Source organism: Stenotrophomonas sp. 22LJNL06-5-1 (assembly GCF_056861455.1).
The window spans coordinates 55132-110957 of sequence record NZ_JBSPUE010000007.1 but is presented as its reverse complement, the minus strand read 5'-3'; the positions used below and the strand labels follow the sequence as shown (position 1 = coordinate 110957).

Below are 55826 nucleotides of genomic sequence, written 5' to 3'. Positions count from 1 at the left end.
GCCGCACTGAGCTGCGCATGGACTACCGCGCGGCCGGTGCTTCGGCGTATCTCGGTCTGGGTGCGGTGTGGGCGATGGGGCTGAGTTCCTCGGCCGCGCAGCTGCAGGCCAACCCGGCCAGCATGCCGCCAGGGCTGGTGGAGATCACCGGCGTTCTGCCGTTCACCGAAACCATCTTCCTGTGGCAGTCGATCGCGCTGACCTCGGTGCTGATCCTGGTTTCGCTGCTGATCGCCTGGTTGACCGCACCGGCTGCCGGCAGTGCGCGTACCGCTGAGGATTTCCCGGGTGCCGCGCAGGCCGAGCCGGAGCCGCTGCAGCGACGCACGCGCCCGGGCGAATGGCTGGAATACAGCCCGCTGCTGACCGTGCTGCTCTCGCTGCTGGCGTTCGGCTGGCTGTTCAACGAGTTCGCCAACAAGCCGGTGGTCACCGCCATCGCCAACCTCAACACCTACAACTTCATGTTCATTTCGCTGGGCCTGCTGCTGCATTGGCGCCCGCGCAGCTTCCTCAACGCGGTGGCCAAGGCGGTGCCCAGTACCACCGGCGTGCTGATCCAGTTCCCGCTGTACGGTGGCATCGCGATGATCCTCACCCACGCTGCCGGCGGCGATGGGCAGACCCTGGCGCACCGGCTGTCGAGCCTGTTCGTGCACGTGGCCAGCACCGATACCTTCGCGCTGGTGATGGGCGTCTACTCGGCGGTGCTGGGCTTCTTCGTGCCCTCCGGCGGCGGCAAGTGGATCATCGAAGCGCCGTATGTGATGCAGGCCGCCAACGAACTGAAGGCACACCTGGGCTGGGCGGTGCAGGTCTACAACGCGGCCGAAGCGCTGCCGAACCTGATCAACCCGTTCTGGATGCTGCCATTGCTGGGCGTGCTGGGGCTGAAGGCACGCGACATCGTGGGCTTCACCTTCATTCAGCTGCTGGTGCACATCCCGCTGGTGCTGGGCCTGCTGTGGCTGCTGGGCATGACCCTGGCGTATGTGCCGCCGGTGATGCCCTGAATGCAGGGTTGGCTTCCCTGCATGAGCCGGGAAGCCAGCCTCGTTCAGCGCGTGTTTCCGGCGACGAACGCCATGAATGCGTGCAGGCTGACGAAGGCATGAGCACATGCCGAACCCGCATGAATTCTTCAGCCGCTTGTGCCGCAAGGGCTTCTGCGCGTTCATTCACAGGCGTACACACAGATGTAGCCGCCCACCGACGCATGATTAACCATTCGCTGCAGACGATGGCCACGTCCACCGCATTCCGCGAGTGGCTTTGGAGATCGGACATGGCACAGCAGAACCAGAACCCGAACCAGAAGCAGCAGGGCCAGCAGAACCAGCAGGATCAGCAGCAGGGCCGTGGCCGCGACCAGCAGCAACAGCAGCAGGAACAGCAGAAGCGCAACCAGAATCAGCAGCAGGGCGGCCACGACGAAGAAGAATGACCGCGTTGCGCATGCAACGTGACCGGCAAGGCCCCGCCCCGTGCGGGGCTTTGCTTATTCCAGCACGCCGATACGCTGCAGCACCGGCGCTGCCGACATGTCGTTCGGATTGGTGCCGGGCTGATCCTGCGGCACGTCCATGCCCATGCTGCGGTACAGATCCACCCAGTGCTGGGTGATCTCGCCGGTCTGCGGGTTGCGGAAGTTCATCGGCTGCAATGCGAACACGTGGTGCGCACGGAAGGCGCGTTCGATGAAGTCCGAGCAGTAGTAGCTGTCCTCGCTCAACACATACGACGTGTTGTACGGCTTGCCCAGCATCGTGCGCGCGGTGGCGACCGCATCCTTGATGGCCGCCTGCTGCGGCGCGCGCAGGCGATAGACCACGATCTGCCGTTGCTTGGCGCGTGCCTCCTGGCGGAACTCGACCAGCGATTGCCGGCGCGATCCTTTCTCGTCCGCATGCAATACCTCCCAGCCCTTCGGCGTGGAAGCGACCAGCGTGACGTGATCGAAGCTGAGCGCGCCCTGCTTGCCGGTGGCATCGTCGATGGCCGCACTGAGGCCGCTGCGGCCGGCGGTGACGAACAGCAGATCGCCTTCGTGGACATCGACGGCCATCGCCACCGCTGGCCACAGGGCGGGCAGCAGCAGGCCGATCAGGAGCAGGAGGCGATGCATGAGGACTCTCGGACAGGCGGAATGCCGGAATTGTAGGGGGGCGCGGTAGCATGGAGCGACCGGACCGGATTCAGGATGAGCCCATGCGTCGATACCGTTCTGCCGCTCTGCTGACGCTTGCCTGCGGCGCGGTGCTGGCTGCCTGCGCGCCAGCGCCGCAGACACCGCAGACAGCTGCCGAGGCCGCGCCTGCTCCAGCCGCGCCAGCGACCACCGCCGAGCCCACACCTGCGGCTGCACCCAGTGAGTGCCCCTACCCGGACTTCGATACGTTCCTGAAGCATTTCGGCAACGAGATCGCGCTGCAGGAAAAGACCACTGCCGATCCGCTGCTGGACAGCTACATCGATGCCGAGGCCGAGCCGGAACCGCGCAAGGTGGAAAGCCGGTTGGCGCTGGCCGATGTCGAGTGGCCGGTGATGCCCGATCCTGCCGCATTAGCCGGGCAGGGCCGCGAAATGCAGGTCAGCCCCCTGGCCGATGGGCAGCGGCAGGTGCAGATCCGTACGCCGGACAGCAGCGACCAGCAGACCTATACCTTCGCGCAGGCGCCTTGCTGGACACTGGTCAAGCGTGAGGACGAGTCGATCTGACGCCTGTTCCGGCACAGGCGCGGCGGGCCAGTGGCTGCTAGGCTCGAGGCCTGGTCCAGGCAGGGAGACGCCGATGCAGGCTTTCAGGAAGCGCACCACCGCCGCCGCCGTCGCCGCCGTATTGGCGATAGCCCCCTTCAGCGGCGCCCAGGCACAGTCGGTGCATGCCGATGACCGCGCCTACTTCGCCAATGCCACTGCCGAACAGGCCGCGCGTGACGCGCTGGGCAAGCGCGTCGAGGCCCTGCAGCAGGCGTCCACCCTTGCACCGGCGGAACGCTTCCAGCAGGCCGAGGCACTGGAGGCGCAGTGCCTGCGTCATCTCGGCTACCTGCACCTGCAGTCCGCCCGCAATGCCCGCGATCATCGCCCGGCCCAGGCGATGGACCAGGCAATGGGGCTGTGCAGCCGCATCGCCCGCAGCGGTCGCGCTGCACTGCGCGAGGCGCCCGCAGATGCGGCGTGGGCAGCACCGTATGGCTTCCTGCGCGCACGCGCGCTGAAGGAGGCTGCCACCCCGGCCAACGCTGTGCTGGACGAGGCCGTGGAGGCATTGGCCGATCCGGCGCTGGACAGTTTCGCGCGCCTGCGCGGGCAGATCCTGCGCAGCGCCGAGTACCCGCAGATCGAGCACGGCGGTCGGCACTGGGACACGGGGCGCGACAAGCAGGCGCTGGCCCAGCAGCCCGACCGCGCGCTGCGCGAGGCCGGCTGGAAGGGCTACTGGCAGGGGCTGCACTCGCGTCGTGAGCCGATGGCTTCGGTGCTGCTGGGGCTGGTGCAGGTGAATGACGCCGCTGCACGCCTGCAGGGTGACGGCTCGGCGCCGGCATATGGCTATCAGCGCATGGGCCTGGATACTGCCGCAGTGGATGCAACGCTGGTGGCGATCGAACAGCACGCCGGGGACCGCCGCGCCTACCAGGACATGCTCCTGCACCACGCTGCGCGATCCGGCATCGATGCGCCGCAGATCTGGGATACCACGGTGCCCGATGCCGGCTACACGCCACCGGTGCTGACGCTGGCGCAGCTGCGCGACAACGCCGCCGATGCCATGCAGCATCTGGGGCCTGCGTACGTCGCCGAACTGCGCGCGCTGCTCGATCCGGCCAACCAGCGCATGGATCTGGCCACCGAACGTGGTGACCGCAGCCAGGACGCGTTCTCGGTGAGCGCGCCCGGTGTGCCGGCAATGCTGTTCGTTGGCGTGCGCCGTGGCGATCTGGAAAGCGATGTCGAAATCGCGCATGAAGCTGGCCATGCCGTGCATGGCGACTGGATGCAGCGCGGTCATGCGTCGCCGCTGCAGCGCAATGGCAGCCAGTGGCTGACCGAGGCGTTCGCGATCTACAACGAGCTGCGCTTCCGCGACCAGCTGTACCAGCAGGCACAGGACCCGCGTGCCAAGGCCTACTACCTGAAATCGCTGCTGGACGACATGGTGCTGCAGCTGTTCACCTCTTCCGAGGAAGCGCAGCTGGAGCAGTCGATCTACCAGGGCGTTGCCGCCGGCACGCTGGGCACCGCCGATGACCTGGACGCGCTGACCGGGCAGGTGCTGGCGCGCTTCGGCCAGCAACCGGAGCGCTACCCGCAGCTGCGCAACACCTGGATCGGCAAGCGCCTGATGTATGAAGACCCGAACTATCTGGTGAACTACCTGTATGCAGGGCTGCTGGCCGTGCAGCTGTATGTGCAGGACCAGCGCGACCCCGAAGGGTTCCGTGCGCGCTATCTTGCCGTGCTTGGCGAGGGCTTCGATCGCGCGCCGAACGAGCAGGTGGCGCAGCTGCTGGGGCACGCGCCTGACTGGGCGGCCCTGGTGGATGCCGATCTGCAGGTGTTCAACCAGACGGCGGCACAGCTGCAGGCGCTGCATGCGCGGGTCGAGGCAGGGCAGGGTACGTGAGCCTGCTGCGCGCAGGACAGCAGACCGCAGCCATGACGTGGCTGTTGCTGCTGCTGTGCCTGCTGCCGATGGCGGCGCTGGCGGCGATCCCGGTCCCGGCGCTGGACGATCCCGTGGTGGACACTGCCAACGCGCTGTCCGCTGAAACCCGCGCCACCCTGCGCAGGCAGGCGCTGCAGCTGCAGGTGCAGAAGGGCGCGCAGCTGCAGGTGCTGGTGGTACCCAGCGTGGGCAACGAGGGCATCGAGGCCTACGCACAGCGGGTGTTCGATCAGTGGCAGCTGGGTCGCGCCGGTGTCGACGATGGTGTGCTGTTGCTGGTGGCGGTGCAGGACCGCCGCGTACGCATCCAGACCGGCTATGGCCTGGAAGGTGCGCTACCGGACGCGTACGCCGCTCGCATCATCGATAACGCGATCGTGCCGCGCTTCCGTGAGGGTGATTTCGACCAGGGCGTGCTCGATGGCACGACGATCATGGTGGCGCTGATCGAAGGCGAGGACCTGCCTGCATGGGAAGAACCGTCGGCCAGCAATGTGCTGCCTGCGGACTGGCGCCGTGCAGACTCGGTGGTGGCGTTGACCCTGCTGGCCGGCTTCCTGGCCGGCCTGTGGCGCTCGCCGCCGCCTCTCCCGCCGGCGAAGACCGAGGACGACTTCAGCGGCAGCCGTCGGGAGCGGCGGCGCAAGGCACTGGCCGCCAATGCGTCGGCACCGAGGCCGAGCTGGCCGACCTTGCCGGCCTGGGGGCGTCCGATGCTGCTGACAGCGGTGGTTGCCGCAGGGGTGCTGTCCGTGGCGTCGCTATTGCCACGCCACCTGCTGGCGGGCCTGTGCTTTGTGATGGTGCTGGGCGTGCCGGTGGCGGCCCTGCTCGGCTGGTGCTGGCGTCGCAGCCGCGGGGTGCGCGTCGTCCTGTGCGGCATGCTGGTACTCAGCGCGGTCTTTCTGGTGCAGGCGTTGCTTCGTGGCCAGCTGCCACCGAGCCTGGCCCGGCATCTGCTGCTGCAGGCCGCCGCGGGCATTGTCACCCTGATGGTGTTCCTGCTGGTGCAGGCCTGTCGCACACGCTGGAAGAAGAACCGCAGCAGCTTCGTCGTGCGCATGACGGTGCTGGTGCTGTTGACCCTTGGCTATGCCGCGGGCGCGTTGCTGGCGATCCATCGTGCCGAAGGTGACGATCCACGGCTGCTGGCAATGATCGTGTCCGGTGTGTGTGGCGTGCTGCTGTACTTCGTATGGTTGTTCACCATGTTGCCGGGCGAGCGCGCGCGTGGCCGGGTTTCGTCACGCCGTGAGCGCAGCGCGTCCAGTTCGTCGTCCAGCAGTTCGTCGTCGAGCAGCTCCAGCAGCTGGTCCGGAGGCGGCGGCCGCAGCGGCGGAGGCGGTGCGTCGGGCAGCTGGTAGATCAGGTCGCCTGCACCCGCCAGCCGAGTGCAGTGTCCTCCACAACACCCGGGCCGGCCACGTCGCCGACCTGCAGCAACAGCCCCTGCGCATTGGGCAGGTCCTTCTGCTCGGGGAACCAGCGCCGATCCGCGGCGACCACGATCAGCAGGCCCTCGTCGTCGCCCATCGGCGCGAACTGCGGCGAAGGCGGGCTGATCGGTTGCAGGCCGAAGCGCAGGCTGGACTGTTCGCGCACAGCATCGACATCGTGGCTGGGCAGGCCGACCTCGCTCAGGCAGGTCAGTTCACCGCCGTGGAAGGCGCCCTGATGCGTACTGGCCGGCAAGCGGCGGCGGCCGATCAGTTCAAGGATCAAACCATCGGGGCCGGTGAAGTAGACCGACTGCGACTGCCAGCTGCTTTCCAGAGCGAAATAATCCAACCCTGCCGGATTGCGCTGCAGTGGCGTGCGTTCGCGCAACCAGGTCATTGCCTCGCCAAAGCGGTTGTCCGGTACGTTGAAGGCCAGGTGCACGCCTCCGACCGGACGTCCTTCAGTGGGCTGCAGTTCGATCGTGCTCCAGCCGATGTGCACATGAGTGCCGACCACGCGCTGCTGCAGCACATCGCGGAAGTAGCTGGCCACGGTACCGACATCGGATACCGGCAGCGTGAGGTACAACAGGCGCATGATCGATCCTCCGTGGAGCGCATGCACCGAGTGTAGACCTGGCGGGATTGCGTGGGTGTCACCGCGGGCGCAACGATTCGTTACGGTGGGTGCCGCGCTCGAAGATCACCCACCGGCAGCCAGATTTCCACGCCACCGTTGCCGGTGTGCTCATCGAAGCGGGAGTCGTAGCGCTCCAGATCCGGTGCGTCGGCCAGGCTGAGGCCGGAGCCGGGCAGGTAGTGATCCAGCAGCCAGAACCAGGCGGCGTTTAGCAGTTCTTGCGCTGCCGGGGCTTTGCGTCTGTCCGCGTACCGGCAACAATGCGCGCTTCATGGGCGCTATCGGGGCAGGGAGATGCGATCGACGACGTGGGATGCCAGGCCAGTGGAGCCGGTCCGATGATGGACATGGTGGTTACCCAGTGGCTGTTGCCCTGGTTGTTGACCCTGGCATTGCTGCTGCTGATGTGGCGCTGCGCGCCGTACTGGAAGGGCAATGCCTGGGTGTACCGCGCCGGTTTCGCGCTCCTGGCCGGGCTGCTGACACCGACGTTGCTGCTGGCCGGTCACGGCGTTCTGCCGGTTCCGACCATTGGGGGACTGGTGACGGTGTTGCAGCGGTTGGAGTGGATCGGCGATCTGGACTTCAACATCCTGGCGGTCGGCACCGACAACATCTGGTTCCTGTTCACGCCGTTCCAGATGGTGTCCATTGGCATGCTGTTCTTTCCACTGCGGACGGCCCGGCCGGCCCGTCTTGGCTTCGGCGGTAAGACCACGGACTAGCCCCGTACCGCGAGGCGCCAATGCTCATCCACGCATGGCGTGGATCTACCAAGCCGACGTGGGCCGGCACAGGGAGGGGCTGCCAGTAGATCCACGCCATGCGTGGATGCCTTTTGCACTGATGCGCGACCCCGCATCAAGCTGTCGCACTGACGTCATGGCTTCTTCACAGATCGCGCCGAAACTGCGCGCCTTGTCCAGGCCTGCAATATCCCTGCAGGTGCTGGCCCTGTCGCGTCCCCCCGGAGCCCTGCCGTGCATCGTTCAAAGCTTTCGCGTTCCATCCTCCTTGCCCTTTCCATGGCCAGCGCAGGAGGCGCGATTGCAGCGGAGTCCGATGCGGTCGATGCCATGGCGGGCAGCCGTGCGGCACCCACCCAGCTCGACGCGATGCTGGTCACCGGCACCCGCGCCTCCAACCGCACCCAGTTCGAAACGCTGGCGCCGGTGGACGTGTTCACCAAGGAAGACATCAAGTCCGTCGAATCCACCGACCTGAAGGACGTGCTGGCGCAGCTGGTGCCGTCGTTCGTGGTGCAGCGCCTGCCGATGGCCGATGGCCAGGTGTTCGTGCGCCCGGCCACGCTGCGTGGCCTGTCACCGGACCAGACACTGGTGCTGGTCAACGGTCGCCGCTTCCACCGCAGCGCGCTGCTCGGCAACCGTGGTGCGCAGGCAGCCGACCTGGCACAGATCCCGACCAGTGCGATCAAGCGCATCGAAGTGCTGCGCGACGGCGCATCGGCACAGTACGGCTCGGATGCCATCGCCGGCGTCATCAACATCATTCTGGAGGATGGCACCGGTACCGAGATCACTGCCGGCTATTCGCAGTATGCGCAGGGCGATGGCGCGTCGCGCGATTTCAGTGCACGCACCGGTTGGTCGCTGGGTGACTATGGCAGCCTGGTGCTGTTCGCCGAATCGTCCAACTCCGACGCCACCTCGCGCACCCGTCAGCGCCCCGATGCGATCGCCTTCCAGGCCGCGCATCCGGAGTTGGACGTGCCCAACCCGGTGCAGCGCTGGGGCCAGCCGGAACTGGAAAGCCGCCGCGTCGGCTTCAATGTGAAGGCCAACACCAGCGACACGCTGGAGCTGTATGCGTTCGGCCTGTACAGCCACAGCGATGGCGTCAGCGATTTCAACTGGCGCAATCCGGATACCACCACCGGTGCCTACCGCACCACTGCGATCTTCCCCGGCTGGAACCTGCGTTCGATCTATCCGGTGGGCTTTAGCCCACAGTACGGCAACGTCCAGAACGACCTGCAGCTGGTCGGTGGCCTGCGTGGCGAGATCACGCCTAAGCTGCGCTGGGATGTCAGCGCCTCGTATGGCCGCAACGCGATCGACTACAGCCTGAAGAACTCGATCAACGCCTCGCTCGGCCCGGCCAGCCCGACCGGCTTCGATCTTGGCCGCCTGACCCAGACCGAGAAGAACGCCAACGCCGACTTCAACTACGAGTGGGAGGTGGGCGCGCTGTCCAAGCCGATCAACGTCGCCTTCGGTGGCGAGTTCCGCCAGGAGACCTACCAGGTGCGCGCCGGTGACCCGGCCTCGTACGCAGTGGGTCCGGGCGCGGCCGCGGGCCTGGAAGCCAACTCCAACGGTGCGCCGGGCTTCTCGGCCAGCCAGGCCGGGCAGTGGAGCCAGCGCAGCAAGGCCGCCTACGTGGACATGGAAGTACCGCTGGGCGAGCGCTGGAGCATCGGTGCAGCCAGCCGCTACGAGGACTTCTCCAGCTTCGGCAGCACGCTGGACGGCAAGCTCTCGGCGCGTTTCGCGATCACCCCGGACGTGGCCCTGCGCGGTACTGTGTCCACCGGCTTCCGTGCGCCGACACCCGCGCAGCTCAACACCACCAGCACCACCCAGGGCCTGGACACGCGCACGCTGCAGATCTTCACCAGTGGCCGCTTGTCGCCGAACGATCCGCTGGCGCAGCTGCTCGGCGCCAGGCCGCTGAAGCCGGAGGAATCGCGTACCGCGTCGCTGGGCCTGACCTGGCGCACCGACCTGGGGCTGTCCGGCTCGGTGGATGTCTACCAGATCAAGCTCACCGACCGCTTCAGCCAGTCGGCCAGCTTTGCCATTCCGGCTGGTACTCCCAATCCGCTGGGCTATACCTCGGTGAACTACTTCACCAACGACTTCGATACCACCACCACCGGCGTGGACGTGGTCGGCAATTACCTGCGCGATCTTGGCGCAGGCCGCATGACGTTGACCCTGGCCTACAACTACAACCGCACCCGCGTGGACAACGGCAGCACCTCGGTGGCCACCAACGAAACCCAGCGCGTGCTGTTTGAAGACCGCCTGCCCGAGCACAAGGGCAGCCTCACCGGCAGCTGGGACATCGGCGCCTGGTCGCTGATGGCGCGCGTGCGCTACTACGGCGCCTGGACCGACTCCAGCGGCAACGCGGTGGGCGACATCTACCAGCGCTTTGACGAAATGAGCTTCCTGGACCTGGCCGTGGGCTATCGCATCAACGAACACCACAGCCTGCGTGTCGGCGCCGACAACGTACTCGACCGCTATCCGGATGAGGCCGTGTTCCAGGCCAGCCGCGGCCTGATCTACTCGCGTAATGCACCGTATGACACCGACGGTGCCAACCTGTACGCGCAGTATCGGCTGACCTTCTGATGGACAGCCGCCGCCGTAACCTGCTGCGCGCCGGCACCCTGCTGCCGGCCGCCGCAGCGCTGTCTTCACTGCCTGCCATGGCCGCTGCACGCTACCCTGCGGCCATGGAAATTCCTGCAACGACCGTGGCGCCGGACGTGCTGGCCCGCGATGAAGGCTACTGGGCCGCCGTGGCCAGCCACTTCGACACCACCGATGAAGTGAACCATCTGGAGAACGGCTATTGGGGTGCGATGGGCCGCGAGACGCTGGTCAGCTACCAGCGCCAAACGGCCGAGGTGAACCGTGGCAACGCCTGGTACGGTCGCCGTGAATTCCCGGCGCAGTACATGGCGGTGCAGCGGCAGGTGGCCGACATGCTGGGCGTGGGCGCCGACGAGATCGCGCTGACCCGTGGCGCGACCGAGGCGATGCTGGCGCTGATTGGCGGCTACAACCGCCTGCAACCCGGCGATCAGGTGCTGTATGCCGACATCGACTACGACAGCATGATCGGCGCGATGCGCTGGCTGCAGCAACGTCGCGGCGTACAGGTCGAGCGTATCGCGCTGCCGACGGTGCCGGACCACGCGCAGATCCTGCAGGCCTACGATGCCGCCTTCGCGCGGCTGCCGAAGCTGAAGCTGGTGCTGCTGACCCAGGTCAGCCACCGTCACGGTCTGGTGCTGCCGGTGGCCGAGATTGCCGAGCGTGCGCGTGCACGCGGTATCGATGTGATCGTCGATGCCGCCCATGGTTTCGGCCAGATCGCCTACGCCGTGCCGGACCTGAAGGCCGATTTCGTGGGCATCAACCTGCACAAGTGGATCGGCGCGCCGGTGGGCGTGGGCGCGATGTACGTGCGCAAGGGCCGTGTGGCCGACCTCGACCCGTACATGGGCGAGACCGACGACGGCCGCGTGGGCAGCCGCGTGCACACCGGCACGGTCAACTTTGCCGCCTACCTTGCGCTGCCGGAAGCAATCGCCCTGCACCAGCGCATAGGTGCCGCCAACAAGCAGGCGCGCCTGCGCTACCTGCGTGAGCGCTGGACGCTGCCGGCACGGCAGATGGCGCACATCGAAGTGCTGTCTTCGCCCGAACCGGCGCTGGCCAGCGCATTGGCCAGCTTCCGCCTGCGCGGACGCACCAGCGTGGCAGACAACATGGCGCTGCAGAAGCGCCTGCTGGATGAGCATCGCGTGTTCACCACGCATCGCGACGGATTGGACTCCGGCGCCTGCGTGCGGGTGACGCCGTCGGTGTTCACCCGTCCCGAGCAGGTGGATGCGCTGGTGAAGGCTCTGGTGGCATTGGGGTAGTGCCGGCCGCTGGCCGGCAACCTCCTGATCCGTGCATGCCGTTGCCGGCCAGCGGCCGGCACTACCGATCGGGTGGGTGCCGACCGTTGGTCGGCACATCCCATTCCACGCCTACCGCTCGATCGACGGCAACGCATCGGACAACAACAACCGGTCAATCCGACGCAATGCACTCTCCAGCTGCCGTCGGTCCGCCGCCAACCCCAGCGACAACCGCACGCCGCTCTGGTGCGAGACCCCCGGCGGACAGAACGCCGATGACGGCGCAATCGCCAGGCCCTGCAGCTGTGCGGTACGCACCAGCGTGGCGTCGGTCCACGGCGCCGGTATACGGCACCAGGCATGCAGCCCTTCCGCGCGCTGCAGCAGCGACGGTGCCAGCAGGTAGCGCGCCATGCGCATGCGTTCGCGTGCCTCGGTGCGTACCTGGGCCAGCAGTGACTGCGCCGAACCATCCAGCAACAGCTGGCTGGCCAACGCCGAGACCAGCGGATGACCCATCAGCCGCGTCGCCCGCAACGCCGCCGTCATCGCCTCGGCGTGCGCCGCGCTCGGGCAGCGCACGAATGCGGTGCGCAGGCCGGGGCTGATCACCTTCGACAGCGTCGCTACATAGAACACATGGCGTGGTGCCAGTGTTGCCAGAGGTGTTGGTGCATCCTCGGCGAGGTGCCAGTAAGGATCGTCTTCGATCGCCAGCAGGCCTTCGCCTTCCAGTACACGTGCCAGCGCCTCGCGCCGCTGCAGCGGCAGGGTCAGCGCGGTCGGGTTCTGGCAGGTGGGGTTGAGATAGACCAGCCGTGCACCGCTACTACGTACCTGTCGCAGCAGCGCTTCAGGGCACATGCCGTGTTCGTCGCTGTCCACCGGCAGCAGCCGCCGGCCCAGTGCGGTGGCGGCCTGCAGCAGGCCCGGATAGACCAGCGCATCGCAGAGGATCGCATCATCATCGCGGCCCTGGCTGACCAGGATCGCGGCCAGCGCCACCTGGGCGCCTTCGGTCAGCAACAGACAGGCGTCGTCCACCTTTCCCAGCATCGGTTGCAGCCAGCGCGCCGCTGCGTGGCGGTCGGTCGGGTTGCCGCCGCCCAGGTGATAGGTCATCAGGTTGGGCGCGTTGCTGCGTGCAAGCACGGCGGCTGCACCGCGGCGCAGGGTCTCGGCCAGCGCATCGGCGTCGGGCACCGGTGGCACGTTCATGCTCAGGTCCACCACCTGGTCGAAGCCGGCCTTGGGCGGTGCGATGAAACTGCCTTGTGGCCCGCGTGCTTCGATCAGGCCGCGCTTGCGTGCTTCATCGAAGGCGCGGGTGACCGTGGTCAGGTCGATGCCGAGCTGCTGCGCCAACGCGCGCTGCGAGGGCAGGCGCTGTCCGGGTGCGAGGCCGCCACGGCGCACCGTGCGTTCCAGCGAGTTGACGATGCGCAGGTAGATTGGCCCGTTGTGCGCGAGCACGTCCTGCACCCATTCGCGTGCTGCGACATCCGGTCGCGGCATGTACGGAGCATGTCGGGGCGTATCGTTGCTTCCAACGGCGGGAGCCTGTCCATAACCATCGGTCGGTTCGGACAGGTGACCGCCGTTGTTGTTTGCGGCGGCCACACCGGCCAGCGTCAGTGATGTCATCGCACGTCCTCAGCGCTTGGCCTGCCAGGGGCAGTAGCAGCCCACGGCAAGCAGTCCCTTTGGGCGCACGGTCTCGCCGCGCACCAGTCTGTCCAGCAGCGGTTCGACAAAGCTGTTGGCCGAGTTGCAGACCATGCCGATGCTGTACGGCCCCGCGTAGGCGAGATGGCCCTGGCGATCCCAGATGGCTACGGCGGGGCTGGCCGGGATGTGTTCGATACCGTCGATGGTCGGCAGGTTGATCACCTTGTTGCGCAGCGGCTCGGGCAGCTCGCCCTGCGTACCCGGGCGGCGGATCGCATAGAAGTCGATGCCGGCGCGGCGGTACATGCTGATCAGGTAGCTCAGGTGCGCACCGGTCTCGCGGTTGCACACGCCGCAGGCCGGGTCCCAGAAATGCACCACGCGGATGCGGCCGGTATCACCGGCCAGATCGGCCGGCAGGCGCAGTTGCGAGTCGTCGAAGACGATGGCCTGTTCGGTGAAGGTGGACTGCGCGCTGTAGCCGAAGTACTGCCACAGCGCAGCCGCCACGCCGGCCATGAACAGGCAGGCGAGGGCGATCATCGTCGGCAGCAGCCAGCGGCGACGCGGCGCGGCTGCGCCCATCAGGACGCTTCCCCGCCGAACTTGTGCACGTACTGCTTGCGCATCTCGCGGCAGGAATCGGCCTGCGCGCGACGCTGGATCTCGCTACGCGAGGGATCCTCGCTGCGCTGCACGCACTGTTCGATGGCGTGGCGTTCGGCGGCCTGTACATCCACGGTCTGCGGCTGCAGGCAGACCCAGGCCAGCGCGGCCAGCATCAGCACTACAAAGCCACCGCACCCGGCCATCACCAGATGGAACTTCAGTTTCTCGGCGCGCATCGATGCACGTCCCTTCATCCATACATTGCATACAAAATATCATCTTGTATGGATGAAGCGCCATGCACCCGGTTCAGACGATGGCGTTGTGCCGGGCCTCGGGGGCTTCAGACAGAATCTCGTTCAGCTTGGCCAGCGCCCCGGCCAGCGCGCCCTGGTCGACCGCGCCGCCCAGCGACAGGCGGATCGCGTTGCCCGGCGGCGGCTCTTCCACGCTGAAGGCATCGGAGCTGGCGATGCCCAGGCCCTGTTCCTGTGCGGCCTGGATCAACCGGTACTGGTCCAGCCGTGGCGGCAGCGGCAGCCACACATGCAGGCCAGCCGGATGCGCCTGGGCGCGGGACGGCAGGTACTGCGCGGCAATCGCCTGGCGCTCGCGCAGTTCCTGCTGGAAGCGCTGCACCATGTCCTGGGCCTGGCCGCTGCGGATCCACTGCGAGGCCACCGCCACCATCGACTGGGTCGGCATCAGCGCGATTGCGCGCAGCGCATCCAGCACCGGTTCCATCGGCTCGCCGGCCGGCACCACCAGGTAGGCGGTGCGCAGGCCCGGCGCCAGGCACTTGGACAGGGTGGAGATGTAGTAGACCGGGCAGCCGGCGTCGCGGTGGGCGGCCAGCGGTGGCGCGGCGTCACCGGCCAGCAACCAGTAGGGATCGTCTTCGATCACGGTCAGATCGTGGCGCTTGGCCACCGCCAGCAGGGCCTGCCGGCGCTGTGCCGACATCGTCGCCGTGGTCGGATTCTGGATGGTCGGCACCAGGTACAGCAGGCGCGGACGGCGTAGCTGGCAGGCCTCCTCCAGCGCATCGGGGAGCATGCCTTCGGCGTCCATCGCCACCGGCACCACGCCCCGCTGCAGCACGCGCGCGGCGGCCAGCAGGCCCGGGTAGGTCAGCTGCTCGGCGGCGATCAGCTCGCCCGGCTGGGTGCGCGCCAGGATCAGCGCGCACAGCGCGGTCTGCGCGCCGGGGCAGATCACCACCTGGTCGGCACCGACCGTGCCCAGCATCGGCGCCAGCCACTGCACGGCGGCGGCGCGGTCCTCACGGGTGCCGGCGCCGACGTGGTAGCTCATCAGTTCGCCCTGGCCCAGCTGCTGGCCCACGTGCTGGAAACCGGCCTCCATGCCCTGTGCGAACGGCGCGCTGCCCAGCAGCGGCGGGATGTTCATGCTCAGGTCCACCGAGGTGCTGCGGTTGCCGGCCGACAGCGCGATGAAGGTGCCACCGGCGCCCTGCGCATCGAGCAGGCCGGCCTGGCGCAGCTCGGCGAAGGCACGGGTGACCGTGGTCAGGTCCACGCCCACCTGCTGGGCCAGGTCGCGCTGCGGCGGCAGCCGGTCGCCCGGGCGCAGCACGCCGTCATCCACCGCCTCGCGCACCTGCTGGGCAATCTGCAGGTACAGCGGGCCGGCGCCCTCGCGGAAGGGGCGAACCCAGGTGCGATTGGGGTGTTTCAGGCGGCGGCCGGCGGCAGGTGGCGTCATCGGTCAGTTTTTTCCATACGTGCAGATGCACAAGTCCATACAATGCTGTATCTTGTATGGGCTTGATTGGAGTGGTTCGCCTGTTTGTAGGCGACCTCGTACCCACAGTGTAGCCGCTCCACGCCCGGGCGCTGCGCGCAGGCGAGCCGGTCAAGCGTGCTTCTTCAACAGGGTTGACCTCCAATGAATATCTGCTGGAACCGCATCCGCCTGGCGCTGGTCGCCCTGGCCTGCGTCGGCCTGTCGGGCTGTGACTGGGTGCTGCTGGATTCGAAGGGCATGGTCGGGCTCGCCCAGCGCGACCTGATCCTGATCTGCATCGGCCTGATGCTGATCGTGGTGATACCGGCCATCGTGCTGACCTTCGTGTTCGCGTGGCGCTACCGCGCCGGCAACACCAACGCGAAATACATGCCTGACTGGTCGCACTCCACCAAGGTGGAGATCGTGGTCTGGGGCGTGCCGCTGATCATCATCGCGGTGCTGGCGGTGATCGTGTGGAAGTCGACCCACGAGCTGGATCCGTACAAGCCGCTGGACGTGGTCGGTGAACCGCTGCACGTGGACGTGATCGCCACCGACTGGAAATGGGTGTTCGTGTACCCGGACCTGGGCATCGCCACGGTCAACCAGCTCAACTTCCCGGCCAACCGCCCGCTGGCGTTCAACATCACCTCCAACTCGACGATGAATACCTTCTTCATCCCGCAGCTGGGTGGGCAGATCTACGCGATGGCCGGCATGCGCACGCAGCTGCACCTGATCGCCAACGAGCCCGGCCAGTTCCGTGGCATGTCCGGCAACTACAGCGGGCATGGCTTCTCGAACATGAAGTTCATCGCCACTGCCAGCAGCAACGAAGACTTCGATCGCTGGGTGGCCGAGGTACGCAGCGCACCACAGGCGCTGGACTTCAACCAGTTCAAGGCGCTGGCCGCACCGTCGAAGAACGCACCGGTGCAGCACTTCTCCAGTGTTGAACCGCTGCTGTTCAAGAAGGTCATCGACCAGTTCATCGGCGTCGGTGAGAACACCGCTGCTGCGACCCCGGCGGGCGCTGCCGGCGGTGCCCAGGTTTCCCAGGAGTAACGAACATGTTGGGTAAATTGACGTGGGAGGCCGTGCCACTGCACGAGCCGATCGTCGTGGTCACATTGGCGGCCATGGTGCTGGGCGGCCTCGCGCTGCTCGGCGCGGTGACGTACTTCAAGCTGTGGGGTCCGCTCTGGCGTGACTGGTTCACCACCGTGGACCACAAGAAGATCGGCATCATGTACGTGGTGGTGGCGCTGGTCATGCTGGTGCGTGGCTTCGCCGATGCGCTGATGATGCGCGCGCAGCTGGCGGCGGCTGGGCCGGGCAGTGACGGCTTCCTGCCACCGGAGCACTACGACCAGATCTTTACCGCGCACGGCGTGATCATGATCTTCTTCGTGGCCACCCCGTTCGTGGTCGGACTGATGAACATCATCGTGCCGCTGCAGATCGGCGCGCGCGACATGGCGTTCCCGTTCCTAAACGCCTTCAGCTTCTGGATCTTCGTGGTCGGCGCAGCGCTGATGATGATCTCGCTGGGCGTTGGCGAGTTCGCCATGACCGGCTGGGTCGCCTATCCGCCGCTGTCGGGCATCGAGTTCAGTCCAGGCGTCGGCGTGGACTACTACATCTGGGCATTGCAGGCTTCGGGCATCGGCACGCTGCTGACCGGCGTCAACCTGTTCATCACCATCCTGCGCATGCGTGCGCCGGGCATGACCCTGATGAAGATGCCGGTGTTCACCTGGACCGTGCTGGTCACCAGCGTGATCATCATCGCCGCCTTCCCGATCCTGACCGTGGCGCTGGGTGCACTCACCCTGGACCGTTACCTGGACTTCAACTTCTACACCAACACGTTGGGTGGCAACCCGATGATGTACGTGAACCTGGTGTGGGCCTGGGGCCATCCGGAGGTGTACATCCTGGTGCTGCCGGCGTTCGGCATCTTCTCTGAAGTGACTGCCACGTTCGCGCGCAAGAAGCTGTTCGGCTACAAGTCGATGGTGGGCGCCACGCTGGCGATCGGCATCCTGTCGTTCATCGTCTGGCTGCACCACTTCTTCACCATGGGCTCCGGTGCCAGCGTCAATGCCTTCTTCGGCATCATGACGATGATCATCGCCATCCCCACCGGCGTGAAGATCTTCACCTGGCTGTTCACCATGTACGGCGGCCGCGTCGAGTTCAGCGTGCCGATGCTGTGGACCATCGCCTTCCTGGTCACCTTCACCATCGGTGGCATGACCGGCGTGCTGCTGGCCATTCCGGGCGCGGACTTCCTGCTGCACAACAGCCTGTTCCTGGTCGCGCACTTCCACAACACCATCATCGGCGGCGCGCTGTTCGGCTACCTGGCCGGCTTCGCCTACTGGTTCCCGAAGGTGTTCGGCTTCACCCTCAACGAGCGCCTGGGCAAGTGGTCGTTCGCCTGCTGGGTGATCGGCTTCTACCTGGCCTTCATGCCGCTGTACATGCTGGGCTTCATGGGCATGACCCGCCGCATGAACCAGTACGACAACCCGGCGTGGACGCCGTACCTGATCGCCGCCTTCATCGGTGCGCTGTTCGTGTTCGCGGGCATCATCCTGATGCTGGTGCAGATCTACGTGAGCGTGCGCGACCGCAAGCGCAACCTGGACCTGACCGGCGACCCGTGGAACGCACGCACGCTGGAATGGGCCACGCCGTCGCCGCCGCCGTTCTACAACTTCGCCGTGGTGCCCAAGGCCGATGAGCTGGACGCCTTCCACGAAGCGAAGAAGCGTGGCCTGCCGCCGCCGCCGAAGAAGTACGCACCGATCCACATGCCGAAGAACACCGGCGTGCCGCTGATCCTCAACATCTGGATCCTGGTGCTGTGCTTCGCCCTGGTCTGGCACATCTGGTGGATGGCCGCGGCCAGCTTCATCGCGATGATCGTGACCCTGATCGTGCGGTCCTACGACGAGGATGTGGACTACTACGTCAGTTCCGAAGAGGTGGCGCGCACCGAAGCGGCCAACCTCGCCAAGCTGAAGGAGGTACGCGCATGAACCTGTTGACCCGCCCCGAGCTGGCCAGCGACACGCAGGCACACGAGGACCACCACGAACACGACCATGGCCACGAACAGGGAGGCATGAAGGTGTTCGGCATGTGGGTCTACCTCATGTCCGACCTGGTGCTGTTCGGTTCGCTGTTCGCCTCGTACGCGGTGCTCAGCACCGCCTACGCCGGGGGCCCCACCGGCAAGGACCTGTTCTCGCTGCCGTTCGTGATGGCCGAGACCTTCCTGCTGCTGGTCTCCAGCATCACTTACGGCCAGGCCGTACTGGCGATGCATCGCCACGATGCCTCGGCGGTGCTGCGCTGGCTGGGCGTGACCTTCGTGCTCGGTGCCTCGTTCATCGGCATGGAGATCTACGAGTTCTCGCACCTGATCCACGAAGGCGCAGGCCCGAGCACCAGTGCCTACCTGTCGGCGTTCTTCGCGCTGGTCGCCACCCACGGCCTGCACGTGGCCAGCGGCCTGATCTGGATGGCGGTGGTCATGCACCAGGTCTACCGCCGTGGCCTGACTCCGACCAACATCACCCGTGTTTCGTGCCTGAGCCTGTTCTGGCACTTCCTGGACCTGGTGTGGATCTGCGTCTTCACCTTCGTCTACCTGATCGGAGCCTTCTGACATGGCCCACGTCGAAACCTCGCGCGCCGGCAATGCGCACGGCTCCACCAAGTCCTACCTGATCGGCTTCGTGCTGTGCGCGCTGCTGACCGTGGTGCCGTTCGCACTGGTGATGAACCCGGTGCTGTCGCGGCCGCTGACCCTGTTCCTGCTGGTCGGCTTCGCGGTGGCGCAGATCCTGGTACAGCTGGTCTATTTCCTGCACATGGACCGCAAGTCAGAAGGTGGCTGGAACCTGGCCAGCTTCGTTTTCACCCTGGTGATCCTGTTCATCATCGTCGCGTTGTCGGTGTGGATCATCTGGAGCATGCACTACCACATGATGATCAACTGACCGTGGCCGGGGTGATCGGCACGGACCGCACGATCACCCCGGCACCTCAGCCTTCTTTTCCCCACAAGGGCAGGCCTGACCGAGACCCCGCCCGCATCTGCGTTGGTGGTACCCGTGAAGCGTGTTGCTGCTGTTGTCCGTTCGTTGTTCTCTCCCCATTTCCGCCTGCCGCTGCTGGCCGGCCTGGCCGTCGGCCTGCTGGCTGGCTGCAGCGCGCAGTCGCGCATGGACTTCTATTCGAAGGACATCGCCTGCGAAGAACTTGGCCAGCAGTGGTCGATGCCCGACAGCCACGGCACCGTGCGTGGCCCGAAGGATCTGCAGGGGCAGGTGACCTATCTGTTCTTCGGTTTCACCAGCTGCCCGGATGTCTGCCCGACCACCATGGTCGAGCTCAGCCAGGTCAAGCACCTGATGGGCAAGGATGCCGATCAGCTGCAGGTGGTGTTCGTCAGCGTTGACCCGGCGCGCGACACGCCGGAGGTTGCGCGCACCTATGTGGAAGCGTTCGACGCCAAGGCCATCGCACTGGTCGGCAATGAAGCACAACTGGCCGCGATGGCCAGCGACTTCAAGGCGTTCTACGAGAAGGAACCCGGCCCGGTACCGGAGACCTACACCATGAGCCACATCGCGGGCGGTTACGTGTTCGACCGCCAGGGCCGCCTGCGCCTGTTCGCGCCCTACGGCATGCCGGTGGACAAGCTGTTCTCCGACGTACAGCGCCTGCTGCTGGAGCCCGCTCATCAAGCCGCCGGCAACGACGCACTGGCCAGCTGCAGCCGCAAGCACAGCGACACACTCGCCGCCCGCTGACGCTGGTGGGTGCCAACCTTGGTTGGCACGTCTGGATCTGCTGTTGGTGGGTGCCGACCGTTGGTCGGCACATCTCCCACACCAATCCCCCGGCCGGCCAGGAGAGCCAACCGGCCGGGGGCACCACTCAACGCCTTACTTGGATTCTTCCCACTGCACCACGTCCGGCTCGGCCGCCTTGATGCCGGCGGTCGACAGCAGCTTGGTGGTCGCATCCAGGGCCGCGTTCACCGACGGGTACTCCACAATCGCGCGGCCCGAGGCCTTGGATACCTTCACCACGGTGCCGCCGGTGGCGGTGGCCGCACGCTGGGCCGAGGCCGCATCGGTGAAGAACACCTTGACCCGTGAGGTCGCCACTACCGGCGCGCCATCGTTGGAGACAGCGGCCGCAAACTTGCTGGCACCGGCATCCGCACGTGCGGCCACACCGGTAGACGCGTCGGTGGACCGCTTGCTGCGGGCGCCGACGGCCGCGGCGCTGGCATCAGCCCCGGTGGTGATCCGGAACTGACCGCCGCTGGCCGGCTGCACGGTTGCCGACGGCGCCAGCTGGAAGCGCGCGCCGCCCACATTGAACGAACGGCCGGTGGCCTCCGCCTTCAACTGCTGCGTGTCTACGGTCGACAAGGTCTTCGCCGGAGGTGTCTGGCCCGAGCTCTGTGCCCAGGCGGTGGTGGTCATCGCCGCGAGGGCGAGGGTGCTCAACAGAATGGTCGTCTTCATCATCAGTGCCCCAGAACGCGGATCTTGAAGAATTCGAGGTTGCCACGCGATGCAGCGTTCGCGGCCTGCCCCAGGTCGGTAACTTCCAGCGTCCAGGTGCCCGTGGCGTTTTCATCCAGGAAGGCATTGCTGGACAGCAGGTCCCAGTTGGTGAAGTTGCGCTGGACACCATTGAGGCCAGAGCCGATCGCGGTGAATGCCGGCTGCACCACGCTGCGCGTGCCACTGGGCGAGACCAGCACGAACTGCAGCTGGCGGGTGTTGCTGTGGTTGACCCGGAAGCCCAGCTGCACGCTTTCGATGTTGCGCGCACCGTTGGCCAGCTGGAAGGTCAGGCGTGCAGCAGCGGCCGAGGTATTGCCGATGGCCACGGTGCGCGTCGTGTTGCGCCAGCCGCTGTCCACCAGTGCACCCAGCGACTGGAAGTTCTCGGCGACCTCTACTGCACGGGCGGCGTTGACTACACCGAAGCCGTACCAGTTGCTGTAGGCGCGGCCGGCGGCATTCACCGTCCAACCCGGCACCAGCACGCGGCCATCGGAGTGCGTGACCGCCGCCCGGTTCGGGTCATTGCGGGTGGCGGTGGTGGCCAGGATGTACTTCACATCGCGGTAGGACAGGTTCGGGTTGGTCTCCAGCAGCAGTGCCGCCACGCCCGACACCATCGGCGTGGCCGCCGAGGTACCGTTCATCTTGCCGGTGTAGTTGCAGGTGCTGTCGATGGCGGACTGATCGCCGTCCAGTGTGTTGCGCAGGCTCGTGTTCTTGTTGCTGCCCTGTGCGCAGCCGGTGACGTCGGTGGTGAGAATGGCCGGATCGTAGCGGACCGCCAGCTGCCCCGGCACGACCTGCCGCTGCCAGCCATTCTCGCCGCCGAAGCCGGACACCCACAGCGCCGAGCCGGTGGACGAGTAGGACGAGCGCACGCCATCGGCGCGCACGGCGGCTACGGTGATCACGTTGAACAGGTTGTTGCGTGGATCGCGGCCGGCCGGAATGCAACCGGTGTTGCGGTTCTTGGTGTCCGCCGAGCAGATGTCGGTGCCATCCGAGCGTGCGCCGTTGTTGTGGTTGTTGCCGGCGGCTTTCACGTAGATGCCACCGCGCCCGCCACGGGTGCCGGACATGGCCTGCTCATAGGCGGTGATGTCGTTCTGGCTGTAGGCCAGCGGCAGGTTGGGGTTGCCTGGGCTGGAGCCCCAGCTGTTGTTGAAGACCCCCACGTCGGCTACTTCGGCGCCGTCCCACCACGAGTACTCGATGTTGGAGTTCGAATTGCCCTGGGCATTGGATGCCAGGAAATTGAAGCCCTTGAGTGTGGCCGCCGAGGCGACGCCGCGCACGCCCAGGTTGTTGGCGCCCACCGCACCGGCGATGCCGCCGACCATGGTGCCGTGATTGTCGCGGTCCGGATTGGACGGTGAAGGGTTGTTGCTCTGGTTGGCGAAGTTCTTGCCCGCGACCGCCGCCACGTTGGCGGCCAGGTCCGGGTGGGCAATCTGCAGGCCGTCATCGACGATGGCGATGGTCACGCCCTGGCCACGGATGCCATTGCGGAACAGGCCATCCACGTTGAGATCGTTGCCGGCCACCGGCAGGGTATCGCCCAGTGCGGCCTGCCCGGTGTTGAGCAGGTGCCACTGCCGTCCGGCCAGCGGATCGGCCTGCTGGGCGTGGGCGGTGACGGCCAGGCTGCCCAGCACCAGGGCAGTGGCAAGGGCCAGGCGCGCGGAGCGCGGTGGCGCGGAGCGTTGCGTGTGTCGCTTCATACACGAATCCTTCTGTTGTGAATCGGCATGGCAGGACGGCGGGGCGGAACTGCCCCATCGCAACGAGCCAAACGCGACACAACGAACAACCCCCTACCTCTTCACACATCCAATCTGCAGATGTGCCGATTGCGTCACAAACACTTATGCCGCGGGGTAATGACGACTGCCGTGCCCCGCATCTTGTGGACGCCAACCTTGGTTGGCACGCGTATCCACGCAGGGCGCGGATCTACCAGGCGTCATCGCGCGCCCTCACATCCGGCTGTGCTACTACAGCCCGTGCACCCTTCCGCATCGGAGCACGATGATGGTCAACCCTCTGGCCCAGGCCCATCGCGGCCTCGGCACCACGCTGTTCAGCCTGTTGAACCCGATACCCTTCGGCTTCTTCGTTGGCGCACTGATCTTCGACGCGATCTACCTCAACAGCGCCGAGGTGATGTGGGGCAAGGCCGCTGCCTGGCTGATCACCTTCGGCCTGCTGATCGCCATCCTTCCGCGCCTGATCAACCTATTCGCGGTCTGGCGCCGCAACGGCACGGCCACCCGCATCGACCGCATCGACTTCTTCCTCAACCTGGTCGCAGTCGTGCTGGCCATCTGGAACGCCTTCGTGCACAGCCGCGATGCGTATGCCGTTGCCGTGCCGGGTACGATCCTGTCGGCGCTGACCGTGGCCCTGATCGCCCTGGGCCTGATCCTGCTGTCACTGCAGCCGCCGGTGCTGCAGGGAGGTCGTCATGGTTAAGCACATCCTGCCCACCGTGGCCGCCCTGGCGCTGGCCGTGATGCTGTCGGCCTGCGCGGGCAAGGCCGAATACCACCCCACCGACCAGTCGGGTGCGAAGCCACCGCTGCCGGCGCCGAAGAACTTCCTGATGCCGCCGATGCAGGTGCCACGCGGCGTGGGCTGGGCCGATGGCCAGTCGCCCACGGTGGCCGAAGGCCTGAAGATCGAGCGCATCGCCGCCAACCTGCAGCATCCACGGCGGCTGCTGACGCTGCCCAACGGCGATGTGCTGGTGGTGGAGGGCAATGGCCCCGGCGAAGAACCGGTCACCACGCCCAAGCAGTGGATCGCCGGCAAGGTGAAGGCGCGCTCGGGCAAGGCCGGCAAGGGCGGCAACCGGGTCACCCTGCTGCGGCGCACGCCGGGCACCGATACCTGGACGCAGCACGTCTACATCGAAGGCCTGCACTCGCCGTTCGGCATCCAGCTGATCGGTGACACGCTGTACGTGGCCAATACCGGCAACATCATGCAGTACCACTACGTGCCCGGCGAAACCCGTATGTCCGACAAGGGCCGCGAGTTCACCGACCTGCCCAGCACCATCAACCACCACTGGACCAAGGAACTGCTGGCCAGCCGCGATGGCCGCAAGCTGTACGTGGGCGTCGGCTCCAACAGCAACATCACCGAAAATGGCCTGGCCGTTGAATACCGCCGCGCAGTGGTGCTGGAAGTGGACGTGGCCACCCGTGGCAGCCGCATCTATGCGTCGGGCATCCGCAACCCGACCGGACTGGACTGGGAGCCGAGTACCGGCACGCTGTGGGCGGTGGCGAACGAACGCGACGAGATCGGTGCCGACCTGGTGCCTGATTACCTCACCTCGGTGAAGGAAGATGGCTTCTACGGCTGGCCCTACAGCTACTACGGCCAGCACGTGGACGAGCGTGTGCAGCCGCAGCGACCGGATCTGGTGGCCAAGGCGATCGTGCCGGACTACGCCATCGGCTCGCACGTGGCACCGCTGGGCCTGCTGTTCTACACCGGCCAGGCACTGCCGGCGCAGTACCACGGCGGCGCCTTCATCGGCGAGCACGGTAGCTGGGACCGTTCACCGCTGAGTGGCTACGAAGTGGTCTACGTACCGTTCAAGGACGGCAAGCCGACCGGGCGGCCGCAGACCGTGGTCAGCGGCTTCGCCTCGAAGGACGAGAAGACACTGATGGGTGCGCCGGTGGGCATGGCGATGGATGCCGAAGGCGCGCTGCTGGTGGCCGACGACGTGGGCGACGTGGTGTGGCGGGTGTCGGCCAAGTAATTCTGTAGAGCCGAGCCCATGCTCGGCTTACGCGCGCAACGCGGGTTTCCGTGCACCGAACGAAGAGCAGCCGAGCATGGGCTCGGCTCTACAGTTCCGCGGTACTGCTGCGGAACCCGCTGAACACCGACTCGGCAGCAAACCCCACGCCGCCCAGCAGCACGCCGAAATACACCACCGTGGCCACCACGAAGCCGTAACCGGCCGCCACTGCCGCGCCGTCGCGCTGGATGAAGCCAATCGCAAAAGACATCAGCGCCAATGCCGGCAGCGTGTTGCTGAAGGGAATCGGCCCGGCCGGCGCCATCAGCAGCAGGGTCGCGAACACCAGCATCAGGTTGTTCAGGCGCATCATCTTCTTCGAGCGCACCATCACCGCCAGCCGCATCGGCCGCGACAACCGCTCCATGCGGTGCACCCACTTCAGCGCACGGCCGAGGTTGGCCTTCAGCTTGTCGGTGGCGATCTCGCGGCGTGCCAGCTTCTGCGGCACCCACAGCGGGCGGTTGCGCACCCGGCTCAGGCCGATCAGCAGGATCGAGGCACCAAACACCGTACTCAGCCCGGGAATCGATACCGGAATGATGAAGATGGCCGAGAGCAGGATCACGATCAGCAACAGGCCTTCATCGCCCAGCGCGCTGAGCAGGGTGCCGACGCTCACCTGGTCGCCGGGCAGCTCGTCGATCATCTGCTCGATCTGCTGGGCCAGGGGAGCGCTGTCGTTGGTTTCGGGGGCACGGTAGGTCATGCGTCGCAAGGTTCTCCAGGGAAGGGCGGTCAATGGGCCGTCCTGCGGTGGGGGACGCACAGGCTCCCGCAGTATCCCGGCCAACGTGGGCAAAGAGGTGAACCGGGCATGAGGGGGTAAACTGGCGTGCCCCGCACGAGTTGAACGCAATGGACATGGGCCGCAGGCAATCGACCATCGAACTGGTCGCCATCGACATGGATGGCACCCTGCTGGATCCCGCCCACACACTCACCGCGCGGGCCAAGCAGGCGATCGCGCAGGCGCGCGCGCTGGGGGTGCACATCGTGCTGACCAGTGGCCGCCCGGTTCCCGGCCTGGCACCGTTCCTGCACGAGCTGGGCATCACCGGCGACGACGACTACTGCATCGCCTGCAATGGCGGCCTAGTGCAGCGCATCGGCACGCGCGAAACCGTGGTCGAGTATCCGCTCAGCTTCGACGATTTCCTGTTCTGCGAGCAGGTGGCCCGCGAAGTGGGCGTGCACTTCCAGGCGCTGGACAGCCAGCGCATGTACACGCCCAACCAGGACATCAGCTACTACACCGTGGCCGACTCGCATCTCTCGCGGATGCCACTGTCCTACCGCCGCGTGGAAGACATGGACCCGTCGATGTCCTTCATCAAGCTGATGATGATCGACGCGCCGGACGTGCTGGATGCCGCCATCGCGCGCCTGCCCAGCGAACTGACCGAGCGCTTCGCGGTGCTGAAGAGCGCACCGTTCTTCCTGGAAGTGTTTGACCACCGCGCCGGCAAGGGGCCAAGCCTGCAGAAGCTGGCCGAGCACCTGGGCATCGACCGCACCAACGTGATGGCCATCGGCGATCAGGAAAACGACCTGACCATGCTGCAGTACGCCGGTACCAGCGTGGCGATGGGCAATGCCATTGATGCAGTGAAGGCGGTTGCCCGATTTGAAACCACCAGCAATGCCGATGAAGGCGTGGCGCGCGCCATTGAGCGTTTCGTCCTGCAGTAACCGCGCGTCCCCATGCCCTGGTAGGTGCCAACCTCTGTTGGCACACTCCGCCCCGGTAGGTGCCAACCTTGGTTGGCACACAAAAACGGCAAGCGCAGATCAAGATCGGCCCCACCACGCCGGGGCTATACCCACGTATAACCCACCCATCCCTATCGCCATCGGCGCTGTACCACCGCGCAATGGCGAATGCGGCAGACCGATGCAAGAATTTCGCACGTCGAAATCACGCCATCGAATTCTGAGGCAGATGATCGTCTTCCTCTGCAACTGACCGGCGCGCACTGCGCCGTCACTCCCTCAACGCAATCGCACCGCCAGCCAAGGCGCCGACACCGGTGCTGCAACGCGCTGGGCGTGCGCCTGCGCCGCTCTCTCCCTGCACCCTGGATCTGCCCATGAACACCCCACCCACGACGCGCCTCGCCCTGGCCATCATCGCGGCCATCACCGCACCTGCGTACGCCGCAGAAACGCACGATGCCGCGCACGACTCGCCCACCACGCTCAACGCCCTGCAGGTCATCGCCACACCACGCGGCGCCGCTGTTGCACCGACCCAGGTGGTTGGCCCGAACCGCTACATCATCAAGGCCGAGGACCTCGACGCGATGGTCACCGGCAACAACGGCCTGGCCATGCTCAAGCAGGTACCCGGCGCCAGCTACACCGCCACCGACGGGCTGGGCCTGGATATCTCGGCCACCAGCCTGTTCGTGCGCGGCTTCCGCATGAATGAAATGGGTATCACCTTCGAGGGCGTGCCGCTGAACGACAACGGCTTCCTCTCGCTCACCGGCACCAGCGTGGTGAACGTGGGCGTGCCCGATGGCATCGGCGCGATCACGGTCAGCCCGGGAGGCGCACCGGTCAGCGTGTTCTCCAGCAGCGTCAATGGCGGCAGCCTGGAATACCGCCTGCGCGAGCTGCAGGACACGCCCAGCCTGCGCGTGAAGCAGGGCGTGGGCAGCAACAACACGCTGGTCACCAGCGTATCCGGGCAGAGCGGCCAGCTCGGCGAGCATGGCCCGAAAGTATTGGTCGACCTGCAGCGCGTATCGGCTGACAAGTACCAGGGCGAGGGCACGCAGAACTTCCTGCGCGGCGACCTGAAACTGCAGCAGGATGTTGCCTGGGGTGATTTCACCGTGTTCCTGTCCGACAGCAAGGCCAAGGTCTGGGGCTACAACAACATCTCCTTCGACATGATCCGCAAGCTGGGCTGGAAGGCCGACATCTTCTATCCGGACTATGCGTGGGCCTGGTACGTGGCCTCGCCGGAGAATGCGGACAAGTCCTGCGGCGCCTACACCTGCGGTAAGCTGTCCGAACTGATTCCGTACGACACCGGCCAGACCACCCGCGACCGCGTGTCTTCGATCAACCATCGCTTCCAGATCACTCCGGCGCTGAGCGGCAACGTGCAGCTGTACAACGCCAACAGCCACACCCAGGCCACGTTGACCGACCCGACCGTACCGTCGCCCAACGGCGCGCCGTTCTCCGAACAGGTGCAGACACCGCGTGTGAATCGGCTGGGTGGCATGGTCAACCTGCAGTTCGAGACCGGCGCGCACACCTTCACCGCCGGCTTCTGGCAGGAGAAGAGCAAGGCCGCGGCCAAGACCGAGTGGTACCAGCAGCCGTTGCTGGGCGAGGGCCCGCCGCTGAAGGCCACCGGTCCGTTCGATGTGTACGGCCCCGCGTTCAAGACCGACAACGCGTCGAGCTGGGTGACCCGCTCGCGCCAGTTCTACCTGCAGGACGACATCGTGCTGAACGACACGCTGAAGCTGGGTGTCGGCTTCAAGGCCGTGGACTTCCGCACCAGCGGTGGCGGTCTCGGCGATGCCAAGGATCGTCCGGTGAACGGCACGCTGCGCGCGAAGAGCAACTTCCTGCCGCATGTCTCGCTGTTCTGGAGCCCGACCGAATCCACCGATGCCTTCATCGACCTGGCCAATACCATGAACGGCTATCGCGTCGCTCAGCGCGGCAATATCGGCTACACCGCCTCGGCGTGGACCATCACCGACCAGGAAGAGTTCGACCGCGTGGCGGGCACGCTGCGCCCGGAGAAGAACTGGAACCTGACCGTGGGCGCATCGCATCGTTTCGATCGGCTGACGATCACCGGCGATGTGTTCTACAACGACATCCGCAACCGCCTGCTGTCGGCCGCCATCGGCACCCAGTTCGCGCAGATCAACACCGTGCGACTGATGCCGAAGATGCACGTGATCGGCGCCGACCTCGGCATCACCGCCGACCTGAGCCACCACCTGCAGTTCTACCAGGGCGTGGCCGTGGCCCGTTCGTACTACGACAGTGATTTCGTGGTGGGCGACACGGTGTACCCGATCAAGGGCAATGCCCAGCCGGGTTACCCGCAGATCTCGCTGGTCAGTGACCTGTCCGCCCACTTCGGTGACTGGCGCTTTGGTGCCACCAGCACCTCCTACCTGCGCCAGCCCTTCACCTACGAGAACGACATCCGCGTGCCGACCTTCTGGCAGGTCAACACCTATGCCGCCTACCGCTTCGGTGCGGACAGCGCCGTGCCCGGTCTGGAGCTGCGGCTGGACGTGAGCAACCTGTTCAACCGCCACAACATCGGCACCGCCACCATCGCCGGCTCGTCGTTCTCGGGGGATTACCAGACCCTGCAGCGCAGCGCGCCACGGCAGTTGATGTTCAGTACCTCGATGACCTTCTAGTTAGATCCAGGCCATGCATGGATGCACTTGGCGGCCCCCCAAACCCCACCGGCCCCCCCCTTGGGCAATCAACAGGGATTTTCTGGCGGCGGCGCAAGGTTCCCACAATGTTGCTGGGTCATCCTGTCGGCATGGCTCAGTACAACCCGCGATCACCGTTGTTCGACATCCGGAGCCCGGGACGGCTCCGGCAGGCGCCGTCCGTGACGCCTGTGATCGACCTGCAGGCCGAGTACCAGTTCTGGCACGTCTACGAGCGCGTGGTCCGTCCGCTGCCCGGTGGGGGGCTGCGGCTGGCCTGGCTGGTGTGCCAGAAGGTGTACCGGGACCGGTGGCAGCACCCGGACGACAGCGACGAGGCGGCGTTGTCGCGGGTGCTGTTTGGCGGGAACATGACGGCTGACCGGGCGTCGGAGCTGGCGGAGCTGCACGCGCTGGTCAGCCGTCGGGTGGCGTTGCTGGCGAAGCGGGCGCGGGTGGATTCCGCGGCGTGATGCGCGCCCTTGGTAGGGTCGACTGTTAGTCGACCGCTCTTCGCATCTACCTCTCAGAAGGCCGCGCTTCGTGCGCGAGTCGACCAACGGTCGACTCTACCAATAGCCAACCCGACCGGCATTTCTAAGGCTTTCCCCGATCCAACTGCCGATACCCGATCGCCTCAGCCAGATGCGCCGTCTGGATCGTTTCGCAACCCGCCAGATCCGCAATCGTGCGCGCCACGCGCAGAATCCGGTGCATGGCCCGCGCGGAAAGTTGCAGGCGTTCAATTGCCTGCTCCAGTAAGTCCTGATCGGCCTCGCTCAGCTTCGTGCACGCCCGCAGCGCCGCTGGCGGCAGATGCGCATTGAGCCCGCCACGCACCTGCTGCCGCACATGCGCGGCTTCCACCCGTGCACGTACCGCGCCACTGGGCTCGCCCAGCGGCGTGCTTTCCCGTAGCTCCACTGCATCCATGCGCGCCACACTGATATGCAGGTCGATGCGATCCAGCAGCGGGCCGGAAACGCGCGCGCGGTAGCGGTTGATCCGTTCATCGCTGCACAGGCAGCGGTTGCTGCGGTCGCCGGCCCAGCCGCACGGGCAGGGATTCATCGCGGCCACCAGTTGGAACCGCGCGGGGTACTGCACGCTGCGTGCCGCGCGGGCGATGCGGATGTGGCCGGACTCCAGTGGCTCGCGCAGGGTCTCCAGCGCGCTGCGATTCCACTCCGGAAGCTCATCAAGGAAGAGGACTCCATGGTGGGCCAGTGATATCTCACCGGGGCAGGGCGGGTTGCCCCCGCCTACCAGCGCCGCCGCACTGGCACTGTGATGCGGTGCCCGAAAGGGCCGCTGCCGCCACCGTCGTGGGTCCAGTCCTTCGCCACTCACCGATGCAATCGCGGCCAGCTGCAGCGCCTCAGTCTCTTCGGTATCCGGCAACAGGCTGGGCAGGCGCGAGGCCAGCAGTGTCTTGCCGCAGCCAGGACTGCCGATCAGCAGAAGGTGGTGACCACCCGCTGCGGCAACCTCCAACGCACGCCGCGCATGCGCCTGCCCGCGCACGTCGGCCAGATCGGGCAGCGGTAACTGTGACGTGTCCACGCGCTCCACGGGTGGCAACAAGCGCGGATTGCCCAACCCGGCGCAGCATTCCAGTAGCGTGCGCGCCACGCGCACATCAGCGTGCTCGGCCAACGCCGCCTCGGCGGCATTGCCCGGCGGCACCACCAGGATGCGGCCGGCATCAGCCGCCGCAATCGCAGCCGGCAGCGCACCCGCCACCGGCCGCAGTTCGCCGGTCAGCCCCAGCTCGCCCAGGAACTCGTATTGCAGCAGCGACTGCGGATCGACCTGGCCACTGGCCGCCAGAATGCCCAGCGCGATGGCCAGGTCGTAGCGCCCACCTTCCTTGGGTAGATCGGCGGGCGCGAGGTTCAACGTGATGCGCCGCTGCGGAAAGTCAAAGCGCGCGCAGAGCAGGGCGGCTCGCACGCGCTCGCGTGATTCGCGAACGCTGGTCTCGGCCAGGCCGACAATCTGGGTGACAGGCAGGCCGCCAGAGAGATGCACTTCCACCCGCACCAGCGGGGCATCGACCCCGGCGCGGGCGCGGCTATGGACCAGCGCCAGGCTCATGTGTGGTTTCCTGCGGATGGATGTTTGATGGTGCGGCAGGCGTTCGGCACGGCGCCATCGGGCATTGCGGGTGAAACGGCTAGGGGGATTCCGGTCAAGGGCGATCCCTTTCCCCGAACAGACATCGCTGCGCATCAGAAGTCTCCGCGCTGAACTGCCAGGATCGCGCCTCGATCCTCGATGGATACACCCAGCCGGCGGTTGCATAATCAGCGTACGAAGCGGTTCTCACTTCGGCTTGCGTCTGAGTAGAGAGGATGGAATGAAGATTGTTGCAGCACAGATGCGATCAGCCCCTGGCGACATCGATGGCAATATCGAACGGCACGTGCACTTCATTGAACTGGCCGCTTCGTGTGGCGGTGCAGCGGTCTTCTTTCCGGAGATGTCGCTGACCGGCTATGAGCCACGGTTGGCCGAACAGCTGGCAATGACTGCAGATGATGCACGTCTGGAGGTATTCCAGTCGCTGAGCGATCGGCACCAGATTCTGGTCGCAGTCGGTGGGCCCTATCGTGGCAATGATGGGCCGGAGATCGGCATGTTCGTGTTCCGCAGCGGTCAGACACCGGCTGTCTACACCAAACAGATGCTCCACGCCGACGAACTGCCTTACTTCAGGGCAGGGACCAAGCCCCTGTCAGTAACCCTTGGAGAGGAGATTCTGGTCCCCGCCATCTGCTTCGAGTCGCTACAGATGGATAACGCACTGCAGGCCAAGGACGCCGGAGCAACGGTCTACGTTGCCAGTGTTACAAAGAACATGATCGGTATGGAACGCGCTCACCGCCATTACGCAACAATCGCGCGGGAGCTCGGGATGATCGTGTTGGTATGCAACGGCGTGGGCCATGCCGATGGATTCGAGATGATGGGAGGCACTGCAGCCTGGGACAGCAGTGGTGCGCTGAGATGCGGCGCCGAGACTGAAGGCGAAGCGTTGGTGGTGTATGACCTCGAAGAACAAAGCGGCAGTGCCGTGGCGCTGCAAGCAATGGGTATCCCGGGAGTGCGGGCTAGCGCCCGGGAAACGTGACTGGGAAGCAACTTCAGCAGCGGGCTTTGCACTACTAGTTCGAGTCACTTGAGTACCAAGCCACTCAAATGAAAAGTCAGCGTACTGGGAACTTCGCTTGTCCATGCAGGGGATGGGTTCTGGTGAGGCTGTTGCGGGCATGGATGGAGGGCCGTACTGCCAATTCAGCCCTCACATGATGAAGTCGAGCGGCGGGTGGCTAAATGCATTGCATTGCTTCAGGCCAGGCATGCTCGTCCTGGATCCCTTTGATTGATCGACCGTTGCCATGGGGCGAAAGCGCGGACAATAGTCGGGCGTGTTCGGTCTTTCGCCCCTACCTTGTTGGCCCTCGACGCATGAACCATCCTGACAGGTTGCCCGTACCGGGCCAGGCAACTGGGCGGGCCTAGAGGCGTTGCAGCGTCGTCGAGTAAGCGTCGTAGGTGGACTGACAGTTTCCCCGGACGTAGTCCAACGATTTGGAATGAAGACCTCGGAGGAGGACGCAATAGGGGGTTGCTGGGCTCAGCCACGGGTGTAGCGCCTGTTCAGTCGGCAATCCCGTGTCTTTGCGTGCAACCAAATGTGGCGCCTGCATATGCTAGCTTTGGAATGTTCCAATGCTGGCCCGGATGCCTAATGAACTACGCTGAATGGATTCATGAGCAACACGCGCGGTGCGTGCCGATCGAGCAGATCGCCGAGGATGTCCTGGATGGGCCAGTCTTGTCGGTAGATGCCGAGCGCCTTACTTCCCTGTTGCAGGATGTGAGCCAGCTGCTGGCGGTGCCCGTGGCTGATATACAGATCGTTGGCTCGGCGCGCTTTGGCTTCTCGCTACGCGATGGCGCGCCATTCGACCCCTCTTTTTCGGACCTGGACCTGGCCGTCGTCAACGCTGGGCTGTACCAGCGGTGCTCGGCGGTAACGGTGGCATCTGCCGATACGGCCCGCTTTCCAGAGCGTGATTTCCCCTTGGAGGAGCGCATCGCGGTGCGCAAGGCATTCGATGCGCTTTCACTTTCGGTGGCCGATCGCTTCGCCTACGTCTCGGTCGCGGTGTTCCCGGATCAGGCTGCCCTGGTACGTGCGCAGGCGGGCCGCATTAGCGCCTATCTCGGTGTAGCGAGCCAGGTACCTACTGTCAGGCAGGTGGATGCCGTGCCAGCCAATGCCGTTGAAACCGACTTCCAGCGCATTGTGGATGAGGGCCTGCCGCCATACCTGCTGCCCATTGCGGCCAGCACCCCAGGCAACGCCTCGCCCTGGCTGGCCGACAGCGCGGCCTTCCATCGCGCCTTCGGCGGAAGCGAGCTGCGGCAGGTGAGGCTGGCAGCTTTGCGAAGCGCCTTCGCTGACCTGGCACAGGTGGTGGATGTGCAGTGCTGCCTCGTAGGCGGAAGCTTCCTCGACGTATCCAATACCGCGCCGAACGACCTCGACATCGTGACGTTCTACCGTGCCCGGGCAGATGTCCGCTTCGAGCCTGGCCGCGCCCTGCAGCGGCTGACCCGCAAATTCCTGCTTGAGCACATCGACATGCGATTCGTGCCGTGTGACGCCGAGCCGTGGCTGATGGTCAAGCTAACCTCGTACTTCACGATGCTGTATCAGTCGCGAAGGCCAGGTATGGAGGAGCGCGACTCTGGCTTGGTGCTATTGCTGCCGGACAGGACACTGGCCTGAGCATGTCGATGGATGCAGACTCCTCCCCCGCATCTACGCTCGGGATTGTAGCCCGGACATTGATGCCGCTGGTGCCCCCGGAGCCCTCAGCGGAGCTGAAGATACGCTTGCAGGGCTGCGAGACCGCATTGTCCGCATTGCAACCCTGCTACCGTCCTTGCGACCAGCTATGGGCAAATCGAGACAAGCCGCCACTGCGGGAGGCTGTGCACCAGCTCCGCCATCGGCTCTCGCCCTATATGCGAATGCCGGCACTGAGCCTCCGGGTGCTGGGCAACCGGGAGGAAAGCGAAGCACTGATCTATCAACGATGGCGGCGGACGCTGTCCGGGCCACTATCGACGCCAGACGTGCAGCACTTCATTGCCCTCTCCACCGGCGGTGATGGTGGCCTGCGTACTCGTCCGGTAGGTCTCCGCTCGCAGGATGGGCGCACGCTCCTGCCGATGGTCGAGGCCCAAGATGCTGTCGAGCGTTTAGCTGAGTTGCTCTCCCGGCAAGTTGACGTCAGGCCTGGCCACGGCGTCAGCGCTGCAGTGCAGATGCTGGCGCTGGCCAACAATGCCCACGCTTTTTCCGATGGCAACGGCCGGCTGGGGCGTGCGCTGTTCAATTTCTGCCTACACCGTGCCGGACTTCCGGAGGCCTGCTTCATTCCCTTGAAGGTACTGACGGTGCTGTCCCGGGGCGGCTACGAAGTGCGTCTGCGCGAAGCGGAACTGTACGGCCGCTGGGATGGGCTATACGCCTATCACTGTACCGCAATCGAGTTGTATGCCTGGCTGGGACAGCAGCCGGTCATGCCTGTCCAGAAAGAGGGTATCTGATGTTCAACAAACGCTACTGGCGGGTGCAATCCGAAGTCAGCGAATGCGGGCTGGCGTGCCTGGCGATCTGCTCGTCCATGCTGGGCGCGGATCTGGAAATGAGTGAGCTGCGGCGCAAGTATCACAACTCCCAGCGTGGCGTGGATCTGAACCAGCTGATCGCGCTGGCCAGCGCGCTGGACATGCAGTGCCGGCCGGTACGCTGCGAGCCCAGTGACCTGAAGCATCTGGGCACACCGGCCATCCTGCACTGGAAGCTCAACCATTTCGTGGTGCTGGAGAAGGTCTCGCGCGGCCGCTATCACATCATCGACCCAGCCCATGGCTCGCTGTCCTTCAGTGAGGCGGAGCTTTCCAAAGCCTTCACCGGTATCGCGGTGGAGGTTAGTTCCTCGCCCAGCTTCCGTCCACGCAAGCAGCGTTCACCCCTCAACATCTGGTCGATGATCCGCTTCAAGGGCGGTGTCGGCACCGCGCTGTTCCATACGCTGGTCTACACGCTGTTGCTCCAGGGCTTTGTGCTGCTGTCACCATTCTTCATGCAGCTGGCGGTGGATGAAGGTGTGCTGCGCGGTGATCGTGGATTCCTGATGGCACTGGCGCTGGGATTTGGTGCAGTGGCCGTGTTCAACAGCCTGGCTGAAGCGCTGCGGGGCGTCACGCTACAGCGCGCCTCCGCCTTGATGGGGTGGGACATGAGCCGACGCCTGTTCCATCATCTGGTCAGTCTGCCGCTAACGTGGTTTCATCGGCGCCGCTTGGCCGACGCGCTTTCGAGAATGGAGTCGATCGACCCCATTCGCCAGCTGATCGCCAACGGGCTTATCAGCGCGCTGCTCGATGGTGTTCTGGCCTTGGGCATCATCGTATTGATGTTTGTCTACTCGCCACTGATGAGCCTGGTGGCGCTGACTGCGCTGGGGCTGTACGTGCTGATGCGGGTGGCCGCCATCCCGCTGTCGATGAAGATGGGCATGGCCAGCCTTCAGGCGAACATCGCCGAGCGTGGCACACGCATCGAAACGTTACGCGCAATGCAGTCGATCAAGACCATGGGCGGCGAGTTCTCGCGTGAATCGATCTGGGCCAACAAGTACGCCGATCTGGTGCGTGCCTCGTTGAACAGCGCCAACCTACAGATCGGGATCGGTGCGGGGCGCACCCTGCTCGATGGCGTCAGCCTGGTCGCCATCGTCTACATCGGTGCTCAGGCAGTGCTGGCGAACACCCTGACGGTGGGCGCATTGTATGCCTTCGTAGCCTACCGGCAGCAGCTGAGCAACCGCCTGACCACGCTGGTGGACCAGTGCATCGCCTGGCGCCTGACCGAGCTCCATTCGGACCGTATTGCCGATATCGCGCTAACTCCGAGCGAAGAGGGATTCAGCAAGGATCCCTCGGCATCGGACAGCATGGAAGGACATATTCAGCTACGTTCGGTTTACTTCCAATACTCGGCGCAGGAGCCACCGACGCTGAAGGACATCAATCTGACAATCGAGCCGGGCGATTTCGTGGCCATCACTGGGCCCTCCGGTTGCGGGAAAAGCACACTGGTGAAGGTGCTGACCGGGCTGTACCCGCCCAGTGCCGGTGAACTGCTCTACGATGGATTGAACATTGTCAGTTGGGGCCCGCGCGTGGTGCGTCAGCGGATGGGCGTGGTGATGCAGGACGATGAACTGCTGACCGGCTCGATCGTGGAGAACGTGACCTTCTTTGCTGAGCGCCCGGACATGTCGCTGGTATGGGAGTGTCTGGAGATGGCGGCAATGAAAGAGGACGTGCAGCGCATGCCGATGCAGCTGGAAACGCTGGTGGGCGACATGGGCTCGACCCTCTCCGGTGGCCAGAAGCAACGATTGCTGCTGGCCCGTGCGCTGTATCGCAAGCCGAGCATCCTGGTGCTGGACGAGGCAACCGCCAATCTGGATGTGGCGCGCGAGAGCCGAATCTACCAGGCGCTGGCGCAGCTGGATATCACCCGCATCCTGATTACCCATCGTCCCGACACAATGCGCTTGGCTGACAGGTTGGTACGCATCGATCAAGGGCGGATAGTCGGCGATACTCGCAAACCAGCAGCCGCAGCGGCACCGACCGTCAACCTCATTCCTGTTGTCGTAACCCCGCAGGCATCGGAACCAGCAGCCCATCCAGCGGCGAACGTATCTCCAGCACCGGATCTACTTTGAGGCGCATGCCTGGAGTCGGCACCGACGCGTTGCCCTATGCCTCCATCTGCTGATCGTCCTATGCGGCCAACAGGTGGACTGGCTGTCCTTACAGTTTCCGTCCGGATTTGCGATCTAGGCAAGGAGTACAGGCCATGCAACTTAAACGAGCTCAATGAAGGGGCTGAGGCGCGTTGACGTGGCGAGACAGTCTGGTGAGCGTCTCCATGTCTACCTGGGATCAGAGACGAAACGACGCCGAAGCGAGCGCCAAGCCAGAATTGCCGGGCGCCTCAGCGCCCGACAATAGTCACCCTCATAACACCGTGCGGCTCAAGTGCCTAGCGCATGGAGCGGTAGAAGCTGACCAGACACTCGTCGCGGGATCCATCGGTAGTGAAGTGCAGAACAGTACCGTTGGAACGAAGCTCGTAAGCAGATTCCCTGCTCACCCGTTCAGCGGCGGCATTGTGTGGACTTGGCGGGTACATGAAGCGCTCAAGTGCATATTTTTCCTTCAAGGGAGCAGCAGGATAGCAACGACCATGTTCCAACTTGGCGTAGAAGAAATTGATTCCCTGGACCAGGCGAGGATGAATGCGAAATTCGGTGTAGGCGATCTGGTAGCCATCGCTGGTCTCCATCGGGCCTGACCTGAAAACAACAGGGTCGGTATTGCTGCTGCCCCGCTGCTTGAATTCACTTGCACCCACGCTTCGGAAGAAATCAAACCCCAGCGGCCAAGGGGCATCTGCAAGCTTCTGAATCACGTTTTCAAGTGAATTCTTGTTGCTACCATTCCTTTGGCCTGTGTCTTCAGCAGATGCTTGAAATGCAAGTGATAGCGTTAAAACCAGCAGAGACAGGAAGGGGTATTTCCGAGAGAGATTGAGGTTCATCGTTCCTGCTCCTGGAAATGGCCACCGCCACCGCCACCGCCACTACCTGGCGAGGGGCTGGGAGCAGGATGGGAGCTGTCCCACCAGTTTCCGTAGTAGTCCCCGTACGAAATGTCATCTTCCCGGCCGGGGGTTCCATTCACATCGATGCGCTCACCGTTTCGGTAGACCTCGCCGATCTGGCGTGCGGCGTCATCCCATCCTATGTGGCCAGCCGTATAGGAGTCATAAATCGAACCATAGGTTCCAGCGTTTGCAATGTCAGCCGGGAGGTTCATCGATATGCCTTGCGCCGCCAGCTCGCGCTGAACAGCCATGCTATACATTGTCGCCTCACCCTCGGTCTTCAAACCCATCTGAATGGCCGCGTCCCTCGACATGGATGATGTCCACTGCCCGTCAAATGTGGAGTGACCAAGCTCATGGGTCAACTGCGCGATAGAGTCAGCGACATCAGGATAAGTCTTGATATAAAGGGTCTTGCTCGTGTAGTCCGTTCGAGAATGTCCGTCCGTCCAAGCAATGGAGAACCCGTAGTGGTTCTTGGCGAGCTGAACCAATCCTTCGAGCGTCGGGGACTTGTTGACAATGGCATCCACAGCTTCGCCGAGTGAGGTTAGCGTGTACTGATCAAGAGGATTGGGTGCATCACCACCGCCACCGCCACCGCCACCGCCACCTTGATCCCCCGGACCGGAGTCATATGGGTCATCGAAGTTCGGAGGATCGATGTCGAACCATCCATCATCCCCTCCAGGGGGCCTTACCTCAATCGTCCCCAAATCGTTGGTGTCAACTTGGGCGCCACCAGAAATAAGCGCAAGCTCTTCAACGGAAAGTGGACGGATACCAGTTTTCAACATGAACAAATCCCTTGCCAGACGTTGGATGGTTGATGGCTACAGTGCATCAGGTCATTCTGGGTAAGCACGGCACTCAAACCCCTTGGAGGAACATCCACCCAGGGTCGGTGAGCATAGCAATTCTCCCATTCAGTGACGTCGCCGCATGGGGGACATCTGATCGTTCGCTTGCTCTCCGGGGAGTACGAGCATTGCGGTTCCACCGCGACACCATACTCAACCTCATTCCTGCCGTCGTTTCGCCGCCAGCAGCGGCTCCAGCAGCCAGTCCAGCAGCGAACGTTTCTCCAGAACCAGATCGGCTTTGAGTCGCATGCCCGGTGTAAGCGCAAGAGCCTTGCCATAGGCCTGCATCTGCTGGTCGTCCAGTGTGGCCAGTAGCCGGTACTGACTCTCCACCGCCTGCAGATCGGCAGGAAGCTCGTCCGGCGACGTCGGCGAGCGCGCAATCTTGACGATCCTCGCACGACCGACGCCGAACTTCTGATAGGGGAATGCGTCGTACATCAGTCGCACGTCGGTGCCAACGTTGACGAAAGCAATGGCCGAGGAAGGCACCCAAAGCTCGGCGAGAAGCTGCGAGCCCTCGGGCATCATCACGCCGAGCGTGCGACCGGCAGTGACCGTGGCGCCTGGCTTGGCCTGCAACCAGGTGACTTGCCCGGCGGACTGCGCCACCAGGTTGAACCTTGTGCCCAATTTGTAGTTGATCGCCTTCTCGCGCGCTCCCAGCAGCTCGGACAGCGAGGTGGCGCGGTTGGCATCGTGCTCGGCCTTCAGGCGGCCAAGTTCATGCCGCATCTGCTCGTGCTCCTGCTCAAGCTGGGCAATGCGTGTCCGTACTTCGGCTACAGACTGGCGCACGTTCAGGACTCGCACTTCCGCGTCGCGGTACTGCAGTTCAGAAACCAGCTTGTCCGCGCGCAGCCGCCCGAGGTCGTGCACGGTCTTCTCGGCGATGGTCTGCTGTTGCTGATAGAGGGTCACGTTGTCGCGCAGTACCGAGAGCTGGCGCGCGGCACCCAGCATGCGCTCGCGGATGCCGGCCTCCTGGCTTTCCAGGGAGGCTTCAGTAGCGCGCTCGCGATCGACCGAGGCCTGGGTCAGGCGCTCGGCCATGCCGGACAGGGTGGCCCCTGTGCTTTCGCCGGTATCGATCACCGAATCCACCGAGACGCTGACGATGGGATCGCCCTCGCGGACCTTCGCTCCTTCCTCAACATGGACGCTGCTGACGATGCCCGAACGCTGGCTGATGATTGGCAGTAGCCCGCGCGAAGGCACCAGTGCACCGGACACCGTTTCTTTGCGCGGAAACGATGTGGTCACCAAGAACAGTGCCGCTAGGCTCAGTAGCGCGACCACGAAGCCGGTGGCCAGCCACATGCCGACCCCAGGGGCCTGAACCGGTGAACCGAAGCGCTGCGTGGCCGCTTCGATCGCTTCGTTGCGGAACAGCGGAATCGCATCCGCGGTCTCATCCGTTCTGGCTGGTTCCATGTGCCCTGCGATGCCGCGTCGTTGCGGAAAGTCGGATAGAAAGAGACATCATCGCGCGGATCGGGGGGCAAGGCACCCGCGGCCACCGGCAACGTCCACGTAGTAGTCGTAGTCGTCGCGCAGGCCGAAGCCCACCCGCCAAGAGATCGGGAACACGTTCGCCGGCTGGTCCGAGACCTGCGTCTGCAGGGTTGCCGTGCGGCCATTGAACGTGACCGGCGCGGTCGCTTCGGCGTAGCGGACCGGTTGCAGCCCGTGCATCGTCCAACGGCGTCGCTGAACCAGGCTGGCCTGCGGGTAGGTGGCCAGGTTCACGCCGGAGGCTTCCAGCGTGACATCGGTGCCAGTGTCGAGCAGGACGAGTTCGTCGCGCTTGCCGATACGCATAGGCAGACGCAGCGAGTACTGTCCTCCCCACAGCGCGGAGGTGGTTGCCAGCGGTTGCCGACATGTATCGGCGGGCAGTGCCTTCAATAGCTCCAGCTCGGTGGGCCGCAGCACCAGCGGGCCCAGCCGGTACAGCAGGTCCAGGCCGATGATGTTGAACTCGATCTGGTCGGTAACCGTGAAGGCGACATTCTTGAAGTGGAGATCGCCCAACTGCACATCCACCGGAGCGGCCAGGCCGATCGCCACGTTCTGCCCGGGCCGCGAGCTGTCGGTGGCGAAGTCGTCGATGACGGCCAGGCCCATGGCCTGTGCGGCCTTGCGGCTGATATGCGAACGGGTGGCGCCGGTGTCGATGATGAAATCGGAATCAATGTCCCGCTGTTTTCCATCCTGACCGCCACGGATCTTGCCGCGGATGACTGGTACACCGGCCTTGGCCGACAGCGGCAGGCGGGTTCCGGCAGGCGGCTGTGCGGCCAATGTGGCCGATCGGGGCCATTGGCTGAAGGATTCGAATGCGGGGACGGTGATGGAACGTACTTCCTCGCCTGGGCGCAGCGAGGGGGCGACATGCCGCTGATAGAGCGCGCGCACTTTCTGCATGTCGGTGGCCCAGCCGGCGATGTCACCTTCCAGCAGACGGTTGCCGGCACGGAGGCTCCGGCACAGGTACATGACCCCCTGACTCTTCTCGGCCACCACGGCAGCGTCGGCAATACAGGTGTCGGCCCAGCGATTGGACTGAGCGATTTCGCCACGCGTGCGGTGGTAGCCGGCGCGCGCGGCGAATCGTGCCGTCGTATTGGATTTGCCGATTTGCTCCAGGGCCGCGCCGTTGCCCTGCATCACGGCCAGGGTGATGCCATGGCTGTCTTCAGCGACCACATCGCCGGCCACGGCAGGAGCGGCCACGCTCAGTGCGATCGCTGCGGACATCAGAAATTTCATTGCGTCAGCTCCTCTATGACACGTATCGGCCGCCCGGAGTACCGGGCGGCCGAAGTTCCGGTGCAGCTTTAGAACCCGCTGATGACCAAGTTGAACTGGCCGGTGAACGAGTTGGTATTCGGGTCGAACGTTAGACCGATGTTGAACGACACACCGTTACCGAAGTCCTGATTGTAGGTCGCGTTGTAGTTACTCACATTGAAGTGATCGGTGGTCAGACCGAGGGTGTAGGTCTGGCCTGCATACTGGAAGCTGCCACTGCCAGCCAGCCCCCAGTTGCCATTGGTCAGGTTCAGATTCTCGGTCAGGTTGAAGGTCAGGTTGTAGTCCTGCAGCTGCCACGTTTGGGTTGCGCTGGCTACACCGTTGCCATCAATGCTGGCGTTGGAGCTGAAGGTGGTCTCGCTACCGCCTCCCTCGCCACCTCCACCGCCACCGCCACCGCCACCACCGCCACCGCCATCGCCCGGATCCCACGGCTCGCCCCAGTCCGGCGGATCCGGGTTCGGGCCCCAGTCGTCCGGCGGCCTTACTTCTACCGGTGGCAGGTCATTGGTATCTACCTGCGCGCCACCGGAGATCAATGCGAGCTCTTCGGGGGAGAGATCACGAATTCCACTTGCAGACATTGCACAACTCCTTTGTTTGTCCGTTAGCCATTCATTTGATCTGAATCACCGCTCCCTTGCTTGCGGCAGGCTCACTACTATCACAAGTCCGTGTCCCCTGGATATCAGGAAATCCTGATCTCCAATCAGAATCCTCACGCATAAAAATGAATGGGCTCGTCAAGGATCTCGGCATGAACGAAGATCAGTTCCGCAGTTTTGAGCTCTGCAGGCGGCACTTTTTCTTTCCGGACATCGTGACCTCTGATGAGCTCTACGAGCGAGCGAAGTTCATCGTGGAATTAACAGACTAGGGCATGGATGTCTGTCCCTGCAGCCAAATCCTCTTCAACTAGGTATGACCTGCCTCGTGGGCTTGCTTCATCGCTGGCGCTGAATACGAACAGACGTCTTAAGTAATCTCCAGGAACAACCTCACGACCCGTCTGGCTCGGGGTGGCATGGCAGCACTAACCTGGCCGGAGGGGCAACTAGATGTTGTAAGAGTTCCCAGGACGTCGCGTGTAGGGTTGTGCGGTGAGGGCCGTGCTGCAATCCTCCCTCAAGAACTGAGCGAAACCGGATCATCAGTGATAGCAGTTCCTACCGCGGCAGTATTTCCAGACGACACACCTTGCACGCCAGGCGTCCAGAGAGCGGCGCGAGGCTCTTTGTTTAGTAAGAGAAATTTGAAGCACTGACAGTTTCTCCCTCAGTCGCATGCCTTTGATCGATTCGCACCAACTCTGAAAATTGTCAGCCCACCAGTGCCGCCGCACTCGCGCTGTGGTGCGGCGCTCGAAAGGGCCGCTGCCGCCATCGTCTTGGGTCCAGCCCCTCACCGCTCACCGAGGCAATCGCGGCCAGCTGCAATGCCTCGGCTTCCTCGGTGTCCGGCAACAGACTGGGCAGGCGCGAGGCCAACAGCGTCTTGCCGCAGCCAGGGCTGCCAATCAGCAATAGATGGTGACCACCGGCAGCGGCGACTTCCAACGCACGCCGCGCATGTGCCTGCCCGCGCACGTCGGCCAGATCGGGCAGCGGTAACTGTGACGTGTCCACGCGCTCCACGGGTGGCAACAAGCGCGGATTGCCCAACCCGGCGCAGCATTCCAGTAGCGTGCGCGCCACGCGCACATCAGCGTGCTCGGCCAACGCCGCCTCGGCGGCATTGCCCGGCGGCACCACCAGGATGCGGCCGGCATCAGCCGCCGCAATCGCAGCCGGCAGCGCACCCGCCACCGGCCGCAGTTCGCCGGTCAGCCCCAGCTCGCCCAGGAACTCGTATTGCAGCAGCGACTGCGGATCGACCTGGCCACTGGCCGCCAGAATGCCCAGCGCGATGGCCAGGTCGTAGCGCCCACCTTCCTTGGGTAGATCGGCGGGCGCGAGGTTCAACGTGATGCGCCGCTGCGGAAAGTCAAAGCGCGCGCAGAGCAGGGCGGCTCGCACGCGCTCGCGTGATTCGCGAACGCTGGTCTCGGCCAGGCCGACAATCTGGGTGACAGGCAGGCCGCCAGAGAGATGCACTTCCACCCGCACCAGCGGGGCATCGACCCCGGCGCGGGCACGGCTGTGGACCAGCGCCAGGCTCATGTTTGGGTTCCTGCAGAGGGATGCTCGATGGTGCGGCAGGCGTTCCGCAGGGAACCATCGGGTATTGCGGGTGAAACGGCTAGGGGGATTCTGGTCAAGGGTGGCCCGGCGTCTTGAATAGACATCGCGGTTCAGCGGCTCCCGGGTCTTTGACGCGTCCAAACCGCACCTGGATCCAGTGCGGCCTACTTAACTGACGGTATCCCGGTGATAAGCGATGGCGGGTTCGCGCCGGCGGCAGCATTGCGACGCGCATTTTCATCGCCTCATTGCTAGAGTCGTGATAAAGCCGCGACCAAGGAGGGCATGACCAGATGCTTCACGAGAACAACGCACTTGGGCTGTTCCTGTATGCCTGGGGCTACAAAGACGCTGAGGTTGGTCGGGTCGGCGCGCGGTTGCTTGCAACAGCACAATCTTTCCTTGACCACCTCATCGGTGATCTGATCGGTCAGGGAGAGGAAGGTCGATGGTTTCTGATGGAGTTCAAGCGTGAAAGGCGCGGGTTCTTCGAGGAGGCCCATAAGAAGCCGGCTCGAAAAAATCTGATGGATGCACTATGGGCCAATCATGATCTCGCCGAGCTGTCTGCCTATGCGCACTTTGCGTGTTGGTTACAAGGTGACGACATTACAATCCAACAGTACGTGGTGGCCACTGACGATGCTCGAGTAGACGGTTATCCGCCCCACAGGATGCCCTTTGTCAGGGGCTCACTGGGCTTTGGCCGGGCGTACGAGTATCTCACCGAAGCCGATTCGACTCCTTTCCCGCACAGATCCGAAGACCTTTTCTCGCACGGAACAGGTGTAACCGGTGAGGGCATGCGGAAGTATCTGGCGGCGGTGCTTGCCGCGCACGATCACAACGTGGACCCCGGCGTAGAAGTCAACGCACTGTTGGGCTTTACTCCGAACTCGGGTAAGCCCGTCGTCCTGGTGCCCACAAACTTTGGCGGCCTTCTAGAGGCTTTTGAGCGTGCCCTGCGGACTTCAGCTGCGGCTACAGGACATGAGCATTCGAAGAGTCAGGCATCCGAGTCAAGTGAGGGTTAGACCGCAGCCCATGCCAGCGGCGCGGTGAGCAAGGTTACGGAGGCGAGGGAATCCAAGTTCAGCATCATGCACAGGCGCCCTGTGGGCATCTACCTCGGATTGCTGGCGAAGTCGCTAAGGGAGTTCTGGCCAGTGACTGATGACAGTGTCCAGATTCGCAATCCGCAACAGTCTGCTTGCCTGGCGTCTCTTGCTCGCCCCAAGCAGACACCGTTGCTCATCAGGCACCAACCCATTGAAGCGCCCCAACCGCGTCTCAACCCACGAAGGCCCCGCACTTTCCACCAGCAGTCGGCCTTGGCTCTGGTGCAGATCCAGCCAGCGTTCGAAGCTGATGCGCAGACGCTCGATATCCGGCGCCCGCCAGCGGGCGTCGGCAGGCATGCGGATCAGCACGCGCGAAGGCGCATTCTCCACGTCCATCACCACAACGCCCTTGTACCGGATCTCGAAGGATGTCGCCCCCGCATGGCGCGCGTGCAGTTCAAAACCCTCGTGGGTCTTCGCGGTCACAAAGCCGAGCGCATCACTGTGCAGCAGGCGGTAGTCGGCCGGCTGCAGGTTCTGGTAGGCCCACACCTGATCGCCCGCGGGCTCGGGCCACTCCACGCACATCGCGCCGATCACCGCGATGCACACCGCCGCAACGGCCAGGCCGTGCATCTTCATTCGTCACCCCACACACAGGCAGAAAGGTCCGCGCCATAAGCGCGCTCAGTCCTTGGGTCGCATCCGCTCGTGGATGAAGGCGGTCAGCGCGAGATCGGCCATCACCAGTCCCTCCATCACCCGGTCGCCCACGTACTGTTCGGGCTCGCCGTTCTGGCGCGTGCGCTCGGCCGCCAGCAGGATCTCCTGCACGATGCGCTGGCCGGTGAGCGCGCAGTCGGCGTCGGACAACGCCATCTGCCGGCTGCGCAGGTGATGTCGCTCGGGCCACGGCTGGCCGTCGGCCGCAGCGCCCGCGCCGATGGCGTGCAGGATGGCGATGAGGCTGTTGGGGTCCAGCGCGGGCGCGGGTGACGGCGCTTTCTGGATGGGGCGCGGGGGCGGGGAGTGCGGTGTGGTCATGGCGGGCTCCGTGCATGCAGGCAGAAGCCGCCACCGATAAAGGTGGCGGACAGGGCGTGGCTCGAAAACCGGTTGCTAGACAAAGCCGGCGGGTACAAGACCCCCACGCCCCGCCCGCCATAGCCGGCAGACGGATTGCCAGCCGGCACCACGCGAGGTGATGCCGGCTGGCAAGCGCAAACTTACGTCTAGCAATCCGGGTTTTCGAGTCCCGACCACCGATGCACGGTGGCGCAGTAACGATTACCTGCTGTTGTGCGGAATGCCAACGGGTAGGGGTCAATGCCGCCAAAACCCGAGACGTTTTTGGCATTGTCGCATAGCCCCGGATGCGGCGAGAGCCTTGGCGTGCTTGGCGGAATGGCACTTCTGGAACGGAGTCGTCAGAACCTTCCGTCAGAGATGTAGGGCGCGGCAAATGCGACAGCACTCGCCCATCGGACATGTGTGATCGCTCATGCAACCGAACCGCTGCGACACCCGCTGGATGGTTTAAATGACTTCTTGCCTATTGAACCTACCGAGTGCCGCGCGCAACCTGACTACTGCTGTAGTCACGCGGGGCTGCCCTGCCCGCAGCAGGACGGTCTTGTAGCGTTTGAACGGATTCCACCCACTGGCGCAGGCCAATACAAGGATCACTGTACGTGTTACGCCGCAATCGACTTCTTCTGTCTGCGGGTCTGCTCCCGCTTCCGTGGTTCCTGTTCTGGACCGGCGTTGCCGCCCTGTTCGCGCCGGGCTACAACCCGCTTGCACAGCACGCCAGCGAGCTGCTGCAGGCGCCAACGCTTGCAAGCATCTGCGGCCGGATCGCCGCCATCGGCTCCGGTGTCGGCTTCGTGGCATTTGCCATCGGAGTGTGGCGGGAGTCCGGCCGCGGGATTGCCGTAGGTGCGATCTGCTGGATGATCTTTGGCATCTCCATGCTGACCAACGGGCTCTGGCCCATGGGCCATCCGATGCACGGCTTCTACACCATCGGTATCGCAAACATCATTGCACCGGCGATGTCGCACATCGAACTGAGCGCGTGGTCTGCCAACCGAAGGGCGTACGCCGTGACTGCTATGGTGAGCATCGGGGGCATCGTCTATCTCTGGTTGAACGTGGTGGGAGCGGATCCGGAGGGGTTCAGGGGGCTGACTCAGCGCCTGTTCTCGTCGATCAACTCGCTGTGGCCGTTCCTGGTTGCGCTGTATCTGCTGCGCAGGCGTTGAAGCGCGCTAAAGGCGCAGCCCTTGCACTGATGGGCATACATGCGGGTTGAAGTGTTCAAGTAGTGGTCGGCCCACTACTTCTGACTGGATGAAGGACCGCACGTGATGAAACTGCCAGCGCTACTTGGTACACCTTCCCAGTCAACTGGCGTTCGACGAGCTCCTGGCCGGGCTGTTGGCCTGCTGTGTCGGGAGTTTCCTGGAAGCCCTCGCAGGACATTCCGTTACCACAACCGACGGCGCCCTGTTGGGCGACGTGAGTACGCTGTTTGGCTTTTGCTTACTTGCCCTGTCGGTGTCGGGAGCGCTGACCGTCCGGGGCGAGCTGTCCGGGTTGATCAGGCCATACGGACGCAAGGCGCCCTACCGGCAAGAGGCGCAGGCGACGCATCGGATGGTGCTGCCGATCGTCGTGGCGGTACTGTCATGGACGGGCCTGATGACGGCCTTCATCATTGGGGCGATGATGCGCTCTAGGGTAGGCGCTGATGGTGGTGCTGGCATCTCCGGATTCCCCAGCCGAAAGCACTGGTGGGTTCCATACTGGAAGCCGGGCGGGATGGTGATTAATCCGGAATCGGTTGCCCTTGGGTATGAAGTGTTTCTTTAAGAAGAGAAACCTCCCATCTACCAAGAGTCAAATCGGTCCACCACGACATCGCCAAGCTAGCCCCCACCTTTTAGCGGGAACAATTTGATAGCCTTCGCGTGGTCCCGATAGGGTTGCTGCGAAATTTAGGTGTCATTCCTTCGAATGCGTAGGCCGTAGCAAGACCTTTTCACATCTGCTCGATAGACTCGGACCTCTGGATAGCCCAGTGCCTCACGCTCGGCTTGGAGCTGAGCAACAAGCGATTCGAGCGACTTTGGAAAATTGCATCCCAAGATGATGCCAGACAGGCAAGAAGGTTCGAATTTGAGAAAACGAGAGCTGATGTCAACTGCCACGATGCGTCGTTCATTCTCATAGCGCCAACAAGGACTTTTTCGGGTGAGGATGGCTCTGAGAACGGCTGGATCCATGTCCGGCCATCGAAGCGTCGGATAGACGTCGCTGTAGTCGACTAGCTGAGCTGCGAGGAAAATTGCTGGGTCAGGTGCCGTCCGCAGTTGAATACAGATGCCTTTGTGAGAGTCGGCGTAATGTGACCACATCAATAGATCTCTGGGGTCTGATGCAAGGCAGATCACTCCATGGCGATGCCGCTCAAATGTATTGGGGTCATCCATGACTTTGGGCAATTGCAGCATGTTTCTCGTCAGGAGAGCTTCTTGGTCGCGCCTCTTCAGCGCGCGCCATCCTGGTGAAGTAGATAGCCAGCGTTTAACTTTCCTGCGAATTGCAGTGCTATCTCCATGACGGATTACTTTGAACCTGAATTCAAATGGGTCATTGAAGTCAGCGGGTGACGAAAGATAAAGCGATGACTCGATCATGAGGGTCTTGAGGTTGCGTAAGGAATCCGATGACCCATCAAACTTCATGTACTTGTAGTGGTGTCTGGGCGTGTTCTCGTCCAGCAGCAGTCGACGAATCTCAAACGGCGGCGCGCTCTTTGCGATCGCTCTCAACTTCTCAAGATTGGGGATCTGAATTGGTTGCGGTATCCGCCCATCCGGAGGAACTAAATCGCTTTTCAAGTGCATCCTCTTCGTGAAATGGCCAGCACTGAAGCCTATCCGGAACATCTCAATTCGACTAGTCGCTAGAGCCGGTCTTATGCGCGGAGGATGCCGAGCGGTTCCTCAACCGAGGCGTCGTCCACCGTCGGAAGAGAGTGGTCGTAGATGTTTAGCACTGAACCTGAAAACCTTGAGAAGCGCAGATCTTTGAAATCCTCGATCAGCTCACCGGCGATCTCGCCGTATGGCAGTCATTTGCACGCTTCCGGCCTGATCTGTTCTGCGGTCTCTTCATGGGCAGCAGCAACGATGGTGTCTCGCTTTCGCCCCGCGCGCTGCTTGCCCTAGGGCAGCGCGGCATCGAGCTCGGGCTGGACATCTACGATGCCGAGCAAGAGGTGCGCACCGCCCAACGCCAGCAGGTCATCAGTTGATGATCTCCCCACTCCCCGAAGCAACAAACGCCTTCAACTGCCGGACGAACTCCGCGTCATACAGCTCCCACTCCACAATCTCCCCCACAATCCGCAACGGCTGCGTACTCCGATACGACCGCGTCGGATTCCCGGGAAACTTCTTGTTGGTCACATTCGGGTCGTCTTCAAACGGCCCGGTCGGCTCCACCACATACACGCGTGGCCGCCCCTCACCTCGGGCCATCTCCGCAGCCAACCCGGCGCCCTTGGCAATCGTGGTGAAGTAGATGTGGTTCATCACCACGCTGTCGCGATAGTTGGAGCGGAAACCTGCACTCAGCAACTCGCCCACCGCCAGATCAGCGCGGGTGCCGTGATAGAACGGCCCGGCGACCTGGTCGCAGGTGTCATGCGAAACGGGTGTCCATTCGGTGTCCTGCGCCATCGGCACTGCCCCTGCGTGTCCTGCCGGATCGACAGGCCGGCGAGTCTAGGGCGCCCGGTGGGCCTTGCTGCAAGGCCCCATCCGGGAAATAATCTGTAAACGGGAGGCGCAGTGCGCCTCCTTTTTTCATTCTGCGGCGCCGCGCCCTTCCAGCTCGCGCACGGCGGTTTCCAGTGCGTCCAGCTTCTGGCGGGTCTTCAGCAGCACGGCGCGCTGCACTTCGAACTCTTCGCGGGTGACCAGGTCCAGCTTGGCCAGGCCGGCCTGCAGCGCGCTCTTGAAGGTGGCCTGCAGTTCCTCGCGCGATTCGCGCAGGCCCGGCGGCACCAGGTCGCTGAGGCGACGGGCGAGGTCATCGATTTGATTCAGGTCGATCATGGGGTGCTCCGTGGGGGTGGGCCCGTGCATGCGGCGCGGGCAGGCCATTCGGGCACAAGGATACTGCTGGCACCCAGTGCCCGGACAGGTCGCAGCGGCTTCGCACCGGCCGCGTTCAGGCGCTATCCTCCACGCCGGAAGACAGGAGATAGACGATGAAGATGGTCATGGCGGTGATCAAGCCGTTCAAGCTCGACGACGTGCGCGAAGCGCTGGCCGAGCGAGGGGTCACTGGTATCACGGTGACGGAAGTGAAGGGCTTTGGTCGCCAGAAGGGCCACACCGAGCTGTACCGTGGCGCGGAGTATGTGGTCGATTTCCTGCCGAAGGTGAAGCTGGAAGTGGCGGTGACCGATGACCAGGTGGAGGCGGTGGTTGAGGCCATCGTGAAGGCCGCCGGCACCGGCAAGATTGGTGACGGCAAGGTGTTCGTGTACGACCTGGGCAGCGTTGTGCGTATTCGTACCGGTGAGTTGGACGCGGACGCGTTGTAACCCGTTCGGCGGGATGTTGTAGAGCCGAGCCGATGCTCGGCTTGCTCTTTGTAGAGTCGAGCTTGCTCGACTGCTCTGCGCTTAAGTCGAGCAAGCTCGACTCTACGAAACGGCAGCCGAGCATCGGCTCGGCTCTACAGAAAAGCGGTCGAGCAAGCTCGACCCCTACCGGCGCTTCGCCCACTTGTAGAACCGCTTCCAGCCCTGCCGCACGGCAGCAACCCAACCCGGGTCGGCCACCAGTGCGGCCTGCGCCGCACTTGGCGCCTGGCCGGTCACGCGCTGGCGGATCTTCAGCAGGTTTTTCATGTCGCTGCGGCGCATCTGCCGGCTCAGTGGGCCGCGACGCAGCCAGCGGGGTACGCGCCAGGCGGAGGTGAAATCCAGCAGCACCGGCACGCCGCCACTGACCACCACGTTGGTGCCATGCAGGTCGTTGTGGGTGATGCCGGCGGCGTGCAAACGGCTGAGCGCGTGCTGCAGCTGCTCGAACACGTCATTGCCCACGGCTTGCGCGGTGCTCAGGGTCTGGCCGGGGATGAATTCCATGCCCAGCGCCAGGCCACCGAGGGTGCCGAGCAGCGCGGGGGCATGCTTCCAGCCGCCCAGGCGCTGCAGCATGCGGGCTTCACGGCGCACCATCAGCCGGGCGATCAGTGAAACAGGAGTGCCGCGGTAGCGGGAATAGTCCTTGATGACCGCCTCGCGCCCGTCCAGGCAGGTGCGATAGACGTCGGGGGCCAGGAAGCGTTCGCCGCGCTTGAGCAGCAGCGGGGTGGCGGCGTCGTCGCCGCAGGAGGAGGGGGGCAGAGCAGGAAGATACATGTCGGGGTCTCGGACGACCCGGTGGGTGGCGCAAAGCGTCAAGCGAACCGGTGTTACAGGGAGTTACTAAGTTTTCGTTAATTTTAGTACTCGCCAGTTCGCTATTCCACGATTTGTCGGAGAAATGTCGGGGTCGTGGCTGGAACAGTTCGTCGCGCTCAATCGGACAATTCTGTCTCACTTGGTCGACGGTTCTTTCAGAATCAATAGGTTGGGCCTCGCATCGGTTCGTTCATCCGCAGCCCGCTGAACGCCGCGCACGCCCGGCTTGACCCCGACGCACGGCCTGCCGACCATAAGCTGTTAATTCGCGACATCGGCGGCCGCCCCTTCCTGGCACGTCCCCGTCCCCTGCCGCGGTCCCCACCGGTGCTGGCCGTCCGGCCGTGCATCGCCCTGATTCCCGTTCCGGCTGCGGCTGGAGGAAAGTGTTTTGATCATCAAAATCGTCATTGCAGCGCTGTTCGTCGCCTGCGTGCTGTACATCCACTTCCGTGGCAAGGTCCGCGCGCGCTGGTCGCGCCAGCTGCTGGACCATTCCAGTTTCATGGCCCCGATCAACGTGGTCATGTACATGTTCTCGAAGGTGCCGACCACGCCGTTCCTGGACCCGGCCAAGGAGTTCCCGCAGCTGGAGCCGCTGCGCCAGAACTGGCAGATGATCCGCGACGAGGCGCTGGCGCTGCGCGATGCACAGAAGATCGCAGCCTCCAGCACGTTCAACGATGCCGGCTTCAATTCGTTCTTCCGCCGTGGCTGGAAGCGCTTCTACCTGAAGTGGTACGGCCCGTCGCACCCGTCGGCGAAGGCGATGTGCCCGAAGACCACGGCGTTGCTGGAGTCGCTGCCGGACGTGCGTGCGGCGATGTTCGCGCAGCTGCCGTCGGGCAGCGAACTGCGCCCGCACCGCGACCCGTTCGCCGGTTCGCTGCGCCTGCACCTGGGCCTGGCCACGCCCAACAATGACGGCTGCTACATCGAAGTGGACGGCATCAAGAAGAGCTGGCGCGACGGCGAGTGGATGATGTTCGACGAGACCTACATCCACCACGCGCACAACGAGACGCCCGATGACCGGGTGATCCTGTTCTGCGACATCGCCCGCCCGCTGCGTTTCGGCCTGCCGAGCCTGTTCAACCGTGCGGTGGCGGCCACGTTGCTGGCCGGCGGTGCGTCGCCGAACCTGCCGGGTGACCCGACCGGTGGCGTCAACAAGGCGTTCGGCAGCGTCTACAAGGTGCGCCTGAAGGCCAAGGCGCTGCGCGAGCGCAGCGTGGTGGCCTACCAGCTGATCAAGTGGGGCCTGGTGGTGGCGGTGATCGCCGGTATCTGGGCGCTTTGATCGTTGCATGAGGTTGCCGGCCAGCGGCCGGCATTACCGGAACATGAAAAAACCCGCGCTGTCGCCAGCGCGGGTTTTTCTTTTGCCTTGGTGGGTGCCGACCGTTGGTCGGCACGCCTTACTTCAGTGCAGCCTGCACGAACGGCGGGGTCACCAGCACGCCGGTGTGCAGCGCGGCGGTGTAGTACAGGGTGTTGAAGGTCTTGGCGGCCGAGTCGGCCTGGCGGAAGTCGAAGCTGCTGTCGCCCTTGCGCGCCATGGTCACGCTCCACCAGCCGGTGGGGTAGCACGGCTGCGGGAACGGCAGGGTCTTGAACGAGCCGAAGCCGGCCTTGCCCATCTCGGTGCGCATTTCGTTGATCAGGTCCAGCTGCATCAGCGGCGACTCGGACTGCTGCACCAGGATGCCGTCGTCCTTCAGGGCCTTGAAGCAGCTCTCGTAGAAGGCCTTGTTGAACAGGCCTTCGCCCGGGCCGACCGGGTCGGTCGAATCGACGATCACCACGTCCACGCTGCCCGCCGGGCAGTTGGCCATGTAGGCCACGCCGTCGTCGAACAGCAGCTCGGCGCGGGCGTCGTCGTTGGAATCGCACAGTTCCGGGAAGTGCTTGCGCGCCATCACGGTGACCTGCTCGTCGATATCGCACTGGGTCACGCTCTCCACGCCCTTGTGCTTGAGCACTTCGCGCAGGGTGCCGCAGTCGCCGCCACCGATGATCACCACGCGCTTGGGCGCGGCGTGGGTGAACAGCACCGGGTGGCTGATCATCTCGTGGTAGAAGAAGTTGTCCTTGCTGGTCAGCATGATGGCCCCGTCGATGGTCATCAGGTTGCCCCAGTCGGTGGTCTGGAAGATCTCGATCTTCTGGAACGGCGACTGCACCTCGTCCAGCTTGCCGGTGATGCGGTAGCCGATGGCCGAGCCGGTGCGCTCGAAGTGTTCGATGTACCAGTTGTTGCTGTCAGTCATTGGAAAACAGTCCTGTTCGGAGGGGTGGAGCCGGGCTGGCGGGCGGGGCCGCGTGGCACAGATGCCACATCCGGACGGATCGGCCCGTTCAGGTTGGAACCTGTCACGGGCGCGGGCGCGCATGATAACGAACCTGTGGGCATATAGGCGTTATCATGCCCCCCCTTTTATTGCCAACAAGGCCGACTGAAATGACCGATTGGTCCCTCGACCAAGCCCGCAAGACCTACTCGATCCCGCATTGGGCGGACGGTTACTTCGACGTGGATCAGGCCGGGCACATGGTGGTGAGACCGACCGGGGCGGACGGCCCGGTGGTGTCGCTGCCCAAGGTGGTCGATGCGGCGCGCGCGGCCGGCGCCAAGCTGCCGCTGCTGGTGCGCTTCCCGGACATCCTCGGCCAGCGCCTGGGCAAGCTGCAGGCAGCCTTCGGCCAGGCCCAGCAGGACTGGGAGTACAGCGGCGGCTACACCGCCGTGTACCCGATCAAGGTCAATCAGACCCGCGGCGTGGCCGGCACCCTGGCCAGCCACCACGGCGAAGGCTTCGGCCTTGAAGCGGGCAGCAAGCCCGAGCTGATGGCCGTGCTGGCGCTGTCGCGCCCGGGTGGCCTGATCGTCTGCAACGGTTACAAGGACCGCGAGTACATCCGCCTGGCCCTGATCGGCCGCAAGCTGGGCCTGCAGACCTTCATCGTCATCGAGAAGCCGTCCGAGCTGAAGCTGGTGCTGGAAGAGTCCAAGGCGCTGGACGTGAAGCCGGGCCTGGGCGTGCGCATGCGCCTGGCCTCGCTGGGCGCCGGCAAGTGGCAGAACAGCGGTGGCGACAAGGCCAAGTTCGGCCTGTCCCCGCGCCAGCTGCTGGACCTGTGGAAGTCGCTGCGTGACACCGAGTACGCCGACTGCCTGAACCTGCTGCACTTCCACATGGGCTCGCAGATCTCCAACGTGCGCGACATCGCCAACGGCATGCGCGAAGCCACCCGCTACTTCGTGGAGCTGTCGCGCCTGGGCGCGAAGATCACCCACGTCGATGTGGGCGGTGGCCTGGGCGTGGATTACGAAGGCACCCGTTCGCGCAGCTTCTGCTCGATCAACTACGGCCTGCATTCCTACGCCAGCAACATCGTGCAGCCGCTGGCCAATGCCTGCGAAGAATTCGGCCTGACCCCGCCGCGCATCGTCACCGAGTGCGGCCGTGCGATGACCGCGCACCACGCGGTGCTGATCGCCAATGTGTCGGAGGTGGAAGAGGCGCAGGAAGGCCGCGTGCCGGACCAGCACGACGACGAACCGGCGGCGATCCGCCACCTGCGCGAGATCCACGACGAGCTGGACGTGCGCCCGGCGGTGGAACTGTTCCAGGAAGCGCAGCATTTCCATGCCGAAGGCCTGGCCAGCTACGCGCTGGGCCAGATCGACCTGCCGCAGCGTGCGCGCATCGACGATCTGTTCTACGCCATCGCCCACGGCGTGCGTGCGCGCCTGAGCTACGACGAGAAGAGCCATCGCCCGGTGCTGGACGAACTGAACGAGCGCCTGGTCGACAAGTACTTCGTCAACTTCAGCGTGTTCGAATCGATCCCGGACGTGTGGGCGATCGACCAGGTGTTCCCGATCGTGCCGATCGAGCGCCTGGACGAGACCCCGGACCGCCGCGGCATCATCGCCGACATGACCTGCGACTCGGACGGCATGGTGGAAACCTATGTCGAGAACGAGAGCCTGGACAGCTCGCTGCCGCTGCACAAGATGAAGCCGGGCGAGAGCTACCGCATCGGCTTCTTCATGGTCGGCGCCTACCAGGAAATCCTGGGCGACATCCATAACCTGTTCGGCGATACCGACGCGGTGGAAGTGCTGGCCGATGCCGATGGCTACGCGATCACCCAGCAGCGCCGTGGTGACACCACCGACGTGATGCTGGATTACGTGGGTTACCGCCTGGACGAACTGCGTGCGACCTATGCGCAGCGCGTGGCCGAGGCGCAGCTGTCGCCGGAACGCGCGCAGGAGTTGTCGGAAGCGCTGGAAGCCGGCCTGACCGGTTACACCTACCTGTCCGACGAACCGCTGGTCTGATGGACGG

Annotated in this window: 51 protein-coding genes and 2 pseudogenes (1 of these 53 running past the window's edge); 29 read left to right on the top strand and 24 right to left on the bottom strand. The window is 64.4% G+C overall.

Annotated features, from left to right (window positions below):
* Together AC13GF_RS15585 and AC13GF_RS15580 are read left to right on the top strand one after the other, a co-directional pair.
* Positions 1-1013 carry the 3' portion of a short-chain fatty acid transporter gene (locus tag AC13GF_RS15585; protein WP_176510700.1) on the top strand. The gene continues 412 nt to the left of window position 1, outside the view, so the window shows 1013 of its 1425 coding nt (coding positions 413-1425); the start codon falls outside the window, past its left edge; it ends in the stop codon at positions 1011-1013.
* 272 nt (positions 1014-1285) lie between these two features.
* A complete protein-coding gene (locus AC13GF_RS15580; RefSeq protein ID WP_162838410.1) occupies positions 1286-1444 on the top strand; it encodes a hypothetical protein in 159 nt (52 codons plus the stop codon).
* Between the two features lie 54 nt (positions 1445-1498).
* Here the strand turns inward: AC13GF_RS15580 and AC13GF_RS15575 are convergent, their stop codons facing one another.
* A complete protein-coding gene (locus AC13GF_RS15575) occupies positions 1499-2125 on the bottom strand; it encodes a YiiX/YebB-like N1pC/P60 family cysteine hydrolase (protein ID WP_483005210.1) in 627 nt (208 codons plus the stop codon).
* A gap of 83 nt (positions 2126-2208) precedes the next feature.
* Here AC13GF_RS15575 and AC13GF_RS15570 point away from each other — a divergent pair, with 83 nt between their 5' ends.
* From AC13GF_RS15570 to AC13GF_RS15560, 3 genes are all read left to right on the top strand, one after another.
* Positions 2209-2718 (top strand): hypothetical protein, encoded by a 510-nt coding sequence (locus tag AC13GF_RS15570; protein ID WP_483005209.1) that lies wholly within the window; start codon positions 2209-2211, stop codon positions 2716-2718.
* Between the two features lie 73 nt (positions 2719-2791).
* Positions 2792-4630, top strand: a complete 1839-nt coding sequence (locus AC13GF_RS15565) for a M3 family metallopeptidase (RefSeq protein WP_483005208.1) — start codon at positions 2792-2794, stop codon at positions 4628-4630.
* A 32-nt stretch (positions 4631-4662) separates the two neighbouring features.
* On the top strand, positions 4663-6036 hold the full coding sequence (locus AC13GF_RS15560; RefSeq protein ID WP_483005207.1) for a TPM domain-containing protein: 1374 nt from the start codon (positions 4663-4665) through the stop codon (positions 6034-6036).
* 1 nt (position 6037) lies between these two features.
* Here the strand turns inward: AC13GF_RS15560 and AC13GF_RS15555 are convergent, their stop codons facing one another.
* Together AC13GF_RS15555 and AC13GF_RS15550 are read right to left on the bottom strand one after the other, a co-directional pair.
* The gene (locus tag AC13GF_RS15555; RefSeq protein WP_483005206.1) at positions 6038-6709 is read right to left on the bottom strand and encodes a VOC family protein; all 672 of its coding nucleotides are present in this window, start codon (positions 6707-6709) and stop codon (positions 6038-6040) included.
* A gap of 80 nt (positions 6710-6789) precedes the next feature.
* Positions 6790-6963, bottom strand: a pseudogene (locus AC13GF_RS15550) (GyrI-like domain-containing protein); the annotation flags it as partial.
* A 129-nt stretch (positions 6964-7092) separates the two neighbouring features.
* Here AC13GF_RS15550 and AC13GF_RS15545 point away from each other — a divergent pair.
* The 3 genes from AC13GF_RS15545 to AC13GF_RS15535 all read left to right on the top strand — a co-directional run bounded on the left by AC13GF_RS15545 (position 7093) and on the right by AC13GF_RS15535 (position 11435).
* A complete protein-coding gene (locus AC13GF_RS15545; protein WP_483005205.1) occupies positions 7093-7476 on the top strand; it encodes a hypothetical protein in 384 nt (127 codons plus the stop codon).
* 255 nt (positions 7477-7731) lie between these two features.
* Positions 7732-10134: a TonB-dependent receptor plug domain-containing protein gene (locus AC13GF_RS15540; RefSeq protein WP_483005204.1), complete on the top strand. Its 2403-nt coding sequence runs from the start codon at positions 7732-7734 to the stop codon at positions 10132-10134.
* On the top strand, positions 10134-11435 hold the full coding sequence (locus AC13GF_RS15535; protein ID WP_483005203.1) for an aminotransferase class V-fold PLP-dependent enzyme: 1302 nt from the start codon (positions 10134-10136) through the stop codon (positions 11433-11435). The genes AC13GF_RS15540 and AC13GF_RS15535 overlap by 1 nt, the downstream gene beginning before the upstream one ends.
* 111 nt (positions 11436-11546) lie before the next feature.
* Here the strand turns inward: AC13GF_RS15535 and AC13GF_RS15530 are convergent, their stop codons facing one another.
* Genes AC13GF_RS15530 through AC13GF_RS15515 form a run of 4 tightly spaced genes read right to left on the bottom strand, consistent with a single transcriptional unit; the run spans position 11547 to position 15419 of the window.
* Positions 11547-13061 (bottom strand): aminotransferase-like domain-containing protein, encoded by a 1515-nt coding sequence (locus tag AC13GF_RS15530; RefSeq protein ID WP_483005202.1) that lies wholly within the window; start codon positions 13059-13061, stop codon positions 11547-11549.
* Positions 13062-13070: 9 nt separating this feature from the next.
* Complete coding sequence (locus AC13GF_RS15525) at positions 13071-13670, bottom strand: DUF6436 domain-containing protein (protein WP_012481503.1); 600 nt, start codon at positions 13668-13670, stop codon at positions 13071-13073.
* Entirely contained in the window at positions 13670-13948 is a 279-nt protein-coding gene (locus AC13GF_RS15520) for a hypothetical protein (RefSeq protein WP_012481502.1), read from the bottom strand. The genes AC13GF_RS15525 and AC13GF_RS15520 overlap by 1 nt, the downstream gene beginning before the upstream one ends.
* Positions 13949-14003: 55 nt before the next feature.
* Complete coding sequence (locus AC13GF_RS15515; RefSeq protein ID WP_076739470.1) at positions 14004-15419, bottom strand: aminotransferase-like domain-containing protein; 1416 nt, start codon at positions 15417-15419, stop codon at positions 14004-14006.
* Between the two features lie 183 nt (positions 15420-15602).
* Here AC13GF_RS15515 and cyoA point away from each other — a divergent pair, with 183 nt between their 5' ends.
* The 5 genes from cyoA (at position 15603) to AC13GF_RS15490 (ending at position 20272) form a co-directional block, all read left to right on the top strand.
* Entirely contained in the window at positions 15603-16508 is a 906-nt protein-coding gene (gene cyoA, locus AC13GF_RS15510; protein WP_483005201.1) for a ubiquinol oxidase subunit II, read from the top strand.
* 5 nt (positions 16509-16513) lie between these two features.
* Positions 16514-18490, top strand: coding sequence for a cytochrome o ubiquinol oxidase subunit I (gene cyoB, locus AC13GF_RS15505; protein ID WP_006474876.1), 1977 nt, complete (start codon positions 16514-16516; stop codon positions 18488-18490).
* Positions 18487-19122 carry a cytochrome o ubiquinol oxidase subunit III gene (cyoC, locus tag AC13GF_RS15500; protein ID WP_014648729.1) on the top strand — a complete coding sequence of 212 codons (636 nt, stop codon included), beginning with the start codon at positions 18487-18489 and terminating at the stop codon, positions 19120-19122. Before cyoB ends, cyoC begins: the two co-directional genes overlap by 4 nt.
* Position 19123: 1 nt before the next feature.
* Positions 19124-19456 (top strand): cytochrome o ubiquinol oxidase subunit IV, encoded by a 333-nt coding sequence (gene cyoD / locus AC13GF_RS15495; RefSeq protein ID WP_005411473.1) that lies wholly within the window; start codon positions 19124-19126, stop codon positions 19454-19456.
* A 144-nt stretch (positions 19457-19600) separates the two neighbouring features.
* Positions 19601-20272: an SCO family protein gene (locus AC13GF_RS15490; protein ID WP_483005333.1), complete on the top strand. Its 672-nt coding sequence runs from the start codon at positions 19601-19603 to the stop codon at positions 20270-20272.
* A 135-nt stretch (positions 20273-20407) separates the two neighbouring features.
* Here the strand turns inward: AC13GF_RS15490 and AC13GF_RS15485 are convergent, their stop codons facing one another.
* Both AC13GF_RS15485 and AC13GF_RS15480 read right to left on the bottom strand, forming a co-directional pair.
* A complete protein-coding gene (locus tag AC13GF_RS15485) occupies positions 20408-21001 on the bottom strand; it encodes a S8 family serine peptidase (protein WP_483005200.1) in 594 nt (197 codons plus the stop codon).
* Complete coding sequence (locus tag AC13GF_RS15480; RefSeq protein ID WP_483005199.1) at positions 21001-22767, bottom strand: S8 family serine peptidase; 1767 nt, start codon at positions 22765-22767, stop codon at positions 21001-21003. The genes AC13GF_RS15485 and AC13GF_RS15480 overlap by 1 nt, the downstream gene beginning before the upstream one ends.
* A gap of 310 nt (positions 22768-23077) precedes the next feature.
* Between AC13GF_RS15480 and AC13GF_RS15475 the strand changes: the two genes are divergently transcribed.
* Together AC13GF_RS15475 and AC13GF_RS15470 are read left to right on the top strand one after the other, a co-directional pair.
* Complete coding sequence (locus AC13GF_RS15475; RefSeq protein WP_005411469.1) at positions 23078-23518, top strand: DUF2231 domain-containing protein; 441 nt, start codon at positions 23078-23080, stop codon at positions 23516-23518.
* Positions 23511-24821 (top strand): PQQ-dependent sugar dehydrogenase, encoded by a 1311-nt coding sequence (locus AC13GF_RS15470; protein WP_483005198.1) that lies wholly within the window; start codon positions 23511-23513, stop codon positions 24819-24821. The genes AC13GF_RS15475 and AC13GF_RS15470 overlap by 8 nt, the downstream gene beginning before the upstream one ends.
* Before the next feature lie 88 nt (positions 24822-24909).
* Here the strand turns inward: AC13GF_RS15470 and AC13GF_RS15465 are convergent, their stop codons facing one another.
* Complete coding sequence (locus AC13GF_RS15465; protein WP_049444347.1) at positions 24910-25572, bottom strand: exopolysaccharide biosynthesis protein; 663 nt, start codon at positions 25570-25572, stop codon at positions 24910-24912.
* Between the two features lie 149 nt (positions 25573-25721).
* Between AC13GF_RS15465 and yidA the strand changes: the two genes are divergently transcribed.
* The 3 genes from yidA (at position 25722) to AC13GF_RS15450 (ending at position 29766) form a co-directional block, all read left to right on the top strand.
* Positions 25722-26555: a sugar-phosphatase gene (gene yidA, locus AC13GF_RS15460; protein WP_483005197.1), complete on the top strand. Its 834-nt coding sequence runs from the start codon at positions 25722-25724 to the stop codon at positions 26553-26555.
* A gap of 398 nt (positions 26556-26953) precedes the next feature.
* The gene (locus tag AC13GF_RS15455; RefSeq protein ID WP_483005196.1) at positions 26954-29272 is read left to right on the top strand and encodes a TonB-dependent receptor; all 2319 of its coding nucleotides are present in this window, start codon (positions 26954-26956) and stop codon (positions 29270-29272) included.
* Between the two features lie 107 nt (positions 29273-29379).
* The gene (locus AC13GF_RS15450; RefSeq protein WP_483005195.1) at positions 29380-29766 is read left to right on the top strand and encodes a hypothetical protein; all 387 of its coding nucleotides are present in this window, start codon (positions 29380-29382) and stop codon (positions 29764-29766) included.
* Positions 29767-29890: 124 nt separating this feature from the next.
* Here the strand turns inward: AC13GF_RS15450 and AC13GF_RS15445 are convergent, their stop codons facing one another.
* The gene (locus AC13GF_RS15445; RefSeq protein ID WP_483005332.1) at positions 29891-31390 is read right to left on the bottom strand and encodes a YifB family Mg chelatase-like AAA ATPase; all 1500 of its coding nucleotides are present in this window, start codon (positions 31388-31390) and stop codon (positions 29891-29893) included.
* A gap of 262 nt (positions 31391-31652) precedes the next feature.
* On the opposite strand from AC13GF_RS15445, the gene AC13GF_RS15440 reads away from it, so the two are divergent.
* The 4 genes from AC13GF_RS15440 (at position 31653) to AC13GF_RS15425 (ending at position 37116) form a co-directional block, all read left to right on the top strand.
* Entirely contained in the window at positions 31653-32426 is a 774-nt protein-coding gene (locus tag AC13GF_RS15440; protein WP_483005194.1) for a carbon-nitrogen hydrolase family protein, read from the top strand.
* 621 nt (positions 32427-33047) lie between these two features.
* A complete protein-coding gene (locus AC13GF_RS15435) occupies positions 33048-34094 on the top strand; it encodes a DUF6932 family protein (RefSeq protein ID WP_483005193.1) in 1047 nt (348 codons plus the stop codon).
* A gap of 62 nt (positions 34095-34156) precedes the next feature.
* On the top strand, positions 34157-34921 hold the full coding sequence (locus AC13GF_RS15430) for a Fic family protein (protein ID WP_483005192.1): 765 nt from the start codon (positions 34157-34159) through the stop codon (positions 34919-34921).
* The gene (locus AC13GF_RS15425; protein ID WP_483005191.1) at positions 34921-37116 is read left to right on the top strand and encodes a peptidase domain-containing ABC transporter; all 2196 of its coding nucleotides are present in this window, start codon (positions 34921-34923) and stop codon (positions 37114-37116) included. The genes AC13GF_RS15430 and AC13GF_RS15425 overlap by 1 nt, the downstream gene beginning before the upstream one ends.
* 320 nt (positions 37117-37436) lie before the next feature.
* On the opposite strand, the gene AC13GF_RS15420 is transcribed toward AC13GF_RS15425, so the two are convergent.
* The 6 genes and pseudogenes from AC13GF_RS15420 to AC13GF_RS15395 all read right to left on the bottom strand — a co-directional run.
* The gene (locus tag AC13GF_RS15420) at positions 37437-37994 is read right to left on the bottom strand and encodes a hypothetical protein (RefSeq protein ID WP_483005190.1); all 558 of its coding nucleotides are present in this window, start codon (positions 37992-37994) and stop codon (positions 37437-37439) included.
* A complete protein-coding gene (locus AC13GF_RS15415) occupies positions 37991-38857 on the bottom strand; it encodes a hypothetical protein (protein ID WP_483005189.1) in 867 nt (288 codons plus the stop codon). The genes AC13GF_RS15420 and AC13GF_RS15415 overlap by 4 nt, the downstream gene beginning before the upstream one ends.
* A gap of 222 nt (positions 38858-39079) precedes the next feature.
* Positions 39080-40357 (bottom strand): HlyD family secretion protein, encoded by a 1278-nt coding sequence (locus tag AC13GF_RS15410; RefSeq protein WP_483005188.1) that lies wholly within the window; start codon positions 40355-40357, stop codon positions 39080-39082.
* A 48-nt stretch (positions 40358-40405) separates the two neighbouring features.
* Positions 40406-41644, bottom strand: a complete 1239-nt coding sequence (locus tag AC13GF_RS15405) for a retropepsin-like aspartic protease (protein ID WP_483005187.1) — start codon at positions 41642-41644, stop codon at positions 40406-40408.
* A 119-nt stretch (positions 41645-41763) separates the two neighbouring features.
* Positions 41764-42324, bottom strand: coding sequence for a hypothetical protein (locus AC13GF_RS15400; protein ID WP_483005186.1), 561 nt, complete (start codon positions 42322-42324; stop codon positions 41764-41766).
* 738 nt (positions 42325-43062) lie between these two features.
* Positions 43063-43899, bottom strand: a pseudogene (locus AC13GF_RS15395) (magnesium chelatase domain-containing protein); the annotation flags it as partial.
* A 314-nt stretch (positions 43900-44213) separates the two neighbouring features.
* Between AC13GF_RS15395 and AC13GF_RS15390 the strand changes: the two are divergent.
* A complete protein-coding gene (locus AC13GF_RS15390) occupies positions 44214-44954 on the top strand; it encodes a hypothetical protein (protein WP_483005185.1) in 741 nt (246 codons plus the stop codon).
* A gap of 114 nt (positions 44955-45068) precedes the next feature.
* Here AC13GF_RS15390 and AC13GF_RS15385 read toward each other — a convergent pair whose 3' ends face one another.
* Positions 45069-45623, bottom strand: a complete 555-nt coding sequence (locus tag AC13GF_RS15385; RefSeq protein ID WP_483005184.1) for a cold-shock protein — start codon at positions 45621-45623, stop codon at positions 45069-45071.
* Between the two features lie 45 nt (positions 45624-45668).
* A complete protein-coding gene (locus AC13GF_RS15380; protein WP_075675966.1) occupies positions 45669-46025 on the bottom strand; it encodes a hypothetical protein in 357 nt (118 codons plus the stop codon).
* 647 nt (positions 46026-46672) lie between these two features.
* Here AC13GF_RS15380 and AC13GF_RS15375 point away from each other — a divergent pair.
* Positions 46673-47245 (top strand): DUF998 domain-containing protein, encoded by a 573-nt coding sequence (locus AC13GF_RS15375; protein WP_483005183.1) that lies wholly within the window; start codon positions 46673-46675, stop codon positions 47243-47245.
* Between the two features lie 256 nt (positions 47246-47501).
* A complete protein-coding gene (locus AC13GF_RS15370; RefSeq protein ID WP_483005182.1) occupies positions 47502-47855 on the top strand; it encodes a hypothetical protein in 354 nt (117 codons plus the stop codon).
* A 125-nt stretch (positions 47856-47980) separates the two neighbouring features.
* Here the strand turns inward: AC13GF_RS15370 and AC13GF_RS15365 are convergent, their stop codons facing one another.
* Entirely contained in the window at positions 47981-48892 is a 912-nt protein-coding gene (locus AC13GF_RS15365; protein ID WP_483005181.1) for a DUF2971 domain-containing protein, read from the bottom strand.
* Between the two features lie 269 nt (positions 48893-49161).
* Between AC13GF_RS15365 and AC13GF_RS15360 the strand changes: the two genes are divergently transcribed.
* A complete protein-coding gene (locus AC13GF_RS15360; RefSeq protein ID WP_483005180.1) occupies positions 49162-49302 on the top strand; it encodes a hypothetical protein in 141 nt (46 codons plus the stop codon).
* On the opposite strand, the gene arr is transcribed toward AC13GF_RS15360, so the two are convergent.
* Both arr and ubiK read right to left on the bottom strand, forming a co-directional pair.
* Entirely contained in the window at positions 49295-49729 is a 435-nt protein-coding gene (gene arr, locus AC13GF_RS15355; protein ID WP_043401276.1) for an NAD(+)--rifampin ADP-ribosyltransferase, read from the bottom strand. The two genes, AC13GF_RS15360 and arr, sit on opposite strands and share 8 nt — an antisense overlap.
* 126 nt (positions 49730-49855) lie before the next feature.
* Entirely contained in the window at positions 49856-50107 is a 252-nt protein-coding gene (gene ubiK, locus AC13GF_RS15350) for a ubiquinone biosynthesis accessory factor UbiK (RefSeq protein ID WP_005419983.1), read from the bottom strand.
* A 155-nt stretch (positions 50108-50262) separates the two neighbouring features.
* On the opposite strand from ubiK, the gene AC13GF_RS15345 reads away from it, so the two are divergent.
* Positions 50263-50601 (top strand): P-II family nitrogen regulator, encoded by a 339-nt coding sequence (locus tag AC13GF_RS15345; RefSeq protein ID WP_005411374.1) that lies wholly within the window; start codon positions 50263-50265, stop codon positions 50599-50601.
* 165 nt (positions 50602-50766) lie between these two features.
* On the opposite strand, the gene AC13GF_RS15340 is transcribed toward AC13GF_RS15345, so the two are convergent.
* Positions 50767-51426, bottom strand: a complete 660-nt coding sequence (locus tag AC13GF_RS15340) for an RIO1 family regulatory kinase/ATPase domain-containing protein (RefSeq protein WP_135275409.1) — start codon at positions 51424-51426, stop codon at positions 50767-50769.
* A 436-nt stretch (positions 51427-51862) separates the two neighbouring features.
* On the opposite strand from AC13GF_RS15340, the gene AC13GF_RS15335 reads away from it, so the two are divergent.
* A complete protein-coding gene (locus tag AC13GF_RS15335; RefSeq protein ID WP_026347202.1) occupies positions 51863-52768 on the top strand; it encodes an aspartyl/asparaginyl beta-hydroxylase domain-containing protein in 906 nt (301 codons plus the stop codon).
* Between the two features lie 118 nt (positions 52769-52886).
* Here AC13GF_RS15335 and speE read toward each other — a convergent pair whose 3' ends face one another.
* The gene (speE, locus tag AC13GF_RS15330) at positions 52887-53738 is read right to left on the bottom strand and encodes a polyamine aminopropyltransferase (protein ID WP_049403786.1); all 852 of its coding nucleotides are present in this window, start codon (positions 53736-53738) and stop codon (positions 52887-52889) included.
* 191 nt (positions 53739-53929) lie between these two features.
* Here speE and speA point away from each other — a divergent pair, with 191 nt between their 5' ends.
* A complete protein-coding gene (speA, locus tag AC13GF_RS15325) occupies positions 53930-55819 on the top strand; it encodes an arginine decarboxylase (RefSeq protein ID WP_012512349.1) in 1890 nt (629 codons plus the stop codon).
* Positions 55820-55826 lie beyond the last annotated feature (7 nt).

What these genes read in the sequence shown, in the direction of transcription:
- AC13GF_RS15520 (WP_012481502.1), bottom strand. Translation starts at nt 13,948, where the DNA reads ATGAAGGGACGTGCATCGATGCGCGCCGAGAAACTGAAGTTCCATCTG.
- yidA (WP_483005197.1), top strand. Translation starts at nt 25,722, where the DNA reads ATGGACATGGGCCGCAGGCAATCGACCATCGAACTGGTCGCCATCGAC.
- AC13GF_RS15380 (WP_075675966.1), bottom strand. Translation starts at nt 46,025, where the DNA reads ATGACCACACCGCACTCCCCGCCCCCGCGCCCCATCCAGAAAGCGCCG.
- AC13GF_RS15385 (WP_483005184.1), bottom strand. Translation starts at nt 45,623, where the DNA reads ATGAAGATGCACGGCCTGGCCGTTGCGGCGGTGTGCATCGCGGTGATC.
- AC13GF_RS15455 (WP_483005196.1), top strand. Translation starts at nt 26,954, where the DNA reads ATGAACACCCCACCCACGACGCGCCTCGCCCTGGCCATCATCGCGGCC.
- AC13GF_RS15570 (WP_483005209.1), top strand. Translation starts at nt 2,209, where the DNA reads ATGCGTCGATACCGTTCTGCCGCTCTGCTGACGCTTGCCTGCGGCGCG.
- AC13GF_RS15425 (WP_483005191.1), top strand. Translation starts at nt 34,921, where the DNA reads ATGTTCAACAAACGCTACTGGCGGGTGCAATCCGAAGTCAGCGAATGC.
- AC13GF_RS15575 (WP_483005210.1), bottom strand. Translation starts at nt 2,125, where the DNA reads ATGCATCGCCTCCTGCTCCTGATCGGCCTGCTGCTGCCCGCCCTGTGG.
- AC13GF_RS15480 (WP_483005199.1), bottom strand. Translation starts at nt 22,767, where the DNA reads ATGAAGCGACACACGCAACGCTCCGCGCCACCGCGCTCCGCGCGCCTG.
- AC13GF_RS15565 (WP_483005208.1), top strand. Translation starts at nt 2,792, where the DNA reads ATGCAGGCTTTCAGGAAGCGCACCACCGCCGCCGCCGTCGCCGCCGTA.
- AC13GF_RS15555 (WP_483005206.1), bottom strand. Translation starts at nt 6,709, where the DNA reads ATGCGCCTGTTGTACCTCACGCTGCCGGTATCCGATGTCGGTACCGTG.
- AC13GF_RS15440 (WP_483005194.1), top strand. Translation starts at nt 31,653, where the DNA reads ATGAAGATTGTTGCAGCACAGATGCGATCAGCCCCTGGCGACATCGAT.
- AC13GF_RS15530 (WP_483005202.1), bottom strand. Translation starts at nt 13,061, where the DNA reads ATGACATCACTGACGCTGGCCGGTGTGGCCGCCGCAAACAACAACGGC.
- cyoA (WP_483005201.1), top strand. Translation starts at nt 15,603, where the DNA reads ATGAATATCTGCTGGAACCGCATCCGCCTGGCGCTGGTCGCCCTGGCC.
- AC13GF_RS15465 (WP_049444347.1), bottom strand. Translation starts at nt 25,572, where the DNA reads ATGACCTACCGTGCCCCCGAAACCAACGACAGCGCTCCCCTGGCCCAG.
- AC13GF_RS15485 (WP_483005200.1), bottom strand. Translation starts at nt 21,001, where the DNA reads ATGATGAAGACGACCATTCTGTTGAGCACCCTCGCCCTCGCGGCGATG.
- AC13GF_RS15470 (WP_483005198.1), top strand. Translation starts at nt 23,511, where the DNA reads ATGGTTAAGCACATCCTGCCCACCGTGGCCGCCCTGGCGCTGGCCGTG.
- AC13GF_RS15435 (WP_483005193.1), top strand. Translation starts at nt 33,048, where the DNA reads ATGAACTACGCTGAATGGATTCATGAGCAACACGCGCGGTGCGTGCCG.
- cyoB (WP_006474876.1), top strand. Translation starts at nt 16,514, where the DNA reads ATGTTGGGTAAATTGACGTGGGAGGCCGTGCCACTGCACGAGCCGATC.
- AC13GF_RS15450 (WP_483005195.1), top strand. Translation starts at nt 29,380, where the DNA reads ATGTTGCTGGGTCATCCTGTCGGCATGGCTCAGTACAACCCGCGATCA.
- AC13GF_RS15415 (WP_483005189.1), bottom strand. Translation starts at nt 38,857, where the DNA reads ATGTTGAAAACTGGTATCCGTCCACTTTCCGTTGAAGAGCTTGCGCTT.
- AC13GF_RS15560 (WP_483005207.1), top strand. Translation starts at nt 4,663, where the DNA reads ATGACGTGGCTGTTGCTGCTGCTGTGCCTGCTGCCGATGGCGGCGCTG.
- AC13GF_RS15545 (WP_483005205.1), top strand. Translation starts at nt 7,093, where the DNA reads ATGGACATGGTGGTTACCCAGTGGCTGTTGCCCTGGTTGTTGACCCTG.
- AC13GF_RS15525 (WP_012481503.1), bottom strand. Translation starts at nt 13,670, where the DNA reads ATGGGCGCAGCCGCGCCGCGTCGCCGCTGGCTGCTGCCGACGATGATC.
- ubiK (WP_005419983.1), bottom strand. Translation starts at nt 50,107, where the DNA reads ATGATCGACCTGAATCAAATCGATGACCTCGCCCGTCGCCTCAGCGAC.
- cyoD (WP_005411473.1), top strand. Translation starts at nt 19,124, where the DNA reads ATGGCCCACGTCGAAACCTCGCGCGCCGGCAATGCGCACGGCTCCACC.
- AC13GF_RS15340 (WP_135275409.1), bottom strand. Translation starts at nt 51,426, where the DNA reads ATGTATCTTCCTGCTCTGCCCCCCTCCTCCTGCGGCGACGACGCCGCC.
- AC13GF_RS15410 (WP_483005188.1), bottom strand. Translation starts at nt 40,357, where the DNA reads ATGGAACCAGCCAGAACGGATGAGACCGCGGATGCGATTCCGCTGTTC.
- AC13GF_RS15390 (WP_483005185.1), top strand. Translation starts at nt 44,214, where the DNA reads ATGCTTCACGAGAACAACGCACTTGGGCTGTTCCTGTATGCCTGGGGC.
- AC13GF_RS15535 (WP_483005203.1), top strand. Translation starts at nt 10,134, where the DNA reads ATGGACAGCCGCCGCCGTAACCTGCTGCGCGCCGGCACCCTGCTGCCG.
- AC13GF_RS15360 (WP_483005180.1), top strand. Translation starts at nt 49,162, where the DNA reads ATGGGCAGCAGCAACGATGGTGTCTCGCTTTCGCCCCGCGCGCTGCTT.
- AC13GF_RS15475 (WP_005411469.1), top strand. Translation starts at nt 23,078, where the DNA reads ATGGTCAACCCTCTGGCCCAGGCCCATCGCGGCCTCGGCACCACGCTG.
- speE (WP_049403786.1), bottom strand. Translation starts at nt 53,738, where the DNA reads ATGACTGACAGCAACAACTGGTACATCGAACACTTCGAGCGCACCGGC.
- AC13GF_RS15365 (WP_483005181.1), bottom strand. Translation starts at nt 48,892, where the DNA reads ATGCACTTGAAAAGCGATTTAGTTCCTCCGGATGGGCGGATACCGCAA.
- arr (WP_043401276.1), bottom strand. Translation starts at nt 49,729, where the DNA reads ATGGCGCAGGACACCGAATGGACACCCGTTTCGCATGACACCTGCGAC.
- AC13GF_RS15420 (WP_483005190.1), bottom strand. Translation starts at nt 37,994, where the DNA reads ATGAACCTCAATCTCTCTCGGAAATACCCCTTCCTGTCTCTGCTGGTT.
- AC13GF_RS15345 (WP_005411374.1), top strand. Translation starts at nt 50,263, where the DNA reads ATGAAGATGGTCATGGCGGTGATCAAGCCGTTCAAGCTCGACGACGTG.
- cyoC (WP_014648729.1), top strand. Translation starts at nt 18,487, where the DNA reads ATGAACCTGTTGACCCGCCCCGAGCTGGCCAGCGACACGCAGGCACAC.
- AC13GF_RS15400 (WP_483005186.1), bottom strand. Translation starts at nt 42,324, where the DNA reads ATGTCTGCAAGTGGAATTCGTGATCTCTCCCCCGAAGAGCTCGCATTG.
- AC13GF_RS15445 (WP_483005332.1), bottom strand. Translation starts at nt 31,390, where the DNA reads ATGAGCCTGGCGCTGGTCCATAGCCGCGCCCGCGCCGGGGTCGATGCC.
- speA (WP_012512349.1), top strand. Translation starts at nt 53,930, where the DNA reads ATGACCGATTGGTCCCTCGACCAAGCCCGCAAGACCTACTCGATCCCG.
- AC13GF_RS15430 (WP_483005192.1), top strand. Translation starts at nt 34,157, where the DNA reads ATGCCGCTGGTGCCCCCGGAGCCCTCAGCGGAGCTGAAGATACGCTTG.
- AC13GF_RS15580 (WP_162838410.1), top strand. Translation starts at nt 1,286, where the DNA reads ATGGCACAGCAGAACCAGAACCCGAACCAGAAGCAGCAGGGCCAGCAG.
- AC13GF_RS15515 (WP_076739470.1), bottom strand. Translation starts at nt 15,419, where the DNA reads ATGACGCCACCTGCCGCCGGCCGCCGCCTGAAACACCCCAATCGCACC.